At 62.7% G+C, this 57,010-nt stretch carries 54 protein-coding genes and 3 pseudogenes (2 of these 57 cut by a window edge); 31 read left to right on the top strand and 26 right to left on the bottom strand.

What is annotated here, in order from left to right:
• The 5 genes in view from AC07OF_RS02645 to pilG are tightly spaced (at most 45 nt apart) and all read right to left on the bottom strand, a layout consistent with a single transcriptional unit that may run on beyond the window.
• A protein-coding gene (locus AC07OF_RS02645; RefSeq protein ID WP_495072545.1) for an Hpt domain-containing protein crosses the window boundary here: on the bottom strand, positions 1–3,635 show its 5' portion. It extends 1,690 nt beyond the left edge of the window; only the first 3,635 of its 5,325 coding nucleotides appear in the window; it begins with the start codon at positions 3,633–3,635; its stop codon lies beyond the left edge, outside the window.
• 34 nt (positions 3,636–3,669) lie between these two features.
• Entirely contained in the window at positions 3,670–5,715 is a 2,046-nt protein-coding gene (locus AC07OF_RS02640; RefSeq protein ID WP_038615375.1) for a methyl-accepting chemotaxis protein, read from the bottom strand.
• A 15-nt stretch (positions 5,716–5,730) separates the two neighbouring features.
• The gene (locus AC07OF_RS02635) at positions 5,731–6,285 is read right to left on the bottom strand and encodes a chemotaxis protein CheW (RefSeq protein ID WP_084589142.1); all 555 of its coding nucleotides are present in this window, start codon (positions 6,283–6,285) and stop codon (positions 5,731–5,733) included.
• Positions 6,282–6,647 (bottom strand): twitching motility response regulator PilH, encoded by a 366-nt coding sequence (gene pilH, locus AC07OF_RS02630; RefSeq protein WP_038615379.1) that lies wholly within the window; start codon positions 6,645–6,647, stop codon positions 6,282–6,284. The genes AC07OF_RS02635 and pilH overlap by 4 nt, the downstream gene beginning before the upstream one ends.
• Before the next feature lie 45 nt (positions 6,648–6,692).
• The gene (pilG, locus tag AC07OF_RS02625) at positions 6,693–7,103 is read right to left on the bottom strand and encodes a twitching motility response regulator PilG (protein ID WP_038615381.1); all 411 of its coding nucleotides are present in this window, start codon (positions 7,101–7,103) and stop codon (positions 6,693–6,695) included.
• A gap of 227 nt (positions 7,104–7,330) precedes the next feature.
• Here pilG and gshB point away from each other — a divergent pair, with 227 nt between their 5' ends.
• The 14 genes from gshB to AC07OF_RS02555 all read left to right on the top strand — a co-directional run bounded on the left by gshB (position 7,331) and on the right by AC07OF_RS02555 (position 21,170).
• Positions 7,331–8,284 (top strand): glutathione synthase, encoded by a 954-nt coding sequence (gshB, locus tag AC07OF_RS02620; RefSeq protein ID WP_038615383.1) that lies wholly within the window; start codon positions 7,331–7,333, stop codon positions 8,282–8,284.
• A 109-nt stretch (positions 8,285–8,393) separates the two neighbouring features.
• Positions 8,394–9,299 carry an energy transducer TonB gene (locus tag AC07OF_RS02615; RefSeq protein WP_038615385.1) on the top strand — a complete coding sequence of 302 codons (906 nt, stop codon included), beginning with the start codon at positions 8,394–8,396 and terminating at the stop codon, positions 9,297–9,299.
• 164 nt (positions 9,300–9,463) lie between these two features.
• Complete coding sequence (locus AC07OF_RS02610) at positions 9,464–10,033, top strand: YqgE/AlgH family protein (RefSeq protein ID WP_157194493.1); 570 nt, start codon at positions 9,464–9,466, stop codon at positions 10,031–10,033.
• Positions 10,033–10,467: a Holliday junction resolvase RuvX gene (gene ruvX, locus AC07OF_RS02605; RefSeq protein ID WP_038615389.1), complete on the top strand. Its 435-nt coding sequence runs from the start codon at positions 10,033–10,035 to the stop codon at positions 10,465–10,467. The genes AC07OF_RS02610 and ruvX overlap by 1 nt, the downstream gene beginning before the upstream one ends.
• A gap of 54 nt (positions 10,468–10,521) precedes the next feature.
• Entirely contained in the window at positions 10,522–11,040 is a 519-nt protein-coding gene (pyrR, locus tag AC07OF_RS02600; RefSeq protein WP_495072544.1) for a bifunctional pyr operon transcriptional regulator/uracil phosphoribosyltransferase PyrR, read from the top strand.
• Positions 11,041–11,052: 12 nt separating this feature from the next.
• Positions 11,053–12,057 carry an aspartate carbamoyltransferase catalytic subunit gene (locus AC07OF_RS02595; RefSeq protein WP_010221491.1) on the top strand — a complete coding sequence of 335 codons (1,005 nt, stop codon included), beginning with the start codon at positions 11,053–11,055 and terminating at the stop codon, positions 12,055–12,057.
• The gene (locus AC07OF_RS02590) at positions 12,054–13,325 is read left to right on the top strand and encodes a dihydroorotase (RefSeq protein ID WP_157194494.1); all 1,272 of its coding nucleotides are present in this window, start codon (positions 12,054–12,056) and stop codon (positions 13,323–13,325) included. The genes AC07OF_RS02595 and AC07OF_RS02590 overlap by 4 nt, the downstream gene beginning before the upstream one ends.
• Before the next feature lie 156 nt (positions 13,326–13,481).
• Positions 13,482–14,012: an ATP-dependent protease subunit HslV gene (gene hslV / locus AC07OF_RS02585; RefSeq protein WP_038615396.1), complete on the top strand. Its 531-nt coding sequence runs from the start codon at positions 13,482–13,484 to the stop codon at positions 14,010–14,012.
• A 77-nt stretch (positions 14,013–14,089) separates the two neighbouring features.
• On the top strand, positions 14,090–15,427 hold the full coding sequence (gene hslU, locus AC07OF_RS02580) for an ATP-dependent protease ATPase subunit HslU (protein WP_157194495.1): 1,338 nt from the start codon (positions 14,090–14,092) through the stop codon (positions 15,425–15,427).
• 44 nt (positions 15,428–15,471) lie between these two features.
• Complete coding sequence (locus tag AC07OF_RS02575; protein WP_157194496.1) at positions 15,472–15,849, top strand: gamma-butyrobetaine hydroxylase family protein; 378 nt, start codon at positions 15,472–15,474, stop codon at positions 15,847–15,849.
• A 346-nt stretch (positions 15,850–16,195) separates the two neighbouring features.
• Complete coding sequence (phaC, locus tag AC07OF_RS02570; protein ID WP_476446121.1) at positions 16,196–17,875, top strand: class II poly(R)-hydroxyalkanoic acid synthase; 1,680 nt, start codon at positions 16,196–16,198, stop codon at positions 17,873–17,875.
• A 62-nt stretch (positions 17,876–17,937) separates the two neighbouring features.
• Positions 17,938–18,786, top strand: a complete 849-nt coding sequence (gene phaZ, locus AC07OF_RS02565; RefSeq protein WP_157194498.1) for a poly(3-hydroxyalkanoate) depolymerase — start codon at positions 17,938–17,940, stop codon at positions 18,784–18,786.
• Positions 18,787–18,859: 73 nt separating this feature from the next.
• Positions 18,860–20,542: a class II poly(R)-hydroxyalkanoic acid synthase gene (gene phaC, locus AC07OF_RS02560; protein WP_157194499.1), complete on the top strand. Its 1,683-nt coding sequence runs from the start codon at positions 18,860–18,862 to the stop codon at positions 20,540–20,542.
• Positions 20,543–20,555: 13 nt separating this feature from the next.
• Complete coding sequence (locus AC07OF_RS02555) at positions 20,556–21,170, top strand: TetR/AcrR family transcriptional regulator (protein ID WP_038615408.1); 615 nt, start codon at positions 20,556–20,558, stop codon at positions 21,168–21,170.
• A gap of 74 nt (positions 21,171–21,244) precedes the next feature.
• Here the strand turns inward: AC07OF_RS02555 and AC07OF_RS02550 are convergent, their stop codons facing one another.
• The 3 genes from AC07OF_RS02550 to AC07OF_RS02540 all read right to left on the bottom strand — a co-directional run bounded on the left by AC07OF_RS02550 (position 21,245) and on the right by AC07OF_RS02540 (position 22,904).
• Entirely contained in the window at positions 21,245–21,982 is a 738-nt protein-coding gene (locus AC07OF_RS02550; protein ID WP_157194500.1) for a phasin family protein, read from the bottom strand.
• A 10-nt stretch (positions 21,983–21,992) separates the two neighbouring features.
• The gene (locus AC07OF_RS02545; protein WP_038615412.1) at positions 21,993–22,412 is read right to left on the bottom strand and encodes a phasin family protein; all 420 of its coding nucleotides are present in this window, start codon (positions 22,410–22,412) and stop codon (positions 21,993–21,995) included.
• 216 nt (positions 22,413–22,628) lie between these two features.
• Entirely contained in the window at positions 22,629–22,904 is a 276-nt protein-coding gene (locus AC07OF_RS02540; RefSeq protein WP_157194501.1) for a polyhydroxyalkanoic acid system family protein, read from the bottom strand.
• A 125-nt stretch (positions 22,905–23,029) separates the two neighbouring features.
• On the opposite strand from AC07OF_RS02540, the gene ubiE reads away from it, so the two are divergent.
• From ubiE to AC07OF_RS02470, 14 genes and pseudogenes are all read left to right on the top strand, one after another.
• A complete protein-coding gene (ubiE, locus tag AC07OF_RS02535) occupies positions 23,030–23,800 on the top strand; it encodes a bifunctional demethylmenaquinone methyltransferase/2-methoxy-6-polyprenyl-1,4-benzoquinol methylase UbiE (protein WP_038615416.1) in 771 nt (256 codons plus the stop codon).
• Positions 23,800–24,423 carry a ubiquinone biosynthesis accessory factor UbiJ gene (locus AC07OF_RS02530; protein ID WP_157194502.1) on the top strand — a complete coding sequence of 208 codons (624 nt, stop codon included), beginning with the start codon at positions 23,800–23,802 and terminating at the stop codon, positions 24,421–24,423. The genes ubiE and AC07OF_RS02530 overlap by 1 nt, the downstream gene beginning before the upstream one ends.
• Complete coding sequence (ubiB, locus tag AC07OF_RS02525) at positions 24,420–26,027, top strand: ubiquinone biosynthesis regulatory protein kinase UbiB (protein WP_038615421.1); 1,608 nt, start codon at positions 24,420–24,422, stop codon at positions 26,025–26,027. The genes AC07OF_RS02530 and ubiB overlap by 4 nt, the downstream gene beginning before the upstream one ends.
• 74 nt (positions 26,028–26,101) lie before the next feature.
• The gene (gene hisI / locus AC07OF_RS02520) at positions 26,102–26,494 is read left to right on the top strand and encodes a phosphoribosyl-AMP cyclohydrolase (protein WP_107024963.1); all 393 of its coding nucleotides are present in this window, start codon (positions 26,102–26,104) and stop codon (positions 26,492–26,494) included.
• A gap of 1 nt (position 26,495) precedes the next feature.
• The gene (locus AC07OF_RS02515) at positions 26,496–26,831 is read left to right on the top strand and encodes a phosphoribosyl-ATP diphosphatase (RefSeq protein WP_157194503.1); all 336 of its coding nucleotides are present in this window, start codon (positions 26,496–26,498) and stop codon (positions 26,829–26,831) included.
• Positions 26,832–26,856: 25 nt separating this feature from the next.
• Positions 26,857–27,126, top strand: a complete 270-nt coding sequence (locus AC07OF_RS02510; RefSeq protein ID WP_038615428.1) for a twin-arginine translocase TatA/TatE family subunit — start codon at positions 26,857–26,859, stop codon at positions 27,124–27,126.
• Positions 27,127–27,129: 3 nt separating this feature from the next.
• Positions 27,130–27,510 carry a Sec-independent protein translocase protein TatB gene (gene tatB, locus AC07OF_RS02505; protein WP_038615430.1) on the top strand — a complete coding sequence of 127 codons (381 nt, stop codon included), beginning with the start codon at positions 27,130–27,132 and terminating at the stop codon, positions 27,508–27,510.
• On the top strand, positions 27,507–28,298 hold the full coding sequence (tatC, locus tag AC07OF_RS02500) for a twin-arginine translocase subunit TatC (RefSeq protein ID WP_038615432.1): 792 nt from the start codon (positions 27,507–27,509) through the stop codon (positions 28,296–28,298). Before tatB ends, tatC begins: the two co-directional genes overlap by 4 nt.
• Positions 28,295–29,002 (top strand): 16S rRNA (uracil(1498)-N(3))-methyltransferase, encoded by a 708-nt coding sequence (locus tag AC07OF_RS02495; RefSeq protein WP_157194505.1) that lies wholly within the window; start codon positions 28,295–28,297, stop codon positions 29,000–29,002. Before tatC ends, AC07OF_RS02495 begins: the two co-directional genes overlap by 4 nt.
• Positions 29,003–29,030: 28 nt before the next feature.
• Positions 29,031–30,143, top strand: a pseudogene (locus tag AC07OF_RS02490) (methyl-accepting chemotaxis protein); the annotation flags it as partial.
• Positions 30,126–30,998: a methyl-accepting chemotaxis protein gene (locus AC07OF_RS02485; protein WP_495072563.1), complete on the top strand. Its 873-nt coding sequence runs from the start codon at positions 30,126–30,128 to the stop codon at positions 30,996–30,998. The pseudogene AC07OF_RS02490 and the gene AC07OF_RS02485, both read left to right, overlap by 18 nt.
• Before the next feature lie 241 nt (positions 30,999–31,239).
• A pseudogene (locus AC07OF_RS02480) lies at positions 31,240–32,289 on the top strand (methyl-accepting chemotaxis protein); the annotation flags it as partial.
• Between the two features lie 9 nt (positions 32,290–32,298).
• Complete coding sequence (locus AC07OF_RS02475) at positions 32,299–33,192, top strand: methyl-accepting chemotaxis protein (RefSeq protein WP_495072562.1); 894 nt, start codon at positions 32,299–32,301, stop codon at positions 33,190–33,192.
• Between the two features lie 213 nt (positions 33,193–33,405).
• A complete protein-coding gene (locus AC07OF_RS02470; protein WP_157194508.1) occupies positions 33,406–34,281 on the top strand; it encodes a hypothetical protein in 876 nt (291 codons plus the stop codon).
• Positions 34,282–34,351: 70 nt separating this feature from the next.
• Here AC07OF_RS02470 and AC07OF_RS02465 read toward each other — a convergent pair whose 3' ends face one another.
• The 14 genes from AC07OF_RS02465 to hutC all read right to left on the bottom strand — a co-directional run bounded on the left by AC07OF_RS02465 (position 34,352) and on the right by hutC (position 51,694).
• Positions 34,352–35,086, bottom strand: coding sequence for an amino acid ABC transporter ATP-binding protein (locus tag AC07OF_RS02465; protein ID WP_038616999.1), 735 nt, complete (start codon positions 35,084–35,086; stop codon positions 34,352–34,354).
• Positions 35,079–36,041, bottom strand: a complete 963-nt coding sequence (locus AC07OF_RS02460) for an amino acid ABC transporter permease (RefSeq protein ID WP_476446126.1) — start codon at positions 36,039–36,041, stop codon at positions 35,079–35,081. Before AC07OF_RS02460 ends, AC07OF_RS02465 begins: the two co-directional genes overlap by 8 nt.
• Positions 36,042–36,119: 78 nt before the next feature.
• Positions 36,120–36,923 carry a transporter substrate-binding domain-containing protein gene (locus AC07OF_RS02455; protein WP_038615443.1) on the bottom strand — a complete coding sequence of 268 codons (804 nt, stop codon included), beginning with the start codon at positions 36,921–36,923 and terminating at the stop codon, positions 36,120–36,122.
• 211 nt (positions 36,924–37,134) lie between these two features.
• Positions 37,135–39,708: a glucans biosynthesis glucosyltransferase MdoH gene (mdoH, locus tag AC07OF_RS02450; protein WP_495072543.1), complete on the bottom strand. Its 2,574-nt coding sequence runs from the start codon at positions 39,706–39,708 to the stop codon at positions 37,135–37,137.
• The gene (locus AC07OF_RS02445; protein ID WP_476446128.1) at positions 39,701–41,416 is read right to left on the bottom strand and encodes a glucan biosynthesis protein G; all 1,716 of its coding nucleotides are present in this window, start codon (positions 41,414–41,416) and stop codon (positions 39,701–39,703) included. The genes mdoH and AC07OF_RS02445 overlap by 8 nt, the downstream gene beginning before the upstream one ends.
• Before the next feature lie 262 nt (positions 41,417–41,678).
• Positions 41,679–42,116, bottom strand: a complete 438-nt coding sequence (gene dtd, locus AC07OF_RS02440; protein WP_038615449.1) for a D-aminoacyl-tRNA deacylase — start codon at positions 42,114–42,116, stop codon at positions 41,679–41,681.
• Entirely contained in the window at positions 42,113–43,084 is a 972-nt protein-coding gene (pip, locus tag AC07OF_RS02435; protein ID WP_157194512.1) for a prolyl aminopeptidase, read from the bottom strand. The genes dtd and pip overlap by 4 nt, the downstream gene beginning before the upstream one ends.
• Positions 43,085–43,246: 162 nt before the next feature.
• Complete coding sequence (hutG, locus tag AC07OF_RS02430) at positions 43,247–44,050, bottom strand: N-formylglutamate deformylase (RefSeq protein ID WP_038615452.1); 804 nt, start codon at positions 44,048–44,050, stop codon at positions 43,247–43,249.
• Between the two features lie 10 nt (positions 44,051–44,060).
• Positions 44,061–45,266, bottom strand: a complete 1,206-nt coding sequence (gene hutI / locus AC07OF_RS02425; RefSeq protein WP_157194514.1) for an imidazolonepropionase — start codon at positions 45,264–45,266, stop codon at positions 44,061–44,063.
• A gap of 15 nt (positions 45,267–45,281) precedes the next feature.
• Positions 45,282–46,691, bottom strand: coding sequence for an amino acid permease (locus tag AC07OF_RS02420; RefSeq protein WP_157194814.1), 1,410 nt, complete (start codon positions 46,689–46,691; stop codon positions 45,282–45,284).
• A gap of 145 nt (positions 46,692–46,836) precedes the next feature.
• Complete coding sequence (gene hutH, locus AC07OF_RS02415; protein WP_191830641.1) at positions 46,837–48,369, bottom strand: histidine ammonia-lyase; 1,533 nt, start codon at positions 48,367–48,369, stop codon at positions 46,837–46,839.
• Positions 48,370–48,436: 67 nt separating this feature from the next.
• Entirely contained in the window at positions 48,437–50,116 is a 1,680-nt protein-coding gene (gene hutU / locus AC07OF_RS02410; protein WP_038615459.1) for a urocanate hydratase, read from the bottom strand.
• Positions 50,117–50,414: 298 nt separating this feature from the next.
• Positions 50,415–50,987, bottom strand: a complete 573-nt coding sequence (locus AC07OF_RS02405) for a HutD/Ves family protein (protein WP_495072542.1) — start codon at positions 50,985–50,987, stop codon at positions 50,415–50,417.
• Positions 50,984–51,694, bottom strand: a complete 711-nt coding sequence (gene hutC / locus AC07OF_RS02400) for a histidine utilization transcriptional repressor HutC (RefSeq protein ID WP_167335155.1) — start codon at positions 51,692–51,694, stop codon at positions 50,984–50,986. The genes AC07OF_RS02405 and hutC overlap by 4 nt, the downstream gene beginning before the upstream one ends.
• Before the next feature lie 143 nt (positions 51,695–51,837).
• On the opposite strand from hutC, the gene AC07OF_RS02395 reads away from it, so the two are divergent.
• Positions 51,838–53,202, top strand: a complete 1,365-nt coding sequence (locus AC07OF_RS02395) for a formimidoylglutamate deiminase (protein WP_495072541.1) — start codon at positions 51,838–51,840, stop codon at positions 53,200–53,202.
• A gap of 103 nt (positions 53,203–53,305) precedes the next feature.
• Here the strand turns inward: AC07OF_RS02395 and AC07OF_RS02390 are convergent, their stop codons facing one another.
• Together AC07OF_RS02390 and bamE are read right to left on the bottom strand one after the other, a co-directional pair.
• Positions 53,306–53,881 (bottom strand): lipocalin family protein, encoded by a 576-nt coding sequence (locus tag AC07OF_RS02390; protein WP_495072540.1) that lies wholly within the window; start codon positions 53,879–53,881, stop codon positions 53,306–53,308.
• Positions 53,878–54,132: an outer membrane protein assembly factor BamE domain-containing protein gene (gene bamE, locus AC07OF_RS02385; protein ID WP_038615469.1), complete on the bottom strand. Its 255-nt coding sequence runs from the start codon at positions 54,130–54,132 to the stop codon at positions 53,878–53,880. The genes AC07OF_RS02390 and bamE overlap by 4 nt, the downstream gene beginning before the upstream one ends.
• 234 nt (positions 54,133–54,366) lie before the next feature.
• Here bamE and AC07OF_RS02380 point away from each other — a divergent pair.
• Both AC07OF_RS02380 and AC07OF_RS02375 read left to right on the top strand, forming a co-directional pair.
• Positions 54,367–55,404: pseudogene (locus AC07OF_RS02380) on the top strand (HAMP domain-containing protein); the annotation flags it as partial.
• 24 nt (positions 55,405–55,428) lie between these two features.
• Positions 55,429–56,259, top strand: coding sequence for a methyl-accepting chemotaxis protein (locus AC07OF_RS02375; protein ID WP_410457922.1), 831 nt, complete (start codon positions 55,429–55,431; stop codon positions 56,257–56,259).
• A gap of 75 nt (positions 56,260–56,334) precedes the next feature.
• Here AC07OF_RS02375 and AC07OF_RS02370 read toward each other — a convergent pair whose 3' ends face one another.
• The gene (locus AC07OF_RS02370) at positions 56,335–56,931 is read right to left on the bottom strand and encodes a DUF924 family protein (protein ID WP_495072539.1); all 597 of its coding nucleotides are present in this window, start codon (positions 56,929–56,931) and stop codon (positions 56,335–56,337) included.
• A gap of 3 nt (positions 56,932–56,934) precedes the next feature.
• A protein-coding gene (locus AC07OF_RS02365; RefSeq protein ID WP_136478544.1) for a class 1 fructose-bisphosphatase crosses the window boundary here: on the bottom strand, positions 56,935–57,010 show its final stretch. The gene runs 935 nt beyond the window's last position; 76 of the gene's 1,011 nt are visible here — the last part of the coding sequence; its start codon lies beyond the right edge, outside the window — the gene reads right to left on this strand; its stop codon occupies positions 56,935–56,937.

Genomic DNA, 57,010 nt, shown 5'->3' with positions numbered 1-57,010 from the left:
TCGCGCATGCGCTCCAGGGTGGTTTCCATTTCGTTCAGCGCGACCTGGGCATCATTGACCTGCTGTTCGATGCGCCCGCGAATGATCGAATGCTCGCCCGCCAGGTTGCCCAGGTCATCCAGCAGGTCAGAGGCCACCTTGACCATGTCCACCGGCCCGCGTTCGGGGGCTGCCACCGGAGCTTCCACCGCCGTGGCCGCTTCAGGATGCGACTGCTGGGCTGCGGTATCGGCCAGCGCCGCACTGCTGAAGTTGCGAATGTAGTCGATCAGCGCTGTCGCCGCGTGCAACGGCTGTTGCAGGCGCACCGCGTCGAGCATGTGCGCCAGGCGGTCATGGCAGTTCTGCAACAGGCTGAACAGCGCCGCACTGGGCTGCAATTGTCCGGCAGCCAGCAGCTCATAGAGAAACTCCAATTCGTGGGCCAGATCGCCGATCGGCGCAATCTCGACCATGCGCGCACCACCCTTGAGGGTATGCAGGTCACGCAGCAGGTTCTCCACCTCGACCGCATTACGCGGTTCGGCCTGCCAGCGCAGCAAGGCGGCCCCGGAGCTTTCGACAATATCGAAGCTCTCTTCGAGGAAAATCTCCAGCAGCTCCTTGTCACCGGCTTCCTGCACCGGGTCGGCAGGCTTGTCCGCTGCCGCAACGGGCGGTGCGCTGTGACGATACTCACGCAGCGCCGCCAGCAACGCCACCGCCGACGAGGGCGCGCGGCCCGCCTGGAGCTGTTCAAGCACCTCGGCCAAGTGGGCATGGCTGCTACGGAGCAAGCTGAACAGCTCGGCGCTCGGGGCGAAACGTCGATCCACCAGGCCTTCGTACAACAGCTCAAGTTCCTGGGCGAGCACCTCGACCGCACCGATGGCGGCCATCTGCGCACCACCCTTGAGGGTCTGCAGGTCGCGGTGCAGCGACGATAACGCCGAGGCATTGTCGGCATCGGCCAACCAGCGTTCCAGCGCCTGGTTGGCGCTTTGCAGCACATCGCTGGCCTCTTCGAGAAACAGCTCGATCACGGCAGGATCCATCGCCAGCGCTGCCGTTGCAGCGCTCAGGTCGGCGATCTGCGCCTGCCCCTGACGATGGCTGATCAGCCCCGTAGCCTCTGGTGCCAACGCTTCGTCGAGCAGTTCACGCAAGGCTTCAAGGCGCTCAGGATGGGCATCCACCTCCTGACCTGCGGCAAGCTGGTCAAGCATGTCGATCAGCGCCTCGTGGGCGCGCTGCGCCTGTTCGAAAAAGCGTGCACTGACGGCCAGGCTGCTTTCCTCGACCGCGCCATACAGGTCCAGCAGGGCTTCGCAGAGTTCATCCACCTGCCACAGGTCAGCCAGGTGGGCGCTCTGGCCCAGGGTGGTCAATTCATCGAGCAGCGCGGTGAGCTCCTGACGCTCGCTCGGGTGCTCTTGCCAGCGCAACAACAGCGATTCGGCATCGAGCAGGATATCCATGCCCTGGGCGAGAAAGCTGGCAATCAGCTGCGGATCGCGTTTGATCCGCAGGCCCTGGCTCGGCGCCTGAAGCAGGGCCTGCAGACGTGCTTCAACCACCTGATGGATTTCCTCGATCAGGGTCGAAGCACCGCTGATCACCGCCAGCGGCGCACTGGACAGCTGGGCCAGGCCACGGCGCAACAGCGGTTCGGCACTTTCCAGCAGGTAGATTTCTTCAAGGTCGAAGGCCAGCTGATGGGCCTTGAACTCCCGGGCCAGCAGGTCGAGCGCGGCGGCAAGTTCGGCAATCGGTAGCACCCCGGCCATGGCGGCGCTGCCTTTGAGGGTGTGAAACGCGCGCTGCAAACTGTCACTGACCGGCTGCGGCAACTGCTGATCGGCGGCGGCCAGGAAGCTGTCGAGACTGGCCAGATGCCCCTCGGCCTCGTTGCGGAAAATCTCCAGTAGCTGCGGGTCGATGGCCTCGCTGGCGTCGGCCTCATGGGGCGCGTCATTCATCGCCAGGGCGTGCAGATGCAAGGCCAGCTGTTCGACGTCTTTGCCCGCCTGCAGCTGACCGTTGGCAAAGGCCACCAGCAAGCCGGGGATCAGCGCCAACGCCTGCTGCAGACTGGCCAGCGGCGCAGCCCCCACTTCGACGCGGCCCTCAAGGACCCGATTGAGCAGGTGCTCGGCCGCCCAGGCCAGCTCCGCCAGGCCTTGCGCGGCGACCATCCGCCCGCTGCCCTTGAGGGTGTGCAGGCCCCGACGCAGTTCCACCAGGGCGTCGCGGTCGGCAGTGTTGGCCTGCCAGCGCGTCCATTGTTGATTGAGCTGAGGCAGGAGCTCATCTGCCTCTTCGAGGAACACCTCGCGCAGCTCGTCATCAACCACCGGCTGCTCGATAACCGCCGCCTCGTCCTCCGCCACTTCAGGTTCGGGTTCGGGCTCCGGCTCAGGCATATAACCCAGCGCCGCCAGGCTGGCCTGGGCAGCATCGAGAAACTGCCGGGGATTGGCTTGTGGATCAGCGAGCAACCATTGCAGATAGCACTCACCGGCGCTCAAGGCATCGGCCAGGTGCGCCAGTGCTGTGGCATCCGGTGGCGCCGCGCCGAGCAGGTGACGCTGGGCATAGTCGGCACACTGGCCAATCAGAGCAGCCGCGCGGGGCAGCATCAGCATGGCCAGGGCGCCGCGGATCTGCTGCAGCAAGTTCGGCAGTACCAGTAGGCGCTGGGGTTGCCAGCCGGCATCAAGACAATCACCGAGCTGATCCTTGACCTGCTGCAACACCGAATGGGCCTCTTCCAGCACAAGCTGACGGATTTCGGCCAGGTCGGTGCCAGGCAGCGAGCTCTGGTTCGGGTGCTGCTCCAGCGGGCCGACCATGCCTGCCAGGGTTGCTTCGACATACAGCAGCGCGCCGGCGATATCCATCAACACCGCATCGTCTGGTGCGCGCTGGCCCTGGGCCAGACTTTGCAACACCAGCACCTGGTCGATAATCACCCGCCGGGGCTGGCTGAAGCCGAGCACCGCCAGGGTGTCGGCAATCTGCCGCAGGGGCGAAAGCAAGGGCTGCAGGTCATCGATACGCTGACGGTCACTGCGGACAAACAGGTCTAGACGCTCCTTGACCCGCATCAGGTCCTCACACAGCGCCGCCACCACCGATCGCAAGGCATCGCGGTCGGAACCCGCCTGCAGACGCTCGCGCAGGGAACCCAGGGATAAATCAAGATTGGCCAGTTCCTCGGCCGCCCCCGGCGCCGTGCCGGACAGACTGCCGACAGCCAAAGGTTCGACACCACGCTCGGCCCGCAGCTGGTTGAGCACTGGCAGCACCACCAGCGGCAGGTCGCGTCGGGCGCTACGCAGCCGTTCCAGATACAGCGGCAACTGTTCGAGGCCGCGAAACAAGGCCCCCAGGGCTTCGCCGCGCTGGCTGACACGCTTTTCCTTCAGGGCTATGCCCAACTGCTCCAGCTCTTCGGCGAGCAATGCGGCGCCACTGAGTTCGAGCATCACCAGGCAGCCGCGCACCTGGTGCAGGTTGTCGATAAACCCGAGCAGGTCATCCTCATCGCCGGGTTCCGCGCAAAAGTGCTCCAGCGCCAGGCGTGCCTGGGCCAGGCAGTCGGCGATGGCGCCCTTGACCCAGGTCAGGGCTACCGTGTCGTGGCGCTCAGCCATATCTGCTCCCGTTGCCATGCTCACGTGCGGGCGCTCAACGTGGTGGGTTCGGTGGCAGGGTGAAACCGGACACCGAGCGGCGCATTTCACTGGCCATGCGGGCCAGGTTGCCAATGCTTTCGGCGGTCGCGCTGGATCCTGCCGAGGTCTGTGAGGTGATTTGCTGGATTATCGCCATGGTATGCGAGATCTGCCCGGCCGATGAGGTCTGGAGCTGGGCGGCGTCGGAGATGCTGTGGATGAGTTCGGCGAGGGTTTGCGACACCCCTTCGATCTCCTCCAGGGCGACGCCGGCATCCTGGGCCAGGCGCGCACCGCGCACCACTTCAGCAGTGGTCTGCTCCATGGAAATCACCGCCTCGTTGGTGTCGGTCTGAATGGTGCGGACCAATGCCTCGATCTGCCGAGTGGCCGAGGATGAGCGTTCAGCCAGACGCTGAACCTCGTCGGCGACCACGGCGAAGCCGCGCCCCGCCTCGCCCGCCAGCGACGCCTGGATCGCCGCATTGAGGGCGAGAATGTTGGTCTGGTCGGCAATGTCATCAATCAGGCTGACGATGTCGCCGATCTCCTGGGACGACTCGCCCAGACGCTTGATCCGTTTGGCGGTGTCCTGAATCTGTTCGCGAATGTTGTCCATGCCGCGGATGGTGTTGTGCACCACTTCATTGCCCTTGTTGGCAATGGCCACCGAGCGCTCGGCAACCTTCGCCGACTCGTAGGCATGGGTGGAAACCCGGTCGATGGACTCGGCCATGTCGCCGACTGCCACCGAGGCTTCGGTGATCTGCTCGGCCTGGTGTTCCGAGGCCTTGGCCAGCTGGTGGGCAGTGTTCTGGGTGTCCTGCACGGCGCTGGCCACTTCCTCGGCACTGAGGTTGATGGTGGCCACCAGATCACGCAACTGGTCGATGGAGTAATTGATCGAGTCGGCAATCGCACCGGTGAAGTCTTCCGTCACCGACACCATCACCGTCAGGTCGCCATCGGCCAGGTCTTCAATTTCGTCGAGCAAGCGCATGATCGCTTGCTGGTTGCGCTCATTCATCTGCGCGGTTTCACGCAGCTGGCGATGGGTTTCACGGACCATTACCAGGCCGATGAGGATGATCGACGCCAGTGCCAGCAGCCCCAGCACGTAGCCACCGACGGTATCCAGGGTGCGCCCGCCGGCAAGGTTCTCGAAGCCGTTGGCCAGGCGTGAGGCTTCATCGAGCAGGGTCTGCGACTGGTTGAAGATGTTCCCGGCCGCCTCACGCACGCGGAACAGTTCTGGCGAGGTTTCGAGAATCTCATCCACAGAACCGGCAACGAACTGGAACAGCTCGGCGATATCCGCCAGCCGCGCCCGGGCATCGAGGTCTTGAACACGGGTGATATTCAGGGTCGGGTTGCCGCCGAGCATGCCTTCGAGCACCTGGCCGAATCGGCTGGCATCGCGACCAAAGGCGTCGGCGGCCTGCACTGAAGTCTCGTCACCGGCCAGCACGGTATTGACCGAACCCAGGATACGCTCGGCCAGCAGCGACTGGCGCTGGGCCACCGCCACCTGATTGGCCGGAGCGCCGCTCTGCAGCAGGATTTCGACGACTTTTTCGTACTCAACCTGCAGTTGCGGCACGGTCTCGGCCAGGGTTGCGGCAACCTGGTGCAGCGACAGTACCGTCTGCTCACTGGCCAGAATGGTATCGGTGTTCTTGCGCAAACCTTCCCAGTCGCGCAGCACCGCATCCATTTCGTTGCGCACCGCCGGTGGTGCGGCAGGCAGGCCGGTGGCCGCGTCACCTTTGTTCAGGTAGCCCCAGCGCTGTTCGAAATCGTTACGCGCCTCGCTGAGCAGGCGAAACGCCCGCGCCTTGCCCGCTGCCGCCTCGGTGGCGTTCTTGGCAATGCGCTGGGACAACACCCGCAACTCACCGGCGTGGCCGATGTACTGCTTGTCGTAATTGGCCTGGGTGTTGAGGTAGGCGAAGTTGGCGAACAACAGGATGATCGACAGGATCAACACGACGAACAACGCCGCGATCCGGGCGCTGCTGCGCGAGCCTGGGGTTGAAGAAGCGGTGGTGGTCTTGGTCACGAATCCGGCATTCCTTTACAACGCCACGTCGAGAAAGCCCGGCGCCTGGGCCAGGGCCAGCGGGCTGAAAATGGCCCAGCAGCGTTGCTGCTGGAAATGGCCCTGGACAAAGGGTTCCGCACCGTTGAGCAACGGGGTGGGCGGCGACAGTTCGAGGCTGTGCAAGGGAAAGTGTTGCAACCCCAGCACCTCGTCGACCAACAGCCCGGCAAACAGCTCTTCATGATCGAGCACCAGCACCCGTCGCTGCTTGCGCGGTGCCGACAGCCCGAGGCCAAAAAAGCCGCACAGGTCCATGACCGGCAGCAGCCGCCCACGCAGGTTGGCCACCCCGCTGACCCAGGGTTTTACCCCGGGAATCCGGCTCAGGCGCGGCTCATGCAGGACTTCGGCGACCTCGCCCATGGGCGCGACGAACCACTGCTCGCCGATGCGAAAGCCAATACCGCTCCAGCTCTGCAGGCGGGTTTCCTGCAACGGCAGATCGGCCGCCAGCAGCCGGCAGCGCCGGTCAATGTCCAGCAGCAGTTCGAAGGCCGTCAGCGACTCGCCCATGGGTTGGGTGGTCAACCTTTGAGTACGCCGTTGAGCACCTTGATCAGGGTCTCTTCATCCACCGGCTTGGTCAGGTAGTCGCTGGCGCCTTGGCGCTTGCCCCAGACCTTGTCGGTTTCCTGATCCTTGGTGGTCACGATGATCACCGGGATGGCGGCAGTTTCCGGGTCTTTGCTGAGCTGGCGGGTCGCCTGGAAACCGTTGACACCGGGCATGACGATATCCATCAGCACCGCGTCGGGCTTTTCGTGACGCGCCAGCGCCACGCCATCGGCGCCATTCTCGGCCTTGAGCACCTGATGCCCGTGTTTTTCGAGCATTCCGGTCAGTTTGTACATTTCGGTCGGCGAATCGTCGACGATCAGAACTCGGGCCATGCTGTTCCCCATCAAAGGACTGGACGCCGCTGCCAGGGCGCGGCGTCAGGGTGCGTGTTGTTCTTCTGCGGCGAACCCGGGCACGTGGGCCCTGATTGCGTCCAGCAGTTCTTCCTTGCTGAAAGGTTTGGTCAAAAATTGATCGGAGCCGACCACGCGGCCCCTGGCCTTGTCGAACAGGCCGTCACGGGACGACAGAAGAATCACCGGCGTGTCCTTGAAAGCACTGTTGTGCTTGATCAGGGCGCAGGTCTGGTAGCCGTCCAGACGCGGCATCAGCACGTCGACGAAAATGATCTGCGGATGCTGGTCGACGATCTTGGCCAGCGCATCAAAGCCGTCGGTGGCGGTGATGACCTCGCAGCCTGCTTCATTGAGCAACATTTGTGCGGTGCGACGGATCGTTTTCGAGTCATCGATCACCATCACCTTCAGTGCCGCGCCGGGCTGTTCCATAATTGCTCTACCATCGCTGCTCAAGCGTCGCCTGGAAAGGCCGTGCAGGCCACGTGCCAGGCCTTTTTAGCACACTCTGGGGGTGCATTCCATCGGCCCGCGCCACGGCCCGCCGCAGCGCCGTCCAGGATGCGTTTTTCCCTTGACCGCCAGCGCTGCGAGCGCCACCCTGACGCCACTTTTCATTCGAGCTACTGCGGCATAGCGCCGCCGAGAGGAACTACCCCATGAGCGTTCGCCTCGGGATTGTCATGGACCCCATCGCGTCCATCTCCTACAAAAAGGACAGCTCGCTGGCCATGTTGCTGGCAGCCCAGGAACGCGGCTGGTCGCTGTTCTACATGGAACAGCAGGACCTCTACCAGGGCAAGGGCCAGGCCCGCGCGCGGATGCGCCCGCTGAAGGTGTTCGCCGATCCGCAGCACTGGTTCGAGCTGGAAGCCGAGCAAGACAACGCCCTGAGCGATCTGGACGTGATCCTGATGCGCAAGGATCCGCCGTTCGACATGGAATTCGTTTACAGCACCTACTTGCTGGAACAGGCCGAAGCCGCTGGCGTGCTGGTGGTCAATCGTCCGCAGAGCCTGCGCGACTGCAACGAAAAACTGTTCGCCACCCTCTTCCCGCAGTGCACGCCGCCGACCCTGGTCAGCCGTCGCCCGGACATCATTCGCGAATTCGCCGCTGAACATGGCGACGTGATCCTCAAACCGCTGGATGGCATGGGCGGCACCGGGATCTTCCGCCATCGCGCAGGCGACCCGAACCTCTCGGTGATTCTCGAGACCCTGACCCTGCATGGCGCCTCGCAGATCATGGTCCAGGCCTACCTGCCGGCGATCGTCGACGGCGACAAGCGCATCCTGATGATCGACGGCGAGCCGGTGCCTTACTGCCTGGCGCGCATTCCGGCCAGCGGCGAAACCCGTGGCAACCTGGCCGCTGGCGGCCGTGGCGAAGCCCGCCCGTTGACTGACCGCGACCGCTGGATCGCCGAACAGGTCGGCCCGACCCTGCGCGAGAAAGGCCTGTTGTTCGTAGGCCTGGACGTCATTGGTGAGCACCTGACTGAAATCAACGTCACCAGCCCGACCTGCATCCGCGAAATCGACAACGCCTTTGGCACCCGCATTGGCGTGCAGTTGATGGATGCCATTGATCGCAAGCTCAAAGCGCGCTGACCGCCGACGCGGAGCAACCGCGCAGAGTGGGGTATCATGCCGGTCGTTTTTTTGACCTGTGCACCCGTTCTGCCGGTTTTCCCCCGGCCTCGCGGCTGCTGGATACCTGATGACGCTGCCTGCTGACATCCCCGCCGACTTCACCCCGCCCCGCGTTCGCCCGGCGGACCGGCTCGGCTTTACCTTGTTCCTGGCAGCGCTGGTGCACCTGGCGCTGATCCTCGGCGTGGGCTTTTCCATTGCCAAGCCGGAAGAAATCCGCCGCACCATGGAAATCACCCTGGCGACCTTCAAAAGCGAGAAAGCCCCGCAGAAGGCCGACTTCCTGGCCCAGGATAACCAGCAAGGCAGCGGTACCCTGGACAAGAAAGCGGTGCCCAAGACTACCGAAGTCGCGCCGTTCCAGGACAGCAAGATCAACAAGGTCACGCCGCCCCCGGCCGCCAAGCCCGAAGTGCAGCCGCAACCGGCACCACCCAAGGCCGTAGTCGCCACCCAGGCGCCAAAGCCGCAAAAGGTCGAAACCCGGCCCAAAGAAGCCAAGCCGCAGCCCAAACCCAAGGCTGCGACTCCAGACTTTGACAGCTCGCAGCTGTCCAGCCAGATCGCCAGCCTCGAAGCCGAGCTTTCCAACGAGCAACAGCTGTACGCCAAGCGCCCGCGCATCCATCGCCTGAATGCCGCCTCGACCATGCGCGACAAGGGTGCCTGGTACAAGGATGAATGGCGCAAGAAGGTCGAGCGCATCGGCAACCTCAACTACCCCGACGAAGCCCGTCGCCAGCAGATCTACGGCAGCCTGCGGCTAATGGTCTCGATCAACCACGACGGCTCGCTCTATGAAGTGCTGGTGCTGGAGTCTTCCGGGCAACCGCTGCTCGACCAGGCAGCCCAGCGCATCGTTCGCCTGGCGGCGCCATTTGCACCGTTTACCGGCGATCTGGCCGACATCGACCGGCTGGAGATCATTCGTACCTGGCGTTTCGCCCGCGGCGACCGTCTGTCCAGCAATTGATCAGTGGGAGCAACTGTCTGTCACCAGGTTAACTGTGGGAGCTGGCCTTGCCAGCGATGCAGGCTCCGCGTAATACCTGACACCGCAACGATGTCATCGCCGGCAACGCCGGCTCCCACACTTCAGGCTTGTCAGTCTGCCGTACCGACGCCACACTAATAGCCATGAAAAACCTCAGCCCGAGTTACCTCAAGCATCAGTTCCTGATTGCCATGCCGCACATGGCCGACCCGAACTTCGCGCATACCTTGACCTACATCGTCGAGCACAACGCCAATGGCGCGATGGGGCTGGTGGTCAATCGGCCCCAGGAGCTCAACCTGGCCGATATCCTCGAACAACTGCGCCCGAACGTCGAACCGCCGGCCAGTTGCATGCACATACCGATCTATATGGGCGGCCCGGTACAGAGCGATCGCGGCTTTGTCCTGCACACCAGTGACAAGAGCTTTCAGGCCACCGTCGAGCTGGACGGCCTGTCGCTGACCACTTCCCAGGATGTGCTGTTCGCCATCGCCGATGGCGGCGGGCCGAAACAGAGCCTGATCACCCTCGGCTATGCGGGCTGGGAAGCCGGTCAGCTGGAAGCGGAACTGGCCGACAACGCCTGGCTCAACTGCCCGTTTGACCCCGAGATCATCTTCGGCATGGCCTGCGAGCAGCGTCTGGCCGCCGCAGCGGCGAGCCTGGGCATCAACCTGAGCCTGCTGACCAGCCAGGCGGGGCACGCCTGATGGCCGAACTGCGTCTGCTGCTGGGCTTTGACTACGGCACCAAACAGATCGGTGTCGCCGTCGGCCAGGTCATCACCGGCCAGGCCCGCGAGCTGTGTACCCTCAAGGCCCAGAACGGTGTACCGGACTGGACCCAGGTGGAAAAACTCATCCAGGAGTGGAAGCCCGACGCCATCGTCGTTGGCCTGCCACTGAACATGGACGGCACTCCCAGCGAAATGAGTGCCCGCGCCGAGAAATTCGCCCGGCGCCTGAACGGCCGTTTCAACCTGCCCGTGCATACCCACGACGAACGCCTGACCACCTTCGAAGCCAAGGGCGAGCGCATGGCCCGCGGCGGCCAGCGTGGCAGTTACCGCGACAACCCGGTCGACGCCATTGCCGCCGCCCTGCTGCTGCAAGGCTGGCTGGAGGCCAATACCGGGCAATCCTGATCATCGGATTCAAGCCGGGCCAGCGCTGCGCCCCCGGCCTCTTGAGGAGCAAGCATGAGCCTACCCAATCCCGCCGAACTGATCCGGCAGATGGCTGTCGACCTTCGTGCCCATCTGGCCCGGCGCAACATTAGCGAGCCACGCTTCATCGGCATCCGTACCGGGGGCATCTGGGTTGCCCAGGCCCTGCTCGAAGAACTGGGCAGCGATGCCGCCCTCGGCACCCTCGACGTTTCGTTCTATCGCGATGACTTCAGCCAGAACGGCCTGCACCCGCAAGTGCGCCCATCGGAACTGCCATTCGAGATCGAAGGCCAGCATCTGATCCTGGTCGACGACGTGCTGATGAGCGGTCGTACCATCCGCGCCGCCCTCAACGAATTGTTCGACTATGGCCGTCCGGCCAGCGTGACGCTGGTGTGTCTGCTCGACCTGGATGCCAGCGAATTGCCGATCCGCCCGAATGTGGTCGGCGCGACGCTGTCGCTGGCCGCCCATGAACGGGTAAAATTGACCGGACCCGCACCGCTCGCCCTCGAGCGCCAGGACCTCGCTTCCGCTTCCGCCCTTTAAGAGTCCCTCGCGATGACGCCAATCGACGCCAAGCGCCCGCTGCAGCTCAATGATCAGGGCCAGCTGCGCCACTTCCTCTCGCTCGACGGTTTGCCCCGCGAACTACTGACCGAGATCCTCGACACCGCCGACTCCTTCCTGGAAGTCGGCGCCCGGGCCGTTAAAAAGGTCCCGTTGCTGCGCGGCAAGACCGTCTGCAACGTGTTCTTCGAGAACTCCACCCGTACCCGTACTACCTTCGAACTGGCCGCCCAGCGGCTGTCGGCCGACGTCATCACCCTGAATGTGTCGACCTCCTCGACCAGCAAGGGCGAAACCCTGTTCGACACCCTGCGCAACCTTGAAGCCATGGCCGCCGACATGTTTGTCGTGCGGCATGCCGACTCCGGCGCCGCGCACTTCATCGCCGAACACGTCTGCCCGGAAGTGGCGATCATCAACGGTGGTGACGGCCGTCACGCTCACCCGACCCAGGGCATGCTCGACATGCTGACCATTCGTCGGCACAAAGGCGGCTTCGAGAACCTCTCGGTGGCCATCGTCGGCGACATCCTGCACTCGCGGGTAGCGCGTTCGAACATGCTCGCCCTGAAGACTTTGGGCTGCCCGGACATCCGCGTGATCGGCCCGAAAACCCTGCTGCCGATCGGTATCGAGCAGTACGGCGTGAAGGTCTACACCGACCTCGAACAGGGCCTCAAGGACGTCGACGTGGTGATCATGCTGCGCCTGCAGCGTGAGCGCATGGCCGGCGGCCTGCTGCCCAGCGAAGGCGAGTTCTACCGCCTGTTCGGCCTGACCACCGCACGCCTGGCCGGGGCCAAGCCCGATGCCATCGTCATGCACCCGGGGCCGATCAACCGCGGCGTGGAGATCGAATCGGCGGTGGCCGACGGTGCCCACTCGGTGATCCTCAACCAGGTCACCTACGGTATCGCAGTGCGCATGGCCGTACTGTCGATGGCCATGAGCGGGCAGACCGCGCAACGTCAATTCGAGCAGGAGAACGCCCAGTGACCCTCAGTATTCTCGGCGCCCGGGTCATTGATCCACAGAGCGGCCTGGACCAGACCACTGACGTGCATATCGATGCCGGCAAAATTGTCGCCATGGGCGCAGCGCCTGCTGGCTTCAGCCCGGCACGCAGCATCGATGCAACAGGCCTGATCGCGGCCCCCGGCCTGGTCGACCTCAACGTTGCCCTGCGCGAGCCGGGTTACAGCCGCAAAGGCAGCATCGCCAGCGAAACCCGCGCTGCGGCTGCTGGCGGCGTCACCAGCCTGTGCTGCCCGCCGCAGACCAAGCCGGTGCTGGACACCTCGGCAGTGGCTGAGCTGATCCTGGATCGCGCTCGCGAAGCCGGGCACAGCAAAGTGTTCCCGATCGGCGCCCTGAGCAAAGGCCTGGAAGGCGAACAGCTGGCAGAGCTGATTGCCCTGCGTGACGCCGGTTGCGTGGCGTTCGGCAACGGTCTGAATGCCTTCGCCAACAACCGCACCCTGGCCCGTGCCCTGGAGTACGCGGCAACCTTCGACCTGACGGTGATCTTCCACTCTCAGGACCGCGACCTGGCCCAGGGCGGCCTGGCCCACGAAGGCGCCATGGCCAGCTTCCTCGGCCTGCCGGGCATCCCGGAAACCGCCGAAACCGTGGCCCTGGCGCGCAACCTGCTGCTGGTCGAACAAACCGGCGTGCGCGCGCACTTCAGCCAGCTGACCAGTGCCCGTGGTGCGCGCCTGATTGCCCAGGCCCAGGAGCTGGGCCTGCCGGTCACCGCCGACGTGGCGCTGTACCAGCTGATTCTCACCGACGAAGCGCTGCGCGACTTCTCCAGCCTGTACCACGTACAGCCGCCGCTGCGCACCCGCGCCGACCGTGATGGCCTGCGCGAGGCGGTGAAGTCCGGAGTGATCCAGGCGATCTCCAGCCATCACCAGCCGCACGAGCGTGATGCCAAGCTGGCACCGTTCGGGGCTACCGAACCGGGCATCAGCAGCGTCGAACTGCTGCTGCCACTGGCGATGACCCTGGTGGAAGATGGCCTGCTCGACCTGCCAACTTTGTTGCAACGTTTGTCCAGCGGCCCTGCCCAGGCCCTGCGCCTGCCGGCCGGACAAGTGAAAGTCGGCGGGGCCGCCGACCTGGTGCTGTTCGATGCCAAGGCCTCGACCGTGGCGGGTGAACAGTGGCGCTCCAAAGGCGACAACTGCCCGTTCATCGGCCACTGCCTGCCGGGTGCGGTGCGTTATACCTTGGTCGATGGGCACATCAGCCACGAAGCCTGATCATCGCGGGGCAAGCCCGCTCCCACCCTATCCGGTGGGAGCGGGCTTGCCCCGCGATAAAGTCCTACCGCTCATCCTTCAAGGTTGAAATCCTTCCCACCACCCCCATATGAGTCTGCATCAGGCATTTTCGCCCCGCTGCGTGGAGACTCTCCCTTGACCACCATCGTTTCAGTTCGCCGCCACGGCAAAGTCGTCATGGGCGGCGACGGCCAGGTTTCTCTCGGCAACACCGTGATGAAAGGCAACGCCAAGAAAGTCCGCCGCCTGTACCACGGTCAGGTCATCGCCGGCTTCGCCGGTGCCACCGCCGACGCATTCACCCTGTTCGAACGTTTTGAAGGCCAGCTGGAAAAACACCAGGGCCATCTGATCCGCGCCGCCGTCGAGCTGGCCAAGGAATGGCGTACCGACCGCTCCCTGAGCCGTCTGGAAGCCATGCTGGCGGTTGCCAACAAGGACGCTTCGCTGATCATCACCGGCAACGGTGACGTGGTCGAACCCGAAGACGGCCTGATCGCCATGGGTTCCGGTGGCGCCTACGCCCAGGCCGCCGCCCGCGCCCTGCTGCAAAAGACCGACCTCTCGGCCCGTGAAATCGCCGAGACCGCCCTGAACATCGCCGGTGACATCTGTGTGTTCACCAACCACCACCTGACTATCGAGGAGCAGGACCTGGCCGAGTAATTCAGCTGTTCTGGCGCCCGGCCCCGGTGGCCGGGCTTTTCCACGCTGACTTATCGAGCCCAAGGACCATCACAACCATGTCCATGACCCCCCGCGAGATCGTCCACGAACTCAACCGCCACATCATCGGCCAGGACGACGCCAAGCGCGCCGTCGCCATCGCCCTGCGCAACCGCTGGCGGCGCATGCAGCTCCCGGCTGAGCTGCGCGTTGAAGTCACTCCAAAGAACATCCTGATGATCGGCCCGACCGGCGTCGGCAAGACCGAGATCGCCCGGCGCCTGGCCAAACTGGCCAATGCCCCGTTCATCAAGGTCGAAGCGACCAAGTTCACCGAAGTCGGCTACGTTGGCCGTGACGTCGAGTCGATCATTCGTGATCTGGCCGATGCCGCGATCAAGATGCTCCGCGAGCAGGAAATCGTCCGTGTCGGCCACCGTGCCGAAGATGCTGCCGAAGAGCGCATCCTGGATGCCCTGCTGCCACCGGCACGCACCGGCTTCAACGAAGACCAGGTCAACACCCAGGACTCCAACACCCGCCAGTTGTTCCGCAAGCGCCTGCGCGAAGGCCAGCTGGATGACAAGGAAATCGAGATCGAAGTGGCCGAAGCCATGGGCGTCGACATTTCCGCGCCACCGGGCATGGAAGAGATGACCAACCAGCTGCAAAACCTGTTCGCCAACATGGGCAAGGGCAAGCGCAAGAGCCGCAAGCTCAAGGTCAAGGAAGCGCTCAAGCTGGTGCGCGATGAAGAAGCCAGCCGCCTGGTCAACGAAGACGAGCTCAAGGCCAAGGCCCTGGAAGCGGTCGAGCAGCACGGCATCGTGTTCATCGACGAAATCGACAAGGTTGCCAAGCGTGGCAACGTCGGCGGCGCCGATGTCTCGCGCGAAGGCGTACAGCGCGACCTGCTGCCGCTGATCGAAGGCTGCACGGTGAACACCAAGCTGGGCATGGTCAAGACCGACCACATCCTGTTCATCGCCTCCGGTGCCTTCCACCTGAGCAAGCCAAGCGATCTGGTCCCTGAGCTGCAAGGCCGTCTGCCGATCCGCGTCGAACTCAAGGCCCTGAGCCCGGAAGACTTCGAGCGCATCCTCAGCGAACCGCACGCCTCGCTGACCGAGCAATACCGCGAGCTGCTGAAAACCGAAGGCCTGCATATCGAGTTCGCCGCCGAAGGTATCAAGCGCCTGGCCGAGATCGCCTGGCAGGTCAACGAGAAAACCGAGAACATCGGTGCCCGTCGCCTGCACACCCTGCTCGAGCGCCTGCTTGAAGAGGTGTCGTTCAGTGCCGGTGACCTGGCCAGCGCCCACAACGAAGCGCCGATCCGTATCGACGCCGAGTACGTCAACAGCCACCTCGGCGAATTGGCGCAGAACGAAGACCTTTCTCGTTATATTCTGTAAGCCTCACTCTCTTACAGGCAGGGCCGCTTGCGGCCCTGAACCACATGGCCAGAATCCCCAGCGGCATCAACCTGCACAAAGCCTCCAAGACCCTCACCCTGACCTACGGGCCAGACGAGGTGTACCACCTGCCCGCCGAATTCCTGCGGGTGCACTCGCCTTCCGCCGAGGTCCAGGGCCACGGCAACCCGATCCTCCAGTACGGCAAGCTTGGCGTCGGCCTGAGCGGCCTGGAACCTGCCGGTCAGTACGCTCTGAAGCTGACCTTCGACGACGGCCACGACAGCGGCCTGTTCACCTGGGAATACCTGGAGCAACTGTGCCTGCGCCAGCAGGAGCTCTGGGACGACTATCTCGCCGAACTGGCCAAGGCCGGAAAATCGCGCGACCCCAACGAGTCCATCGTCAAGCTGATGCTCTAGTTCAAGCCTTTCAGGGTTTAGAGCGCATTTTCTAATTCTATTTGCTTGAATGCCTGCTCAGCGGCCAATGAATGGCCGTCTTGCGCAACACTCGAAAGTCGGGTAACCAATGGATCTGGCAAGTTCCCTGCATTGATTTGAAGCAGGGTCGAGCCGGTATGCAGAGGTCGCGAGCGAAAGCAGGCAGTCTTCTCCAGCAGAAAATACCCGCAGGGCTCATCGTCGTTTGCATCCGGCAGCAGGACCGCAGTTCGTTATTACTGGTCACCCGAGCAGCAGTACCGGGCACTCGTCTGTGTAACGCACAGCAGGCCGGTACTCGTCTCAGGACAACGGAGCGTCGTAGATGAGTAACAAGAACAACGATGACCTGCAGCGCCAAGCCTCGGAAAACACACTGGGCCTGAACCCGGTGATCGGCTTGCGCCGTAAGGATTTGCTGACATCTGCGCGAATGGTGCTGGGCCAGGCCGTTCGCCAACCGCTGCACAGTGCCAAGCATGTCGCGCATTTCGGCTTGGAACTCAAGAACGTGATCTTCGGCAAGTCGGCCCTGCAACCGGAGAGCGACGACCGTCGCTTCAATGACCCGGCCTGGAGCCAGAACCCGCTTTATCGCCGCTACCTGCAGACCTACCTTGCCTGGCGTAAAGAACTGCACGACTGGATCGATACCAGCAACCTGTCGGACCAGGACATCAGTCGCGGTCACTTCGTCATCAACCTGATGACCGAAGCCATGGCCCCGACCAACAGCGCGGCCAACCCGGCGGCGGTCAAACGTTTCTTTGAAACCGGCGGCAAAAGCCTGCTCGACGGTCTGTCGAACCTGGCCAAGGACATGGTCCACAATGGCGGCATGCCCAGCCAGGTGAACATGGAGGCCTTCGAGGTCGGCAAGAACCTCGGCACCAGCGAAGGCTCAGTGGTGTTTCGCAACGACGTGCTGGAACTGATCCAGTACCGGCCGATCACCGAACAGGTGCATGCCCGCCCGCTGCTGGTGGTGCCCCCCCAGATCAACAAGTTCTATGTCTTCGACCTGAGCCCGGAGAAGAGCTTGGCGCGCTTCTGCCTGCGCTCCAATGTACAGACTTTCATCGTCAGCTGGCGCAACCCGACCAAGGCCCAGCGCGAATGGGGCCTGTCGACCTACATCGATGCCCTCAAGGAAGCCGTCGACGTGATCCTGGCGATCACCGGCAGCAAAGACCTGAACATGCTCGGCGCCTGCTCCGGCGGCATCACCTGCACCGCCCTGCTCGGTCACTACGCAGCGCTGGGCGAAACCAAGGTCAATGCCCTGACCCTGCTGGTCAGCGTCCTCGACACCACCCTCGACAACCAGGTCGCACTGTTCGTCGACGAACAGACCCTGGAAACCGCCAAGCGCCACTCCTATCAGGCCGGGGTGCTTGAAGGCCGCGACATGGCCAAGGTGTTCGCCTGGATGCGCCCCAACGACCTGATCTGGAACTACTGGGTCAACAACTACCTGCTCGGCAACGAGCCGCCGGTATTCGACATCCTGTTCTGGAACAACGACACCACGCGCCTGCCGGCCGCCTTCCATGGCGACCTGATCGAAATGTTCAAAAGTAATCCACTGACCCGTGCCGACGCACTGGAAGTGTGCGGTACGCCGATCGACCTGAAGAAAGTCACCGCCGACATCTACAGCCTGGCCGGCACCACCGACCACATCACCCCCTGGCAGTCCTGCTACCGTTCGGCCCAGCTGTTTGGCGGCAATGTCGAGTTCGTGCTGTCCAACAGCGGGCATATCCAGAGCATCCTCAACCCGCCGGGCAACCCCAAGGCACGCTACATGACCGGTAGCGAGATGCCGACCCTGGCCAGCGACTGGCAAGAGAATGCCCACAAACACACCGATTCCTGGTGGCTGCACTGGCAGACCTGGATGGCGGCACGCTCCGGGGAACTGAAAAAAGCGCCGGCGCGCTTGGGCAACAGGGCCTACCCCGCTGGCGAAGCATCGCCGGGGACCTACGTTCACGAGCGTTGATTGCAGCGGCCGCCGCGGCCAGTTGCTGGTCGCGGCGAACTCTCCACCACAGGGCTTCGCGCATGCCGCAACCGTACATATTCAGAACCGTCGACCTGGGTGGCCAGACCATCCGCACCGCGGTTCGCCCCGGCAAGCCGCACTTGACGCCCTTGCTGATCTTCAACGGCATCGGCGCCAACCTGGAGCTGGTGTTCCCGTTCATCCAGGCCCTGGACCCGGACCTGGAGGTCATCGCCTTCGACGTGCCGGGTGTCGGTGGCTCGTCAACGCCCAGACATCCCTACCGTTTTCCCGGGCTGGCCAAGCTCACCGCGCGCATGCTCGATTACCTCGACTATGGGCAAGTCAATGCCATTGGCGTGTCCTGGGGTGGTGCACTGGCCCAACAGTTTGCCCATGACTATCCCGAACGCTGCAAGAAACTGGTGCTGGCAGCTACCGCGGCGGGCGCAGTCATGGTGCCGGGCAAGCCGAAAGTACTGTGGTTGATGGCAAGTCCCAGGCGCTACATCCAACCGTCGCATGTCATCCGCATCGCCCCGCAGATCTATGGCGGGGCCTTTCGCCGCGACCCGGACCTGGCCATGGCGCACGCCGCCAAGGTGCGTTCCTCAGGCAAGCTCGGTTACTACTGGCAGCTGTTCGCCGGGCTCGGCTGGACCAGCATCCACTGGCTGCACAAGATCCAGCAGCCGACCCTGGTGCTGGCCGGTGACGATGACCCGTTGATTCCACTGATAAATATGCGTCTGCTGGCCTGGCGTATTCCCAATGCCCAGCTACACATAATCGACGATGGTCACTTGTTCCTGATCACCCGGGCCGAAGCGGTGGCCCCGATCATCATGAAATTTCTCGAGCAAGAGCGCCAACGCGCCGTCATGCACCCACGCCCAGCCCCCGGTTAAGACGCTGACATGAGGTTGGTGTCGCTCTTGCATTGATCTGTTTGTAGATGGCCTGACGACGGAGTGTTGCCTGATGAAAGACAAGCCCGCAAAGGGGCCGGTACCGGTCCCCGCTTCGTACATGAACGTGCAGAATGCAATCACCGGCCTGCGCGGGCGCGACCTGCTGTCCACATTGCGCAATGTCAGCCGCCACAGCCTGCGCCACCCATTGCACACGGCCAAGCACATGCTCGCCCTGGGCAACCAGCTGGGGCGCGTGCTGCTCGGCGACACCCCGCACCAGCCCAACCCGCGCGACAACCGTTTCAAGGACCCGGCGTGGAATCTCAATCCCTTTTACAGCCGTGGTCTGCAGGCGTATCTCGCCTGGCAGAAACAGACCCGGCAATGGATCGATGAAAGCCAGCTGGAGCCCGATGACCGCGCCCGCGCGCACTTCCTGTTTGCCTTGCTCAACGATGCGATGTCGCCGAGCAACTCCCTGCTCAACCCCGCTGCGGTCAAGGAGCTGTTCAACTCAGGCGGCCTGAGCCTGGTGCGCGGACTGAACCACCTGGTCGATGACCTGCGCCACAACGATGGCTTGCCGCGCCAGGTCAATCCGCATGCCTTCGAGGTCGGTCGCAACCTGGCCACCACCCCAGGTGCAGTAGTGTTTCGCAGCGAGCTGCTGGAGCTGATCCAGTACAAACCGATGAGCGAGAAACAGTACGCCCGGCCGGTGCTGGTGGTACCGCCACAGATCAACAAGTTCTACATCTTCGACTTGAGCCCGGCCAATAGCTTCGTGCAGTACATGCTCAAAAATGGCCTGCAGACCTTCATGATCAGCTGGCGCAACCCCGACCCGCGCCATCGTGAATGGGGCCTGTCGAGCTACGTCGAAGCCCTGGAAGAAGCCATGAATGTCTGCCGGGCCATCACCGGCAGCCGCGAGGTCAACCTGATGGGCGCCTGCGCCGGGGGCCTGACCATGGCTGCCCTGCAAGGCCACCTGCAGGCCAAGCGGCAATTGCGCAGGGTCAGCAGTGCCACCTACCTGGTCAGCCTGCTCGACAGCCAGATCGACAGCCCCGCCAGCCTGTTCGCCGACGAGCAGACCCTGGAAGCGGCCAAGCGCCGCTCCTACCAGCAGGGCGTGCTCGATGGCCGGGAGATCGCCAAGGTATTCGCCTGGATGCGCCCCAACGACCTGATCTGGAACTACTTCGTCAACAACTACCTGCTCGGCAAGGCGCCACCGGCCTTCGACATTCTCTACTGGAACAACGACAACACCCGCCTGCCCGCGGCCCTGCACGGCGACCTGCTGGACTTCTTCAAGCACAACCCGCTGGCGCATGCCGCCGGCCTTGAGGTCTGCGGCACACCGATCGACCTGCAGAAAGTCAACGTCGACAGCTTCAGCGTGGCCGGCAACAACGACCACATCACCCCCTGGGATGCGGTCTACCGCTCGACCCTGCTGCTGGGCGGCGACAAACGCTTCATCCTGGCCAACAGCGGCCACGTGCAAAGCATCCTCAACCCACCCGGTAATCCCAAGGCCAATTATGTCGACAATCCGCGCCTGAGCAGTGACCCGCGGGCCTGGCTCTACGATGCCAGGCAGGTCGAAGGCAGTTGGTGGCCGCAATGGCTGGAATGGATTCAGGCGCGCTCCGGCGCGCAACGCGAAACCCTGATGGCTCTGGGTAACCAGAACTACCCTCCCATGGACCCCGCGCCCGGCACTTACGTGCAGGCGCGTTGAACAAGTAGAACGGATGAAAACCCGCGACCGAATTCTCGAGTGTGCCCTGCAGCTGTTCAATCAGCAGGGCGAACCGAATGTCTCGACCCTGGAAATCGCCAATGAAATGGGGATCAGCCCGGGCAACCTGTACTACCACTTCCACGGCAAGGAGCCGCTGGTTCTGGGTTTGTTCGAGCGCTTCGAAGACGAGCTGACACCGCTGCTCGACCCGCCCCTGGAGGTACGCCTGGATGCCGAAGACTACTGGCTGTTCCTGCACCTGATCGTCGAGCGCATGGCCCAGTACCGCTTCCTGTTCCAGGACCTGTCGAACCTGACCGGACGCCTGCCCAAGCTGGCCCGTGGCATGCGCAACCTGCTCAACGCCCTCAAGCGCACCCTGGCCGCCCTGCTCGCCAGTCTCAAGGCTCAGGGCCAGGTGGTCAGCGACACGCGGGCGTTAGGGCAACTGGTGGAACAGATCACCCTGACGCTGTTGTTCTCCCTCGACTATCAGCGTGTGCTAGCGCGTGAGGGTGAGGTCGGGGTGGTGGTGTATCAGGTGATGATGCTGGTGGCGCCGCATCTGGAGGCCGGGTCGCGGCATGCGGCCGAGCAGATCGCCTTGCGATATCTGGATGGCTGAAATGCATCGCGGGGCAAGCCCGCCCCCACCGATTACTACGGTGGGAGCCGGCTTGCCCCGCGATAAAGCCTGAATCAGGACTGGCTGATCGGGCTTACCGACGCCGATGGTGCTGGCGCGATCGGTGCTGCAGTTACCACAGGTGCAGCGCTGGGTGCCGGGGCCGCACTGGCCGCCGGGGCTGCTGGTTTGGCAGCAGGCTTGGCCGCTGCTTTTTTCACCGCGGGTTTCTTCGCCGCTGCAGGCTTGGCTGCTGCCGGTTTGGCTGCTGCTTTGGCCGCAGGTTTGGCCGCTGCGGTTTTCGCTGCCGCCGGTTTCGCTGCAGGTTTGGCAGCCGCTTTCGGCGCCGCCTTGGCCAGTGGTTTGGCGGCAGCCTTGGCCGCTGCCGGCTTGCTGGAGGCCGGCTTGACCGAAGCACCGGTCAGTTTCTCGATCTGCTTGGTCAAGGTGTCGACCTGCTGATGCAGCGCCTTGACTTCATTGCGGCTCGGAACGCCCAGACGCGAAATGGCACTGTTCAGACGCTTGTCGAAAGCCTCTTCGAGCTCGCTCCATTTGCCCAGTGCACGGTCTTTGACATCGCCCACCCGCGAGGTGGCCGACTTGGCCGAAGCCTTGGCCGCGTCTACGGAACTCTTGGCCTGTTTTTCAGCCTTCTCACCATCCTTGACCAGGGACTCGAACAGCTTGTTGCCGTCCTGGTCGATCTTGGAGTAGATACCCAGTCCAGCCAGCCAGATCTTGCGGGAATACTTCTCGATCCCCCCGACCCAGGAGCTGCTCTCTTTTTCGCTATTCTTCTTGCCAGCCATCCCGCTCTCCTTATTGTTTACGTGCGACACGTTCAAGCAATGCCGTCAGCTCATCGAGCTTGGCAGAGAGTGCCTCCACGTCATGTTTAGACGGAATGCCGATGCGATTCAAGGCGCTGGCAACCCGTGTGTCGAAAGCCTTTTCGATTTTATCGAGCTGGACTTCGACCTTGCCCTTGACGCTGCTGATCTCGCCTTTGACCGAATCGATCTGAGTGTTGGCTGCATCAAGCTCATGATCGATGCGTTTCTTGCCACGTTTCTCGACGGTTTCACCGGCCTTGACCAGCTCTTTCAGGTAGTCGGCACCTTCCTGACCGACCCGGGCATAAGCACCCAGACCTGCCAGCCAGATCTTGCGCGCGTAGCCGCGCACCTCACCCAGCGCGCGCTGGGTGTCGTCTTTTTTCTTCAGAATCACTTTGGCCATGCTCTGCACCTCACGCTCGAATAGATATGGAGGAACTGCCCATGGATGTTGGGCTTGAGCATAAGGTAGGGAGAAAAATTAGAATCCTCACCCTAAGGCAGGAAAAAACTGTGGGAACTGGCCACTGTGGGAGCTGGCCTTGCCAGCGATACAGGCAACGCTGATCCGCTGACACCGCGCTGATACCATCGCCGGCAAGGCCGGCTCCCACAAGACTCACGCCAGGGCTTTGTCCAGCGCCCGCTCGATCTCGCTCTTGATGGTCGTGCTCATCATCGACAGCATCATGCCCAGCTTCAACTCGACCCTGATGGTGTCTTCACCGATCTGCACGCTGCCACTGGCGCCGCTGCGTTTGACCTCGACCCGGTCACCAACCCAGCGGGCGCTGAGGTCGTACTCGCGGGCCAGCTTGTCGACCAGGGTCTGGGCCTTTTCCCGAGCCGCTTCGCGGCCCAGGCTGTGTTTGCGCTCAACGCTGATCTGGGTCATTCATTCAATCCTGGGTTCAAAGGCATACTCCTATTATGCCCGCGCCCCGACCTGCGACACACCCCGCCAAGACAAATCCGACCGTACGCCCTAGAATGGCCAGTAATTTTTTCCGGTGAAGCGATATGAACGATCAGCGCAAAGGCGACCACGCCGAACCCACCACCCATTTCGGCTACCAGAACGTGCCGGAAAGCCAGAAAGCAGAGAAAGTCGCTGAGGTTTTCCATTCGGTAGCCGCCAAGTACGACTTGATGAACGATGTGCTTTCCGGCGGCATGCACCGCCTGTGGAAGCGCTTCACCATCGAACTGTCCGGCGTGCGCAGCGGCAACCGGGTCCTGGACATTGCCGGTGGCACCGGCGACCTGGCCGCCAAGTTCTCGCAACTGGTCGGCCCGACCGGTCAGGTGGTACTGGCCGACATCAACGAATCGATGCTCAAGGTCGGCCGCGACCGCCTGCTCGACCGCGGTGTGGCCGGCAACATCGAATTCGTCCAGGCTGATGCTGAAAAGCTGCCGTTCCCGGACAACCACTTCGATTGCGTGACCATCGCCTTCGGCCTGCGTAACGTGACCCACAAGGAAGACGCCATCCGCTCGATGCTGCGGGTCCTCAAACCAGGTGGCCGTCTGTTGGTGCTGGAGTTCTCCAAGCCGACCAACACATTCATGTCCAAGGTCTACGATGCCTATTCGTTCGCCTTCATGCCGCTGGCCGGCAAGCTGATCACCAACGACTCGGAAAGCTACCGCTACCTGGCCGAATCGATCCGCATGCACCCTGACCAGGAAACCCTCAAGGCGATGATGGTCGAGGCCGGTTTCGACCGCGTCACCTACCACAACATGACCAGCGGCATCGTTGCCCTGCACCGGGGTATCAAACCCTGATGCTCCTGGCCGGCCTTCTTGCCAGCGTCGAACACGGTCTGAACCGTGTCCTGCGCCTGGACAGCACAGCGCTGCCGCGTTTGCGCCCGCTCGATGGCAAGGTGATTGCCATCGACTGCCGCCAGCCCGCACTGCAACTGTTCATTCTGCCCAGCGACGACGGCCTGATGCTTGCCGCGCACTGGGCCAATGAGGCCGACTGCACCCTGCGCGCCCCGGCCAGCAGCCTGATGCGCCTGGCCCTGAGCCAGGACAAGAGCGCCGTGCTGCACAGCCCACAGGTCGAGCTCGAAGGCGACAGCGCCGTACTGCTGGACCTGGTCGCGGTGCTCCAGGACCTGGAACTGGACTGGGAGTACGAAGTTTCGCGCTGGCTCGGACCGATCGCCACGCAGCTGCTCAGCGGCCATCTGCGCAGCCGCGCCAGCTGGACGCGCCAGGGCCTGGCCGCACTCAACCAGAACCTTTCCGAATACCTCGCCGAAGAGGCCCGGACCCTGGTTGGCCAACGCGAAGCCGAAGCCCGTTTCAGCGAACTCGACACGCTAAAAGTCGACATCGAACGCCTCGAGGCGCGCATTGAGCGCCTTGCCCGATCCCTTGATACCAGCGATAACGCATGAAGCTGCTTGCCGTCCGCCGTCTGTTTCGCATCCAGCGTGTGGTTATCCGCTACCGCCTCGATGACCTGCTGTTCGAACTGCCGCTGCCCTGGTGGCTGATGGCCCTGCGGCACCTGATGCCCTGGCGCTGGCTGCCACGCAAGACCCTCGATCTCAGCCGCGGCGCGCGCCTGCGCCTGGCCCTGCAAGACCTGGGGCCGATTTTCATCAAGTTCGGCCAGTTGCTTTCAACCCGTCGCGACCTGCTCCCCGAAGACATCGCCGACGAGCTGATGCTGCTGCAGGACCGAGTACCGCCGTTCGATCCGCAACACGCCGTGGCGCTGATCGAAGAACAGCTCGGCGCGAAGATCAGCGAGGTGTTCAGCCGCTTTGATGTCGAACCACTGGCCTCGGCCTCGGTGGCCCAGGTCCATGCGGCCAAGCTCAAGAGCGGTGAAGAGGTGGTGGTCAAGGTTGTGCGCCCGGGCCTCAAGCCGGTCATCGCCCAGGACCTGGCCTGGCTGTTCCTGATCGCCCGTGGCGCCGAGCGGGTGTCGGCCGATGCCCGCCTGCTGCACCCGGTGGAAGTGGTCAACGATTACGAAAAAACCATCTACGACGAGCTCGATTTGCTCCGCGAGGCGGCCAACGCCAGCCAGCTCAAGCGCAACTTCGAAGGCTCGGAGATGATGTACGTGCCCCAGGTGTACTGGGACTGGTGCCGCCCCAAGGTGCTGGTGATGGAACGCATCTACGGCATCCAGGTCACCGACCTGGCGACCCTGGCCGACCAGCGCACCGACATGAAAATGCTCGCCGAGCGTGGTGTGGAGATCTTCTTCACCCAGGTGTTCCGCGACAGTTTCTTCCATGCCGACATGCACCCGGGCAACATCTTCGTCAGCACCGTAAAACCGTGGAGCCCGCAGTACATTGCCATCGACTGCGGCATCGTCGGCAGCCTGACGCCGGAAGACCAGGACTACCTGGCGCGCAACCTGTTTGCCTTCTTCAAGCGCGACTACCGTCGCGTCGCCCAGCTGCATATCGATTCCGGCTGGGTACCGGCGCATACCAAGCTCAATGAATTCGAGGCGGCGATCCGTACCGTTTGCGAGCCGATCTTCGAAAAACCATTAAAAGATATTTCCTTCGGTCAGGTGCTGATGCGCCTGTTCCAGACCGCGCGACGCTTCAACATGGAAGTCCAGCCGCAGCTGGTGCTGCTGCAAAAAACCCTGCTGAACATCGAAGGCCTGGGCCGTCAGCTGTACCCCGAGCTGGACCTGTGGAGCACCGCCCAGCCGTTCCTGGAACGCTGGATGCGCGAGCGGGTCAGCCCAAAGAACCTGCTGCAGAACCTGCACGGCCAGGTCGAACAGATCCCGCACCTGGCCGGCATGACCCGCGACCTGCTTGAGCGCATGTCGCAGCCGCACCAGGCCGAGCCGCCCGGCGCCTGGCAACAGAAAGGCGATGGCTGGGCCTTGCGTCTGCTCGGCGCCGGCCTGCTCGGCGGTGGCGCGACCCTCGCCGCAGGGGCCGTCAGTCTCAGCGCTCCGGCGGCCTGGCCGGCCTGGCTGATGCTCGCGGCCGGTCTTTACCTGATCGTGCGTCGATAGCCAGCCGCGCCGCTGACTGGCACACTAGCGCAAGGGGTCGGCAGAGGATCGGGCCTCTTGTTTTGGAGTCGTACATGAAAGACTGGCTGGACGAGATCAACTGGAACAGCGATGGCCTGGTACCGGCTATCGCCCAGGACCACAAAACCGGGCGCGTGCTGATGATGGCCTGGATGAATCGCGAGTCGCTGGCCCTGACCGCCGCCGAGCAGCGGGCCATCTACTGGTCGCGTTCGCGTGGCAAACTGTGGCGCAAGGGCGAAGAATCCGGGCACGTGCAAAAACTGCATGAAATGCGCCTGGACTGCGACGCCGACGTGATCATCCTGATGGTCGAGCAACTGGGGCATATCGCCTGCCATACCGGTCGCGAAAGCTGCTTCTACCGTGTTTACGAAAACGCCGAGTGGAAGACCGTCGATCCGGTTCTCAAAGACCCCCACGCCATCTACAACGCAGGACACTGACATGAGCGACACCCTGACCCGCCTGGCCGAAGTGCTGGAAGCGCGCAAAGGCGCCGAACCTGACAGTTCCTACGTGGCCAGCCTGTACCACAAAGGCCTGAACAAGATTCTGGAAAAGCTCGGCGAAGAGTCGATCGAGACCATCATTGCTGCCAAGGATGCCGCCCATAGCGGAGATTACAGCGATGTCATCTACGAGACCGCCGATCTGTGGTTCCATAGCCTGGTCATGCTCGCCCAACTGGGCCAGCACCCACAGGCGGTGCTGGATGAGCTGGACCGCCGTTTCGGCCTGTCCGGGCACGCCGAGAAAGCAGCGCGTCAGCCATCGGCCTAACTGAATTATTTCGAGGGATTGCACCATGGGTATTTTTGACTGGAAACACTGGATCGTTCTGCTGGTGGTCGTGGTACTGGTATTCGGTACCAAGAAGCTGAAGAACTTCGGCAGCGACCTGGGCGAATCGATCAAGGGCTTCAAGAAAGCCATGAACGAGGAAGAGTCCAAGCCTGAAGAGCAGACTCCACCTCCGGTGCAACCCGTACAGCCACAGGCCGCTTCGCCACTGAACCAGCCACAGACCATCGACGGCCAGGCGCACAAGGTCGAAGAGCCGATCAGGAAAGATTGATCAATGTTCGGGATCAGCTTCAGCGAACTGCTGCTCGTGGGCCTGGTGGCCCTGCTGGTGCTCGGCCCCGAGCGTTTGCCGGGCGCCGCGCGTACCGCCGGGTTGTGGATCGGCCGCCTCAAGCGCAGCTTCAATGCGATCAAGCAGGAAGTCGAGCGCGAGATCGGCGCCGATGACATCCGCCGTCAACTGCACAACGAGCACATCCTCTCCATGGAGCAGGAAGCGCGCAAGATCCTCAACCCGCAGAGCGTGACGCCCGAGCCACCTGCGCCCGCGGTTGCCAGCAGCGAAACCGTTGCGACCCCGAGCACAGCCCCTGCCGAGGCCAAGCCGGTCGCCAGCGCAACCACCGAACCGACACAGCCCCCGCGAGCCCCATGAGCGATATTCCGGAAAACGACCAGCCAATGCCGCTGGTTTCGCACCTCACCGAGCTGCGTACACGCCTGCTGCGTTGCGTCGCGGCCATCTTCCTGATCTTCGCCGGGCTGTTTTCCTTCGCGCAGCAGATCTACACCCTGGTTTCGGCGCCGCTGCGTGAGCACCTGCCGGCCAACGCGACGATGATCGCCACCGACGTGGCCTCGCCGTTCCTGACGCCGTTCAAGCTGACCATGATCGTCTCGCTGTTCCTGGCCATCCCGCTGATCCTCCAGCAGATCTGGGGCTTTATCGCGCCGGGCCTGTACCGCCATGAAAAGCGCATCGCCATCCCGCTGCTGATCTCCAGCATCATCCTGTTCTACGCCGGAATGGCCTTTGCCTACTTCCTGGTGTTCCCGCTGATTTTCGGTTTCTTTGCCAGCGCCACTCCGGAAGGGGTGTCGATGATGACCGACATTGCCAGCTACCTCGATTTCGTCATGACCCTGTTCTTCGCCTTCGGCGTGGCCTTCGAGATTCCGGTGGCCGTGGTCCTGCTGGTGTGGATCGGCGTGGTCGATGTGAAGTACCTGAAGAAAATCCGCCCTTACGTGATCATCGGCTGCTTTGTCGTCGGCATGATCCTCACGCCGCCGGACATCTTCTCGCAGACCCTGCTGGCCGTGCCGATGTGGCTGTTGTTCGAGATCGGCGTGCTGTTTGGCGGGCTGATCCGCAAGCGCAGCGAACACCATGATGACGCCGCCGACGACCACAACGACCAGCCGCCAGCGACTCAACCGTGAACCTGCTGCTCCTCGAAGAAGCCGACTTCATCGCGGCCGATCGCGTCGTTCTGGCTGATCGGCGCTTTACCCACATGCAGGAAATCCACCGGGTGGCGGTGGGCGACAGCCTGCGCGTCGGCCGCATTGGCGGGCTGATGGGTGAAGCCCGGGTGCTGCGCCTGGAAGGCCACGAGGCCGAGCTGTCGGTCAGCTTCGAGCGTGAACCGCCGGCCAAGCTGCCGCTGACCCTGGTGCTGGCCCTGCCGCGCCCGAAGATGCTGCGCCGGGTGTTCCAGACCGTCGCCACCATGGGCGTGCCGAAGCTGATTCTGGTCAACAGCTACCGGGTCGAGAAGAGCTTCTGGCAAACCCCCTTCCTCGAACCCGAGGCCATCCGTGAGCAACTGATCCTGGGCCTGGAACAGACCCGCGACACGATCCTGCCCGAGGTCATCATCGAGAAGCGCTTCAAGCCCTTCGTCGAAGACCGCCTGCCAGCCATTGCCCAAGGCACCCTCGGTCTGGTCGGCCACCCCGGGCCGTTCCCGCCCTGCCCGCGCGGCCTGGACCAGCCGGTAACCCTGGCCATCGGCCCAGAGGGCGGCTGGATCCCCTACGAAATCGACCTGCTGGGCAAGGCCGGGCTGACCCCGGTGCAGCTGGGCGAACGCATCCTGCGCGTGGAGACGGCGGTTACCGCCCTGCTCGCTCGTCTGTTCTGACTTCAGTTTTGCGATCCGGCGCCGATGCATGGGCACCAGAACAATAAATCGCCTCTGCCGATCGCAATGGAGTCCCGCCATGTACCGTTGGTTAGCCCAGCACCTGGGTAACGTTAGCGTCAATCGTAAACTCGGTATCGGCTTCGGCCTGGTCCTGCTGCTGACCTTGAGCATTACCCTGACCGGCTGGCAGGGCATCAGCGGCGTCACCGAGCGTGGCGACACCCTGGGGGGCGTCTCCCAGGTGCTGGAGGCCACCCTGGAGCTGCGCATCGCCCGGCAGAACTTCCAGATCAAGGGTGATGAGAGCGCCGCGCAGAGCCTCAACAATGCCCTGGCCAACCTTGATCGCCAACTGCAGCAGGTCGAGCTGCGCATTGTCTTGCCGGAAAACAAACGCCGCATCGAGCAGCAGAAAGAGGCTGCACGCCAGTACCGCCAGGCACTGGACAGTGCCGACAAAGCCGCCCGCCAGCGCGAAGCCAGCCGCGCGGTACTCGGCAGCAGCGCTGACGAGGCCGCAAACCTCACCGCCGAGGTCGAACAGCAACTGCTCGGTGGCGGTGATATAAACCTGTTCAACAGTGTCGTCGGTGCCAGCAAGCTGCTGCAGCAGGCGCGCTTCCAGGTCCGCGGTTACACCTACAGCGGCAAGGCCGAATTCCAGCAGACCGCCCTCGCGGCCATCGACCAGGCCATCTCGCAGCTCAAGACCCTGGCCGAAGTGCTGCCGGCGAACTACACCGGCAACCTCAACCAGGCAGCACGCGCCCTTGGCAACTACCGGGCGGCGGTGATCGACTTCGGCACGGCGCAGACGGCCTCGGAACAGGCCGCCCAACAAATGATGGCGCAGGGCCAGATCCTGCTTGATCAAAGCCAGCAACTGACCCAGACCCTGACCCAACTGCGCGATGACGAATCGCAGCACGCCAGGTCGATGCTCACCCTGGCCACCGTCCTGGCCCTGGTGTTCGGCCTGCTCGCCGCCTGGGCCATCACCCGCCAGATCGTCATCCCCCTGCGCCAGACCCTCAACGCCGCCGACCGGGTCGCCAGCGGCGATCTGCGCCACGACCTCAACGTCGAGCGGCGCGACGAGCTGGGTCAGCTGCAACGCAGCATGCAGCGCATGACTGTCAGCCTGCGCGAGCTGATTGGCGGCATTGGCGATGGTGTCACACAGATCGCCAGTGCCGCTGAAGAGCTGTCGGCGGTGACCGAGCAGACCAGCGCCGGGGTCAACAACCAAAAGGTCGAGACCGATCAAGTGGCCACCGCCATGAACGAGATGGCCGCCACCGTGCAGGAAGTCGCGCGTAATGCCGAAGAGGCCTCCGAGGCCGCGCTGGTGGCCGATCAGCAGGCCCGCGAGGGTGATCGGGTAGTCGCAGAGTCGATTGCCCAGATCGAGCGTCTGGCGACTGAAATGAATCACTCCAGCCAAGCCATGGGCCAGCTCAAGAGCGAGAGCGACAAAATTGGCAGCGTGCTCGATGTGATCAAGTCGGTGGCCCAGCAAACCAACCTGCTGGCCCTCAACGCAGCGATCGAAGCCGCCCGCGCCGGGGAAGCCGGGCGTGGTTTTGCCGTGGTCGCCGATGAAGTACGCAGCCTGGCCCAGCGCACCCAGCAATCGACCGAAGAGATCGAGGCGTTGATCGCCGGTTTGCAAAGCGGCACCCAACAGGTCGCCAGCAGCATGGATGCCAGCCGCGAGCTGACCGCCAGCAGCGTCGAGCTGACCCGTCGCGCCGGTACCTCGCTGGAGACCATCACCCAAACCGTTTCCTCGATCCAGGCGATGAACCAGCAGATCGCCGCAGCGGCCGAGCAACAAAGCGCAGTGGCAGAAGAGATCAACCGCAGCGTGATGAATGTGCGCGATGTGTCAGACCAGACCTCCGCCGCCAGCGAAGAAACTGCAGCCTCCAGTGTCGAACTGGCTCGCCTGGGCACCCACCTGCAGGGCCTGGTCGGCAAATTCCAGCTCTGAGGTTAAACAACCTGTGCTGCTCGCTCGGGCAGCGCAGGTTGGGATACTGCCAATCTTCTGCTGTCTGCCCTTGGGCAACCGTCCTACTCCCCCCGCCGCTTCACCCAATTTCCCTAGGTTAACCGCCGAACTTTCCTACATCGTTTGCAGGTCCAGCTCGCCCGTAGCCCGCCGATGAGCAAGGGGCGGCGCCCTGACCTTCGTCCTGGCGCCGGTCATTCCTCAATTGCTGGAGACCCCCATGTTAGGACCTGTGAATCGGATGCTAGGCAACATGAGCGTCAGACTGAAGCTGACCCTGGCCTTTGCCTTGGTGCTGTTACTGACCCTATTGATCACCCTCAGCGGCTGGCGTGCACTGGACGACGCCATCCTGCGCTCGGAAAAGCTCCAGGAAATCGCCCGCCTCAATGACATCGGCAAAGACCTCAGGGCCGAGCGCATCACCTTTCGGGTACTCAATGATGCACACAGCAAGGCTCAGATCGAGCTGTCGCTGAAGGCCCTGCAGGAACTGCTCACGGCAATGCCGGGGCGTTATGCAGCGCCCGAAGACCGGCAGATGATCGTCGGCAAGTTGCAAACGGTGCAGCGCTTTACCCAGGATTTTGCACAGCTACAACAGGCCGTGGCCTTGCGCCAGACACGCCAGCAGGCCATGCAAGGTGCCGAAAAGCGCCTGGCCGAGCTGATCGATGAGGTCGCGGACCAGGCACTGGAGAACATGCGTAGCGAGAGCCAGCAGGCCAGTCAGAACCGGCTCCTGAACCTGGCCGAGGCCCTTGCCCGGCATGTCGAAGTTGCCAATCAACAGAGCCTGGTGCCGGCCTATACTTTCGAACCCCTGGAGCAGTTCGCCAGCGTTGGTCAGGCGGCGCTCGATGCCAGCCGCCAGACCTTCGAGCAACTGGCGCAGCTGATGCAAACCCATGGCCTGGCCGCCAGCACCCGGGAAAACCTGCGCGCGGCACTGAGCCGCTACCAGGACAGCCTCGATCAGTATCGCCGGGCCGCCATCACCGTGGAGAGCGTGCAAGGCACGCTGGAACAGCTAGGCATTGAGCTTCGCGATGCCAGCCGCAAACTGAGCGACCGTCAGATCGAGCAGCGCGACGCCGAAGCCGTCAAGGCCCAGAGCGTACTGACCGGCGAAGCCATGCTGGCTTTGCTGTTCGGCAGCCTGGCGGCCTGGTTGATCACCCTGCAGATCACCACACCGCTGAAACAGACCCTGGCCCTGGCCGCCCGTATTGCCCAAGGCGATCTGCAGTTGACCGGGACCGTGCAGCGCCGCGACGAGATGGGTCAATTGCAAAACAGCATGCAGGCCATGACCCTGAGCCTGCGCGAGCTGATTGGCGGGATCGGCGGGGGCATCACCCAGCTGTCCTCGGCAGTCGAACAACTGGCTGCGGTCAGCGAGCAAACCAAGGTCAGGATCGCCCAGCAAAAAGACGAAACCGATCAGGTCGCCACAGCCATGAACCAGATGAGCGCCACGGTTCACGAAGTCGCACAGAACGCCGAACTTGCCTCGCAGGCGGCGACGACCGCCGACCAGCAGGCGCAACTGGGCGACCAGGTGGTCGGTGAGGCCGTGGAACAGATCGAACAGCTGGCCCGGCAAATGGACCACTCGATCGATGCCATGCATCAACTGGCCGGCGAGAGCCAGCGCATCGGCAGCATTCTTGATGTGATCAAGTCGGTCTCCGAGCAAACCAATCTGCTGGCCCTGAACGCCGCCATCGAAGCGGCGCGAGCCGGCGAGGCCGGTCGTGGTTTTGCTGTGGTCGCCGATGAAGTCCGCGGCCTGGCCCAGCGTACTCAACAGTCAACCGAGGAGATCGAACAACTGATTGGCAACCTGCATGACGGCACCGATCAGGTCACCCGCCTGCTCGACAGCAGCAAGGTCCTGACCCGCGACAGTGTCGAGCTGAGCCGCAGGGCTGGTGATGCGCTGGGACAGATCACCCGCACGGTGTCGAACATCCAGGGCATGAACCAGCAGATCGCAACCGCCAGCGAAGAACAAAGCGCAGTGGCCGAGGAGATCAACCGCAGTGTGATCAATGTGCGCGAAGTGTCGGACCAGACCAGTACGGCCAGTGAAGAGACAGCGGCGTCGAGCGTCGAGTTGGCGCGGCTGGGGCGCCAGCTGCAGACATTGGTGGGTCGATTCAACCTGTAATCCAGGTACCATCTTTTCTGGAGCGGGCAGGTCCCGCTCCTGCAGTCAGTGCCTTGCCAATCACCTGGTATTTTTGTCAGTTGTCTCCCTCCCGGCATCCCCCTACGCTAGCTTCTGCCTGGGCTTCAAATCAATCGCATCGACGTCCTGACCTTCTCCCCGCTTGCGGCGAAGCAGGTACTGACACGCCTGAAGAATGCCCGAGGTCTTACCATGAACAAACTTTTGCTACTGCTGATCAGCATCCTGCTATCAGCCTGCGCAACCAAGGCGCCGCCCCCGTCAACAAGCGCCGCGATCACTGTCGTCGATGGTCCGGCGACTGCTACGGAATTGAATGCACGCTACCGGGATACACCGCGCAATTGTGGAAATGACAGCAAGCCCGCATTCCTGTGCAGCGGGGTCATCCTTCGCACAACGACGTATTCGGACGCCTACGATTCATGGGACCCAAGCCCCATTTCGGAGAAGAAAGGCAGCATATCCTTCTCCTACTTGCGCAAGGACAACAACTTCGTGGCCTTTGGCTGGAGACTTACCAATGGCTATGTGATCTATCCGATCCTTAAGACCCCGCCAGATAAGTTGAAAGTTCCTATCCTGTGCATGTTTCCCATGGATGGTTGGACCGATGGTCGTCTGGAGAGACAAGGCTGTGGCATCTACGGGAACAACGCTACCAGCAAGGCGTGCCATCAATTAGGCATCACGACCGGAGCCCAATGGCGGACCAACTACCCTCCAGGAACCCAAGGTGGCAACATCTGTGGTTTCGACGTTCGCGACGAACTCAATGACTACGCCGGACAAAACTTCTATGCGGCCCTACAAGCCAAATGGCAAGACTCGCGATATTTCGCCGAGCACAACGAGATGCTCCTCAGGGCGTGGAGCAAGGGACAGGGTAGCGTGCTGCCTATACAGGCATTCTTCTACGCGGACGCGGCGGGGCTGGCGAACGCCAGGAAAGACAAGCAGCGATTCCTGATCAGGACAAAAATTGACCTGCCGCTGATAAAGATCACGCTGCCAGCGCAAGCCCAAGGTAATGCGAGCTTCCAGTATCTGGCGGGTGATCAACGGTAACCGCCAAGTTACATCGTGCTCTATCGCGGGGCAAGCCCGCCCCTACAAAGTCTGGAGGAGCGGGCGAGGGTCAGAGCACCTGGCGCAGGAACGCCTGGGCGCGCAAGTCCTTCGGTGAAGTGAAGAACGCCTCCGGCGGCGAGTCTTCCAGCAGCTTGCCATGATCGAAGAACAGCACGCGGTCCGCCACTTCGCGGGCAAAGCCCATTTCGTGGGTCACGCAGACCATGGTCATGCCTTCCAGCGCCAGGGTCTTCATGACATCGAGCACTTCACCGACCATTTCCGGGTCGAGCGCCGAGGTCGGCTCGTCGAACAGCATCACCTTCGGGTCCATGGCCAGGGCCCGGGCAATGGCGACCCGCTGCTGTTGGCCACCGGACAGGCGCGAAGGGTATTCATTGGCTTTCTGGCCAATGCCAACCTTCTCCAGCAACGCCCGGGCCTTGGCCTCACGCTCGGCCTTGCCGCGCTTGCGCACCACCTTCTGCGCCAGGCACAGGTTCTCCAGCACGGTCATGTGCGGGAACAGGTTGAAGTGCTGGAACACCATGCCGACTTCACGGCGGTAGGCGTTGACGTCGGTCTTCGGGTCGGCCAGTTGCAGGCCGTCGATGGCCACGGTGCCCTCATCGAACGACTCCAGGCCGTTGAGGCAGCGCAGGAAGGTTGACTTGCCCGAGCCCGACGGCCCGAGTACAACCAGCACTTCACCCTTGGCCACGTTGGTGCTGACGTGATCGACCGCGCGCACCACCTGGCCACGGGTATCGAAGACTTTTACCAGATCACGAACTTCAATCACTTTGCGCAAGCCTCCGCTCGAGCCGGCTGGCCATGTGCGACAGCGGCAGGTTGATCAACAGGTACAGACCGGCGACGCAGAACCAGATCTCGAAGGTCGAGAACGAGGTAGTGATCGCTTCGCGCCCGCTCTTGGTCAGTTCGGTAATGGCGATCACCGACACCAGCGAGGTGTCCTTGACCAGGCTGATGAACTGCCCGGCCAGCGGCGGCAGCACGCGTTTGAACGCTTGCGGCAGCACCACGTGACGCATCGACTGGCCAGCGCTCAAACCCAGCGAGCGAGCGGCTTCGCCCTGCCCCTTGGCAATCGACTGCACACCGGCGCGAACGATTTCGGCCACGTACGCGCCGGTAAACAGTGCCAGTGCAGCCACCCCGGCGAACTCGCGGGACAGGTTGAGCACGGTGCCGATGAAGAAGTAGAAAATGAAGATCTGTACCAGCAGTGGCGTGCCGCGCACCAACTCGACGTAGACCGTGGACAGGTCACGCAGGGTCGGGTTGTTCGACAAGCGGCAGAGGCCGGCAAACAGGCCGATCACCAGGCCTAGCACGCCAGAGGCCACCGAGATCCAGACAGTGGTCCACAGCCCCCAGGCCAACGGGCCGGCAGCCCAGTGATGGGTGACGCCGATCAGGTCACCTTCGGCGACATCGTCGCCACGGGACAGCAGCACACTGGACAGCTCGACGTCGAACACCTGCTCGGCACCGCTCTCGTCACGCAGGATGACACTTGCCATGTCACCTTTGGGGGTAATCGATTCGATGGTGCCATTGTCGCTGGCGCGCTGGGCGACTTCGGACTGGTAGGCGAAGTACTGCGGTACCCGGTTCCAGCTCCACTCGTAGGAAATCATCGAGGTCGCGTAATACAGGCTCAGCGCCAGGCCCACCAGGACCAGCGCGGTCAGCCCGTGCCAGGGCCACTGGGCTTTCTTGTGTTTGATCACTTGAGGGTACTTCCGTAAAAGCGAACGCGCAGGACCAGCCTGCGCGTCGGGTTTCAAGCCGGGCGTGGTGCCGCGGCCTTATTCCATGTCCTTGAGCCAGGCGGTGTCCTTGAACCACTTGTCGTGGATTCGATCGTAGGTACCGTCGTGCTTGATCTGGTGCAGGAAGTTGTTGATGAAGTTCAGGCTGTCGTAGTCACCCTTCTTCAGGCCGAACGCCAGTGGCTCGAAGGTGAACGGCTTGTCGAGGAACAGCAGCTTGCCGGCACCGGCCTTGTTCACCGCAACCACGTTGTAGGGGGCGTCGTAGACGAAGGCGTCAGCCTTGCCGTTGACCACGTCCATCACCGCTTCCTGCTCGTTGTCGTAGCCGTGGTACTTGGCTTTGCCGATCAGCTTCTTGGCAACCATTTCGCCGGTGGTACCGAGCTTGGAGGTCAGGCGGTACTTCTCGTTGTTCAGATCCTTGTAGGACTTGATCTCGCCCGCCAGCTCCTTGCGGATCAGCAGGGTCTGACCCACAACGATGAAGGGTTCGCTGAAGTTCAGCTTCAGGTTGCGTTCCTGGGTCAGGGTCATGCCGCTGCTGATGATGTCGAACTTGTCGGTCATCAGGGCCGGGATGATGCCATCGTAGGAAGTGGAGACCATCTCCAGCTTGACGCCCATGGACTTGGCCATGGCCTTGAGGATATCGACTTCGAAGCCGACGATCTCGCCACGCTTGTTGGTCATCTGGAACGGCATGTAGGTAGGGTCCATGCCGGCACGCAGCGTGCCGCGCTTGACCGCCTCATCAATGGCGCCGGCTGCCTGGGCAGCACTGACTGCCATCAGCGCGGTGACGCCGACCAGCAGCATCGACAGATATTTTTTAAACATCACCAGATCCCCCAGCAAGAAAGCTCGAATTTTATTTTTGGCGCGAACCGTCCTACAGACGGGTGCGAGATATTCGGGGGGGATGCTAACGCATGGGCGGCGTTGTGGGTATCAGAAAAAGGGCTGAAAAAAATCGCGGGGCAAGCCCGCTCCCACAGAGACACCATTGACTGGTGCAGTCCTTGTGGGAGCGGGCTTGCCCCGCGATAAATCAGGCACTGGCCAGCGAAGGCTGCGCCACAGGCTCCGGATGCAACGGCAACAAAGGCGAGTGCGGGTCGTTGGCGATCGACTGACGCCAGACGCCCAACCAGGCCTCGTTATGCTCGGCCCAGACCCGCGTATGCAAGCGCGCCAGAGCGACCGGATCGCTGAGCAATGCCAGCCGGGTATTGCCGTCCAGGCCGCTTGGACCGAGGTCCAGCGCCTTGTCGATTCGCTCGGCACGCAGCGACTCAATCGGTGCCGCGACACCATGACGCGCGGTAGCCAAGGCACAGGCCAGGGCATTCTGCTGCGGGTCGACCACGGCCCGGACGAAACCGTCATGCATGGCATGCCAGCGGTTTTCGTGGGTGTACTGGTCGGTTGCCAGCAACTCGTGCGGCGTAGCGTATTCCTCAGGGATCAGGAACAGGCTCTCGTCCTTGGCACGCAGGCCCAGGTGCACCCGGCTGGAGATCACCGACACCGGGATCGACAGCATCAGCGAGCCGACAATGGGCACCAGCCACCACAGGAAGCTCGGGTTCAGCCACGCCACCAGCAAGGCCCAGGCCAAGCCCAGCAGGGTCTGCGGACCATGACGGCGCACCGCTTCGCTCCACGGCGTCGAGTCATCGTCACGCTGCGGCGAGTTCCAGGTTGCCGCCCAGCCGAGGAACGCAGCCAGGACGAAACGGGTGTGGAAAATCATCCGCACCGGTGCCAGCAGCATGGAGAACAGCATCTCCAGCAGCATCGACAGGGTCACCTTGAAACGCCCGCCGAACTCTTTCGCACCCTTGGCCCAGATCAGGATGATGCTGAGCAGTTTGGGCAGGAACAACAGCACGATGGTGGTCGAGAACAGCGCAATGGCCTTCTCCGGGTGCCACTGTGGCCACAACGGATAGAGCTGACGCGGTTCGAGGAAGTACTGCGGCTCCATCAGGGTGTTGGTCGCCAGCAACGCCGTCGACAGCACCAGGAAGAAGAACCACAACGGCGCCGACAGGTACGACATCACCCCGGTGAGGAACACCGCACGGTGCACCGGGTGCATGCCCTTGACCAGGAACAGGCGGAAGTTCATCAGGTTGCCGTGGCACCAGCGCCGGTCGCGCTTGAGTTCGTCGAGCAGGTTCGGCGGCAATTCTTCATAGCTGCCCGGCAGATCGTAGGCAATCCACACGCCCCAGCCGGCACGGCGCATCAGCGCGGCTTCGACGAAGTCGTGGGAGAGGATCGCACCGGCGAACGCACCTTTGCCCGGCAACGGCGCCAGGGCGCAGTGCTCGATGAATGGCTTCATGCGGATGATCGCGTTGTGGCCCCAGTAGTGCGACTCACCGAGCTGCCAGAAGTGCAGACCGGCAGTGAACAACGGGCCGTAGACGCGGGTCGCGAACTGCTGCATGCGCGCATACAGGGTATCCATGCCCGAGGCTTTCGGCGCGGTCTGGATGATCCCGGCATCCGGGTTGGCTTCCATCAAGCGCACCAGGCTGGTCAGGCATTCGCCGCTCATCACGCTGTCGGCGTCGAGGACCACCATGTAACGGTAGTCACCGCCCCAGCGACGGCAGAAGTCGTCGAGGTTGCCGCTTTTGCGCTTCACCCGGCGGCGACGGCGGCGGTAGAAGATCCGCCCGAAGCCCTTGGCCTCGCGACAGACTTCCAGCCACGCCTGCTGTTCAGCCACAGCAATATCGCTGTCGTTGGTATCACTGAGCACGAAGAAATCGAAGCGGTCCAGGTCACCGGTGGCAGCGACCGACTCGAAGGTCGCGCGCAGGCCGGCAAACACCCGTGGCACATCTTCGTTGCAGATCGGCATGACGATGGCGGTACGCGCCCCGGCCTCGATCGGCTCGTTACCGGCGCTGCTACCGGAGATGCGGTACTTGTCGCGACCGGTCAGCAGCTCGAGAAAGCCCATCAACGCGGTCCAGAAACCGGCCGAGACCCAGCAGAACAGGATACCGAACAGGATCAGGATGCTGGTCTGCAATGCGTACGGCCAGACCTGAGTGGCGGTCTGCAGCAGCGACTGGTGGGTGATTTCGTCGAGATCGACGAACGACCAGCCCTGGTACGGCAGGATACCTTTCATGTACCAGCCGGCAACGATGGTCTGACCGAGCATCAGTGCCAGCAGGATGTAGCGGCGCATGGAGCCGACCCAGCGCCAGCGCGCCTTGGGCAGCTCGCGCTTTTCCGGTGCCGGGGCGTTGCGCCGCCCGGTCAGGCGGCGCCAGCCACGGATCAGGATGTTGGTGCGCCATGGCTCGGGAATCACCCGGGTACGGCGGATCGGCGGCGTCGCCTTGAGACAGACCCGGCCACTGCCATCCACCGCAAGCATCTCGGCGTCGTGCATGTCCTGGGCGCTGTTCAGGGTCAGGCGCTCACCCACCGAAGCCTGCACGGCTTCGGCATCGCGAGTGCCCGGCTGGGCCGACAGACGTTGATGCAGCTCGCTGAACGAGGTGCAGCTGGCAAGTTCTGCCCGCTGCTCATCGCTCAGTGGTAAATGGGCCAGGTATTCGCCAAGCGATTCTGGCCGTGCTTGAGAGTTACTCATCGGCAGGCAACTGATAGCTCCAGGTCTCGGTCAGCACCTGTTCGGTGGTGGCCGGTGCCCCGGTGGTGGATGCCGCGTCGGCGGCTGGTTGCTCGGCAGGCTTCTCGGCCTTGGCAGCCTTGGCAGCTGCCTTGTCCTGTTTAGCCGGTTTGGCTGGCTTGGCAGGCTCGACCGGGACGTCACGCAGCAGCGCTGCACGCATTTCCACGGACTTGCTCGGGTCTTTGACCTTCATCCGCAAGGTCAGGCGCCAGCCTTTGATTTCCGGGTTGTAACGCAGGTTGTTCTCGACCAGCTCGGCGTTGTCACCGATGCTGACCTGACTACGTACAGCAGTGTCTTCTGGCAGTTTAGCCAGCACCGGGCCTTCGAAGTCGACCAGGAAGGCCACGCTGCCGTCCGGCTGACGGATCAGGTTGGACTGTTTGACGTCACCGGTAGAGCGCAGGGTCTGCTTGACCCAACCGAGGTTCGGCGAGTGGAACTCGGACTCGTCGATGGTCCAGTGCAGGCGGTAGGCGTACTCGAACGGCGTGCCCGGCTCCGGCAGTTTTTCCGGGCTCCAGAAGGCAACGATGTTGTCGTTGGTTTCATCGGCGGTCGGAATCTCGACCAGGTCGACAGTACCTTTGCCCCAATCACCAACCGGCTCGATCCAGGCGCTTGGACGCTTCTGGTAGTTGTCATCGAGGTCTTCGAACTGGCTGAACTCGCGCTGGCGCTGCAGCAAGCCGAAACCACGCGGGTTCTCGACGCTGAAGTTGCTCACGGCCAGGTGTTTCGGGTTGTTCAGCGGACGCCACAGCCACTCGCCGTTACCGGCATGGATCGACAGACCCTCGGAGTCGTGCAGGGCCGGACGGTAGTTGAGCACTTTCGAAGGCTGGTTGCCGCCGAACAGGAACATGCTGGTCAGCGGGGCAATGCCCAGACGGCTGACGTGGTCACGCAGGAACACCTTGGATTTGACGTCGACAATGGTGTCGCTGCCCGGACGCAGGGTCAGCTTGTAGGCACCGGTGGAACGCGGCGAGTCGAGCAGCGCGTAGATCACCAGGTGTTTGTCGGTGGCCTTGGGCTTTTCAATCCAGAACTCGGTGAACCGCGGGAATTCTTCGCCGGACGGCAGCGCGGTGTCGATGGCCAGGCCACGGGCGGACAGGCCATAGACATGGCCCTTGCCGACCACGCGGAAATAGCTGGCGCCAAGCAGGGTCATGATTTCATCCTGCTTGTCGGCCTTGTTGATCGGGTACAACACGCGGAAACCGGCGTAGCCGAGGTTCTCGGTGGCCTTTGGATCAAACTGCACGCTGCCGAAATCGAAGCGGCTCGGGTCGTACTTGATCTCCTCGACCTTGGTCGAGGTGACTTCGTTGATTTTCACCGGCGTGTCGAAATGCATGCCCTGGTGATAGAAGGACAGCTTGAACGGGGTCTTGTCCTTGGCCCACTCGGCCTTCTCCGGCAAGAAACGAATCTGCTGGTAGTCAGCGTACTTCATGTCACGGAACACAGCTGGCAGATTGCTTTTCGGCGCTTCGTACTTCTGTCCGGCAAGATCCTTCGCCTTGGCCGCAACATCGTCAAGGTTGAACGCCCAGAGCTGACCTGCGCTGAACAGGCCTACCAGCGTTGCGCCTGCCAAAAAGGCCTTGCGCAGCCGATTGCCAGGGGTTCTTGGTGCATTACAGGGACTAACAATCACGAGCAACCCTCGCCGAAAACAGATCAATAAACCAACGGCCAGCGACATATGCCAGGTTGGCGAGCACTGTTCGGACTCCGAAAGGGCGCAATGATTCCCCAAACGGTTCCGGACAGTCTCAAGTCAGAGTAAAACGAACCCACGAACGCAGGTTCACAATAGCGCGCGATTATCCAGCAGGCCGCGTTACAACGCATCAGGCCAAACAAACTATTTATGCTACAAAACCCCTTGTTTTCCTGCAAACAGGGGTTTTTTGCCATCAGATTTGTAACATAAATGTTACGGGGCCATCATTGACCAGGTGCACCTGCATGTCAGCCCCGAACTGACCACTGGCAACCGTGCCGTGCAGCGTCTGGGCCTGGGCCAGCAAATAGTCGAAAAGCTCCGCGCCGAGGGCTGGTGGCGCCGCAGTGGAAAAGCTCGGGCGCAAGCCGCTCTGGGTATCGGCAGCCAGGGTGAACTGCGATACCAGCAGCAGACCGCCGCCAATATCCTTGAGCGACAGGTTCATCTTGCCCTGGGGATCGCTGAACACCCGGTAGTTGAGCAGCTTGTGCAGCAATTTATCGGCGTGTGCCCGGGTATCACCGGGTTCCACCGCGACCAGCACCAACAGGCCCTGGTCGATTGCCCCTACCGTTTTGCCCTCGACATCCACCCGTGCACCACGTACACGTTGCAGCAGCCCCTTCATGCTTCTTCCAGAGGCAGGTCGAGCAAGCGCCGGGCCATCTGGTCGGCGGCACGCACCAGGGCGTCGGTGATACCGGGCTCCGAGGCGGCGTGACCGGCGTCGCGAATCACCTTCAGCTCACTGTTCGGCCAGGCCTGATGCAGTTCCCAGGCATTGTCCAGCGGACAGATCACGTCGTAGCGGCCATGCACGATGACCGCCGGCAGATGGGCGATCTTCGGCATGTCGCGGATCAGCTGGTCCGGTTCGAGGAAGGCATTGTTGGTGAAGTAGTGGCATTCGATACGGGCGATCGACAGCGCGCGCTGCGGCTCGGAGAAGCGATCGACCACCAGCGGGTTGGGGCGCAGGGTTGCAGTGCGCCCTTCCCAGGTCGACCAGGCCTTGGCCGCATGCATCTGGGCAATCTGGTCGTTGCCGGTCAGGCGCTTATGGAAGGCTTTGACCAGGTCACCGCGCTCTTCAGCCGGAATCGGCGCGATGTAGTCCTGCCAATAGTCCGGGAACAGGCGACTGGCGCCGGCTTGATAGAACCACTCGATCTCCTGCGGACGGCACAGGAAAATCCCGCGCAGGATCAGGCCATGGACGCGCTCGGGGTGGGTCTGGGCGTAGGCCAGGGCCAGGGTCGAGCCCCAGGAGCCGCCGAACAACAGCCACTTTTCGATCCCCAGGTGCTTGCGGATACGCTCCATGTCTTCGATCAGGTGCCAGGTGGTGTTGTTTTCCAGGCTGGCATGCGGGGTCGAGCGACCGCAGCCGCGCTGATCGAAGGTGATGATCCGGTACAGGTTGGGATCAAAGTAGCAACGGCTCTGGGCATCGCAGCCAGCGCCCGGGCCACCATGGATGAACAGCACCGGCAGACCTTCCGGCGAACCGCTCTCGTCGACGTACAGCACATGCGGTGCTTCCACGGCCAGATCGTGCCGGGCGTAGGGTTTGATCTGCGGGTACAAGGTCTGCATTACGCACTCCGTGTGGGAATTATTCTGCCGTTGGGCATCATAAACCTGAATTGCGCTTTGAGCATGTACCTGTGTTGGTCTTACGGGTCTCATCGCGGGGCAAGCCCGCTCCCACAGAGGTGGTGATGACGCCTGTGGGAGCGGGCTTGCCCCGCGATAGCTTCAACGCGAGTAGCGCTCCTGCCCCCACGCCAACACTGTCTCCAGCAATTTCTTCAACACCACCTGGGTCGGCTGCGCCAGATCCTCGCGATACCTGAACGGCTCGACCTCTTCCATATAGGTACTTTGCGCCAGCTCCAACTGCACCGCATGGATGTTGTTGGCCGGATCGCCATAGTGACGGGTGATATGCCCGCCCTTGAAGCGGCCATTGAGCACATGACTGTACTGCCCGGCCTCAGCGCAGACACCCTGCAGGCGCTCAGCCAGCTGCGGATCGCAACTGGCGCCATTGAAGGTGCCGAGGTTGAAGTCCGGCAGCTTGCCTTCGAACAGGTGCGGGATGTGCGAGCGGATCGAGTGCGCATCCCACAGCAGTGCGTAGCCAAACTGCTCGCGCAGGCGCGCCAGCTCACGACGGATCGTGTCGTGATAAGGGCGCCAGATGCCCTCCAGGTACTCCGCCCGCTCTTCTGCCGACGGCTCCTTGCCAGCCTGGAACAGCGGCTCGCCCTCGAACAGGGTAGCCGGGTACAGGCCCGTGGTAGCACCGGCATACAACGGCTTGTCATCATCTGGACGGTTCAGGTCGATGACAAAACGTGAGTACTCGGCGGCCACCACGCTGGCCCCCAGCTCACGGGCAAAATCGTACAGCTGCGGAATATGCCAGTCGGTATCGGGCAGGCTCTGCGCCTGCGCCACCAGCCCGGCCTTGACCACCGGCGTCAAACGCAGGCCGGCATGCGGCATGCTGATCAGCAGTGGCAGGTCGCCTTGGTGAAAACTCAGTACCTTGTCCATAGGCCCTCCTTCAATTGAAAATTTCGCGGCCCATACGTACCACCCGCTTGGGCAGGTCGCCGCCCAGCCAATAGCACAGGTCCGCCGGACGCTCGATCTGCCAGGCAATAAAGTCCGCCACTTTACCCACCTCCAGCGTGCCATGGCTGTCGCCCAGCCCCAGTGCCGTTGCGGCGTGGGTGGTGACGCCGGCCAGAGCCTCTTCCGGAGTCATGCGGAACAGGGTGCAGGCCATGTTCAGCATCAGCCGTAGCGACAGCGCCGGCGAGGTGCCAGGGTTGAGGTCGGTGGCGATGGCAATCTTCACCGCGTGTTTGCGCAAGGCATCCATCGGTGGCAGTTGGGTCTCGCGCAAAAAGTAGAACGCGCCGGGCAACAGCACCGCCACGGTGCCGGCCGCGGCCATGGCGATGGCATCGTCCTCGGTCATGAACTCCAGGTGATCGGCCGACAGCGCCTGATAGCGCGCCGCCAGGCTGGAGCCGGCCAGAGACGACAGTTGCTCGGCATGCAGTTTCACCGGCAGCTTCAACTCACGTGCCTTGATGAACACCCGCTCGACCTGGGCCGGGGAGAACGCCAGGTATTCACAGAATGCATCCACGGCATCGACCAGCCCTTCGGCCGCCAGTGCCGGAAGCATCACCTCGCAGATATGGCTGATGTAATCGTCAGCCCGGTCCTTGTACTCCGGCGGCAAGGCATGCGCCGCCAGGCAGGTACTGCGCACGGTCAGCGGCAACTCTTCACCGAGGCGGCGAATGACCTTGAGCAGCTTGCGCTCGCTGGCCAGGTCCAGGCCGTAGCCGGACTTGATCTCCAGGGTGGTGACGCCATCACGCATCAACGCCTGGACCCGCTGGCGGGCACTGCTGAACAGTTCATCTTCGCTGGCCGCACGGGTCGCCCGCACGGTGCTGGCAATGCCACCACCCTGGGCGGCGATCTCGGCATAGCTGACCCCTTGCAGGCGCTGCTCGAACTCGCCGCTGCGATTGCCACCGAACACCGCGTGAGTGTGGCAGTCGACCAGCCCCGGAGTGACCCAGGCGCCGCCCAGGTCCACGGTTCTGTCAGCGCTCAGGGTCGGCAGCGACTGGCGCGGGCCGATCCACTCGATGTGGCCGGCGCTGGTGATGATCGCCGCGTCCTCGATGATCGAGTACGTGCCTTGGGCCATGCTCGCCACATGGCAGTGCTGCCAGAGGGTTCTCATGCAATGTCTCCGTTTCTAGCGGTGAAGTTGGGACGGATCCTGGGCCAGCGGCGCCTCGCCTTTCGCTGCCCGCGGCTTGCACCACAGCAGGTAGGAGGCGACCAGGAACAGCACCCAGACCACGCCGACCAGCAGCGCTGCCTGAGTATCAGGGAAGTAACCGAGCACGCCGAACACGAACAGCATGAAGGCAATCGCCGCCGCCGGACCATAAGGCCAGAACGGCACCGGGAACTTCAGCTCGGCAACTTCTTCGCGGCTCATGCTGCGACGCATGGCAACCTGGGTCACCAGGATCATCAGCCACACCCAGACGGTCGCAAAGGTGGCGATCGAGGCGATCAGCAGGAACACGTTTTCCGGGATCAGGTAGTTGAGTACCACGCCACCGAGCAACGCTGCACCCATGACCAGCACGGTCATCCACGGCACGCCGTGACGGGAGATTTTCGCGAAGCCCTTGGGCGCATGCCCTTGTTGGGCCAGGCCGTACATCATGCGGCCGGCGCCGAAGATATCGCTGTTGATGGCCGACACGGCTGCCGAGATCACCACGATGTTCAGCACAGTCGCCGCCGAGCCGATCCCGAGGTTACTGAAGATCTGTACGAACGGACTGCCCTGGCTGCCGATCTGCGGCCATGGGTACAGGCACATCAGCACGAACAGGGTCAGTACATAGAACAGCAGGATGCGCATCGGCACCGCATTGATCGCCTTGGGCAGCACGCGCTGCGGGTCCTTGGCCTCACCGGCGGTGATGCCGATGATCTCGATGCCACCAAAGGCAAACATCACCACGGCGAAGGACGCGATCAGGCCGCCAATGCCATTGGGCATGAAGCCGCCATGCTCGAACAGGTTGCTGATGCCCACGGCGTTGTCGGCACTGGCGTTGTTCAGGCCGAAAATCATGATGCCGAAGCCGGCCAGGATCATCGCGACAATCGCTCCGACCTTGAGCAGCGACAGCCAGAACTCCATCTCGCCGAAGACTTTGACGTTACACAGGTTCAGGCCGCCAATGAGGAAGACGATGCCCAGCACCCAGATCCAGCGGGCAACTTCGGGAAACCAGAAGCCCATGTAAATGCCGAAAGCAGTCACGTCGGCAATACAGACGATGATCATTTCAAAGGCATAGGTCCAGCCCAGGATGAACCCCGACATCGGTCCCAGGTAGGTGGTGGCATAGCTGCCGAACGAGCCGGAGACCGGGTTGTGCACAGCCATCTCGCCGAGGGCGCGCATGACCATGAACACCGCGGCGCCACCGATCAGGTAGGCCAGCAACACGGCCGGGCCGGCCATCTGGATCGCCGAAGCAGAGCCATAGAACAACCCGGTACCGATTGCCGAACCGAGGGCCATGAAGCGGATATGGCGGGCCGTCAGGCCACGTTTGAGCCCTTCTGCTTGTTGCATGTCGCGTCCTTTTTCTTGTTCTTGGGGTGTCGCTGAATGACATTGGGGCTGCTTTGCAGCCCATCGCAGGCTTCGCCAGCTCCCACAGGACTATTGTGGGAGCTGGCGAAGCCTGCGATGGGCCGCGAAAGCGGCCCCGGAAGTGTCACAGGCTAGGCAGGACCTTGGCCGGCAGCAGAGCGGTCAGCGAACCTTCGGCCAGCAGGGCGATAGCCGCCTCGATGTCCGGCGCGAAGAAACGGTCCTTCTCGTAGAACGCAACCTTGCCACGCAGGGCCTTACGCGCCTGCTCCAGCTTCGGCGAGGTTTTCAGGCCTTCGCGCAGGTCCAGGCCCTGGGCGGCAGCAAGCCACTCCACGGCAAGCACACCGCGGGTGTTTTCAGCCATTTCCCACAGACGCTTGCCGGCAGCCGGAGCCATCGACACGTGGTCTTCCTGGTTGGCCGAGGTCGGCAGGCTGTCGACGCTGTGCGGATGCGCCAGCGCCTTGTTCTCGCTGGCCAGCGCGGCCGCAGTCACCTGGGCGATCATGAAGCCGGAGTTGACCCCGCCGTTGGCCACCAGGAACGGCGGCAGCTGGGACATGTGCTTGTCCATCATCAGCGAGATGCGACGCTCGCTCAGCGAGCCGATCTCGGCAATCGCCAGGGCCATGTTGTCAGCGGCCATGGCCACAGGTTCTGCGTGGAAGTTACCACCGGAGATCACATCACCTTCGCTGGCGAATACCAGCGGGTTGTCGGACACGGCGTTGGCTTCGATCACCAGTACTTCGGCGGCCTGACGGAACTGGGTCAGGCAGGCGCCCATGACCTGTGGCTGGCAGCGCAGCGAGTACGGGTCCTGGACCTTGCCGCAGTTTTCGTGGGAGGCCGAGACTTCGCTGCCATCGCCGAGCAGATCGCGGTAGCAGGCGGCGGCATCGATCTGGCCACGCTGGCCACGGGCGGCATGGATACGCGCATCGAACGGCGAACGCGAACCCAGCACCGCTTCGACCGTCAGGGCGCCGATCGAGGTCGCTGCGGCGAACAGATCCTCGCCTTCGAACAGACCGCGCAGGGCATAGGCGGTGGATGCCTGGGTGCCGTTGAGCAGCGCCAGACCTTCCTTGGCCGCCAGGGTCAGCGGCTCAAGACCGGCAACCGCCAGGGCTTCGGTGGCCGACAGCCATTGACCGTTGTGACGCGCCTTGCCTTCACCGAGCAATACCAGCGACATGTGCGCCAGCGGAGCCAGGTCGCCGGAAGCGCCCACCGAACCTTTGAGCGGGATGTGCGGGTAGACCTCGGCGTTGATCAACGCGATCAGCGCGTCGATCACCTTGCGACGGATGCCGGAGAAACCACGGCTCAGGCTGTTGACCTTGAGCACCATGATCAGCCGTACCAGAGCATCGTCGATTGGCTGGCCAACGCCGGCGGCGTGCGACAGCACCAGCGAACGCTGCAGGTTTTCCAGGTCATGGCTGGCAATGCGGGTCGACGCCAGCAGGCCGAAACCGGTGTTGATGCCGTAGGCAGTGCGGTTTTCCGCGAGGATCTGCTCGACACAAGCGACGCTGTCGTCGATCTGCTGATCGGCGCTGGCATCCAGCTTGAGTTTTACCGGCTGCTGGTAGATCGCACGCAGCTGAGCCAGGGTCAGGGTGCCGGGCTTCAGGGTCAATTCAGTCACGTTAATGCTCCGTACTCGTGAGGCGTATGCGCCTGCATAGATATCAGTATCAACCATTTACCGCAGATCAGCCTGTGATCATCGGCAGGTTCAAGCCTTGTTCTTTGGCGCAGTCGATGGCGATCTGGTAACCGGCATCGGCGTGACGCATGACACCGGTGGCCGGGTCGTTGTGCAGGACGCGGGCGATACGCTCGGCAGCCTCGTCGGTACCGTCGCAGACGATGACCATGCCCGAGTGCTGCGAGAAGCCCATGCCGACGCCACCACCGTGGTGCAGCGAGACCCAGGTCGCGCCGCTGGCGGTGTTGAGCAGGGCGTTGAGCAGCGGCCAGTCGGAGACGGCGTCGGAGCCATCCTGCATCGACTCGGTTTCGCGGTTAGGGCTGGAGACCGAACCCGAATCGAGGTGGTCGCGGCCGATCACGATCGGCGCCGACAGCTCGCCGCTACGGACCATTTCGTTGAACGCCAGGCCGAGCTTGGCGCGCAGGCCCAGGCCTACCCAGCAGATACGAGCCGGCAGACCCTGGAAGCTGATGCGCTCGCGGGCCATGTCCAGCCAGTTGTGCAGGTGGGCGTCGTCCGGGATCAGTTCCTTGACCTTGGCGTCGGTCTTGTAGATGTCTTCGGCATTGCCCGACAGCGCCGCCCAGCGGAATGGACCAATACCGCGGCAGAACAGCGGACGGATGTAAGCCGGTACGAAGCCGGGGAAGTCGAAGGCATTGCTTACGCCCTCTTCCTTGGCCATCTGACGGATGTTGTTGCCGTAGTCGAAAGTCGGCACGCCCTGCTTCTGGAACTCGAGCATGGCTTTGACGTGTACAGCCATCGATTGCTTGGCGGCTTTGACCACTGCGGCCGGCTCGGTCTGCGCGCGGTCGCGGTACTGCTCCCAGGTCCAGCCGGCAGGCAGGTAACCGTTGAGCGGGTCGTGGGCGCTGGTCTGGTCGGTGACCATGTCAGGACGCACGCCACGCTTGATCAGCTCAGGCAGGATTTCGGCGGCGTTGCCCAGCAGGGCGATGGAGATGGCTTTGCCTTCGGCGGTGTACTTGGCGATACGGGCCAGGGCGTCATCGAGGTCCTTGGCTTGCTCGTCGACATAACGGCTGCTCAGGCGGAAGTCGATGCGGCTCTGCTGGCATTCGATGTTCAGCGAGCAGGCACCGGCCAGGGTCGCGGCCAGTGGCTGGGCGCCGCCCATGCCACCGAGGCCGGCGGTCAGTACCCACTTGCCCTTGAGGCTGCCGTTGTAGTGCTGGCGACCGGCTTCGACGAAGGTTTCGTAGGTGCCCTGAACGATGCCCTGGCTGCCGATGTAGATCCAGCTGCCGGCGGTCATCTGGCCGTACATGGCCAGGCCCTTGGCATCCAGTTCGTTGAAGTGCTCCCAGTTGGCCCAGTGTGGCACCAGGTTGGAGTTGGCGATCAGTACGCGCGGAGCGTTGCTGTGGGTCTTGAACACGCCGACCGGCTTGCCCGACTGCACCAGCAGGGTTTCGTCTTCGTTGAGGTTGGTCAGGCTCTCGACGATCTTGTCGTAGCACTCCCAGTTACGCGCGGCACGGCCGATACCGCCGTAAACCACCAGTTCTTTCGGGTTTTCTGCGACTTCCGGGTCGAGGTTGTTCATCAGCATGCGCAGCGGCGCTTCAGTCAGCCAGCTCTTGGCGGTGAGCTTGTTGCCGCGTGCAGCGCGGATTTCGACGTCACGGAATTTTTTGAAGTTGTTGTCAGTCACGGAAATGGCTCCTAAGCGATCAGTCCAAACCAACCCAGGCATTGGGTGTGTGATGGTGCTTATACAAACACATCTTTACTTGTATGTACAAGCATAGGCAATTGAAATGCCAACTCGTCGAAGCAAGCCCTATCCAAGCTGAAACGCAGGCGCCAGAGCCCCGCAGGGCCTGGCTTTGATCAGCAGAAAATATTTTTCAGGGGATAAACGGTGAAGTGAAGCCGACCAGTGGCGTTGCACCACTTTGGGACAATCGGTAACAGCCTCGGCCGAAGTGCCCGGCCGAGGCGTAACGATTTCAGTGCGGCGTCAGCTCGATCAGGCAGCAACGGCCCTGCACATTCAAGGTCTGCAGGCTATCGTTGCCTTGCAACTGCAAGCAGTCGTAGCGGCCGAGCCGGTGCTCGCCCTGCCCGGTCAGCGTTACCTCCACCTGGGAAGCGGCAGCGAACAGCAACAACGTCGAGGCCGAGCTGAACACCCGCTGGCTGCCATCCAGCCATTGCAGGCGCGCACGGTAACGTTCGGGGGCATAGATCAGGTTGAAATCGCGAATCGAACCACCGAGCAAGGTGCAGCTGACCTGGCTTTCGCCATTGAAAGCAAAGGCATCGTAAGGCAACAGCGGCCGGGTGGCCTGGCCATCGACCTGCAAACGCATGCCCTCGCCTTCAAGCACGGTGATGATCCGCTGATACCCGGCGAAACTGGAAAACCCGCCCGACTCGGCGATATCGGCTATCGACAGTCGCCAGCCGAAGCCATCCAGGCCTTCGCCGGCATCGCGGGTGATTTCTTCGGTACTGCCGCCGCCGTTCTTCCACGGCATGCGGGGGTAGTCTTTGGCGCGTAAAACCTGCAACTGGCTCATTTGCTGAAGCGTCCTTCCAGACGATGACGGGAACCGGGATGAATCAGACGAGCGGCAGTCACTGGCTGGCGTCCCGACCAGGTGCGGCGACGGATCAGCAGGCAGGGCTCGCCTTGTTCGATTTGCAACAGACGGCACTCTTCTGGCTCGGCGAGGATCGCCTCGACCACATGCTCGCCTTCGGTCAGCGGCGCCACCTGGGACAGATAGGCGTATGGCGTCTGTTGGGTGAAGTCCTGCTTGAGGTAGTCCGGGGCGATCTGCGCGTTGACGAAGCGGTCTTCGATCTGCACGGCAATACCGTTTTCGTAATGCACGATCAGCGAATGGAACACCCGCTGGCCTTCGCGCATGTCCAGGGCCAGGGCACGCTCGGAGCCGGCAGTTTCCTCGGCGAGGGTGATCACCTTGCACGTGTGTTGATGGCCGCGGGCGGCGATCTCATCGGCAATGTTGTTGACCTCGAACAGCGCCGAGCGGGTCTTGGGCTCGGCAACGAAGGTACCGACGCCCTGCATGCGCACCAACAGCCCCTCGGCGGTCAGTTCGCGCAAGGCGCGGTTGATGGTCATGCGGCTGAAGCCCAGCTGGCTGACCAGCTCGCTTTCCGACGGCACCCGATGGTGCGGCGGCCAGCTGCCATTCTGGATCTGCTGGGCAATCATCTGCTTGACCCGGGCGTACAGCGGCGCCGGCCCCTCGCCCATCTGGGCAACCAGCGCGGAGACAGGAGGTGTCGGCACGGAAAATGTCCTTGTTCGGTTGAATGAACGGTAGCTTGCCGGAGTTTACCCAGCAGGCAAACGTCTGTATATGTATATACAAATAATCACAATGAGGTGTTGCGTCGATGTCCGTCTTCTTTGCCGAGCGCGCTCTGCTGCCTACGGGCTGGGCCGAAAACGTCCGAATCGAGGTCGGCGCCGATGGCCTGCTGGCCAGCATCCAGACCGGTGGCTCGGCTGAAGGCGCCGAGCGTCTGGCCGGTCCGCTGCTGCCAGGCATGCCCAACCTGCACTCGCATGCGTTCCAGCGCGCCATGGCCGGGCTGGCCGAAGTGGCTGGCAATCCCAATGACAGCTTCTGGACCTGGCGCGAGCTGATGTACCGCCTGGTCGGCAAGATCAGCCCCGAGCAGTTGCAGGTCATCGCCCGTCAGCTGTACATCGAAATGCTCAAGGCCGGTTACACCTCGGTCGCCGAATTCCACTATGTGCATCATGACAGCGAGGGCCAGGCCTATGCCGATCCGGCCGAGTTGTCCTTGCGCATCAGTCAGGCCGCCAGTGCCAGTGGCATCGGCCTGACCTTGTTGCCGGTGCTGTACAGCCACTCCGGTTTTGGCGGCCAGGCGCCCAATGAAGGCCAGCGCCGCTTTATCAACAGCACCGAACAGTACCTGAATCTGCAGTCACGCCTCGCGCCGCAACTGGCCAGGCAGCCGGCGCAAGCGCTGGGCCTGTGCTTCCACTCCCTGCGCGCGGTCACCCCGGAGCAGATCGCCGAGGTTATGGCCGCCAGCGACAAGGCCTGCCCGGTGCATATCCATATCGCCGAGCAACAGAAGGAAGTCGACGACTGCCTGGCCTGGAGCGGACGCCGTCCGCTGCAATGGCTGTACGAAAACACCGAAGTCGATCAGCGCTGGTGCCTGGTCCACGCCACCCATGCCGAGCCCGATGAAGTCGCGCTGATGGCCCGCAGCGGTGCAATCGCCGGCCTGTGCCTGACCACCGAAGCCAACCTCGGCGACGGCATCTTCCCGGCGGTGGACTACCTGGCCCAGGGCGGTCGCCTGGGGATTGGCTCCGACAGCCATGTGTCGCTGAGCGTGGTCGAGGAGCTGCGCTGGCTGGAATACGGCCAGCGCCTGCGTGACCAGCGGCGCAACCGCCTCTATCGCGGCGACCAACCGATGGTCGGGCGGACCTTGTATGACGCGGCGTTAAGCGGCGGCGCGCAGGCACTGGGGCAGCCGATTGGCGAGCTGGCGGTAGGCAAGCGGGCGGATTGGCTGGTGCTCGATGGCAACGATCCATATCTGGCTACCGCCAGCGAGGACGGCATTCTCAACCGCTGGTTGTTCGCCGGAGGGGATCGTCAGGTGCGGGATGTGATGGTCAACGGCCAGTGGGTAGTACGTCAGGGGCGGCATGCCCAGGAAGAAGACAGCGCACGGGAGTTTACCGGGGTGCTGCGCAGCCTGCTGGGCTGATCCGAAATCGAGGTGCGGCTATCGCTGGCAACGCCAGCTCCCACAGGGATTGTGATCATCACTTGAACTACTGTGGGAGCCGGCCTTGCCGGCGATGAGGCCCTCAAGGCGTGTGCGCAAGCATGTCCTTGTCCGCCACCCGCCAGATCAGGCGGTTGGTGTCATAACCCTGCTGACGCGCTTTGGCCAGCAGGCTTTCCCGCTGCCAGGCCGGCACCGTCGGCTTGCGCGAAAGTATCCACAGGTATTTGCGATCCGGGTTGCCGACCAGCGCGGTCTGGTAGTCGTCACCGACATACAGCACCCAGTATTCGCCCCTGGTTACCCCCGGCAGCACCGTCGAGAACCAGTTGTCGAACTCCACCCAGAGCTTGTCGGTCTTGCCGGGCACCTGTGGCGTGGCGTTGCCGCTGGCTTCCTGCCACTCACCTTCAAGGGTCTGGCAGCGGTTCAGTACCCCGACCGAGCCATCAGGCTTGAGGTTGTAATGAGCCTCGGACTGGGCGCAGTCGCGCTGGAAAAACATCGGCAGGCGCGCCAGTTCAAACCACTTGCCCTGGTAACGCTTGAAGTCGACGCTATCGACCGTCTTCGGCGGAATCGGCCCGGTGCCCGAACTGGCACAGCCGCCCAGGATCAGGCCGATACACAGGGCCAGCAGCAGGTGTAGCGGTTTCATTTGAGCCCCTGTCCTGAGTACATCAGCACTTTGTCGGCGGCGTATTGCACGCTGATAAAGCTCTTCTCGTCACCCCAGGTGCAACTGGACATGCCCAGTGCGCCGGAGCACTCCTTGGGCGTGCCGAGCAGTTTTTCGACCTCGGCCTTGGCCATGCCAGCCTTGAGCTGTGAATAGTTTTCCTGGTTGATTTTGTTGCACGCAGTCAGAAACACGCACAAGGACAACAAGGCGAGGGAACGCAACGACATGAAAGGTCACTCCTGGACATGAGGGTGCAGGCACGGTGGCCTACCGACAGCTTAGAAGGGTAAAACCGCGTCTGGTTCCCCGCCTTCAGCGCTTTCCTGACGTCAAATCACTGCCTTTGGTCGTATTGCGCCACTTGCGCATTAATCTTTTGCCCAAAGCGGACGACACAGGGGCGCGCTGCGACGTATTGCCGCGCCCTCCCCGTTGACCCGCCTTGTGCAGACAGACCCGCAATGACAAAAAACCTGAAGTTCAGCCACAAGATTCTGCTCGCCGCCGCTCTGGTGGTCGCTGTCGCCTTTACCTGCTTTGTCCTGTTCAACGATTACCGCCAGCGCCAGACCCTGCGCAGCAATACCGAGGCCTCCATGCAGGAGCTCGGCAACCTGACCAGCAGTAATATCCAGACCTGGCTGCAAAGCCGCCTCCAGATCCTGCAGTCGCTGTCTCAGCAAGTGGCCGTCGATGGCGCCGGCAAGGACAGCCTGACCCGCAGCCTCAACCTGCCGGTGTACGGCAACAATTTCCTCCTGACCTATTTCGGCGGCCAGGATGGCTACATGCAGTCTGTCCCCCTGGGCAGCCGCCCTGCCGATTACGATCCACGCGTACGCGGCTGGTACAAGGCTGCCAGCAGCGCCGGCCAGACCATCGTCACCGAACCGTACATTTCGACTTCCGCCAACAAGCTGGTGATCACCCTGGCCACGCCGGTGCAGCATCAAGGCCGGCTGATCGGCGTCAACGGTGCCGACACCGACCTGGACAGCATCAGCGCAATCATCAATGCGCTGAACTTCGACGGTCACGGCCAGGCCTTCATCGTCAACGGCGACGGCAAGATCCTGGTCCACCCCGACAGCAAGCTGGTGCTGAAAAACCTCAGCGAAGCCTACCCGAAGAACACCCCGCAGATCGGCAGCGGTCTCAAGGAGGCTGAACAGGGAGGTCAGCAGCAGTTCATCACCTTCACCAAGGTCAATGGCGTGCCCTCTGCCGACTGGTATGTGGCGCTGGTGCTCGACCAGGATTTTGCCTTCGCCATGCTCAGCGAACTGCGTACCTCGGCGATTGTTGCCACGGTGATTGCGGTGCTGATCATCATCGCCTTGCTGGGCCTGTTGATCCGCGTGCTGATGGAACCGCTGCACGTCATGGGCCGGGCGATGCATGACATCGCCGAAGGTGAAGGCGACCTGACCCGCCGCCTGCGCATTCACGCCCAGGACGAATTCGGCAGCCTCGGCCAGTCGTTCAACCGCTTCGTCGAACGCATTCACGAGTCGATCCGTGAGGTGTCCTCGGCCACCGGCCAGGTCAACGAAGTGGCCTTGCGCGTCATCAGCGCCTCGAATGCCTCGATCCATAACGCCGACCAGCAATCGAGCCGCACCAGCAGTGTTGCCGCAGCCATCAACCAGCTCGGCGCCGCCGCCCAGGAGATCGCCCAGAACGCTGCCCTCGCCTCGCAGCATTCCAGCGACGCACGCAACCTGGCTGCAGAAGGTCAGCAGGTGGTCGAGCAGACCATCGAGGTGATGAACCAGCTGTCGACCAGGATCAGCGACTCGTGCGACAACATCGAGACACTGAACGCCAACACGGTGAACATTGGCCAGATCCTCGAAGTGATCAGCGGCATTTCCCAACAGACCAACCTGCTGGCGCTCAATGCCGCCATCGAAGCGGCGCGTGCCGGTGAGGCCGGGCGCGGCTTCGCAGTGGTGGCCGATGAGGTGCGCAACCTGGCCCACCGCACCCAGGATTCGGCGCAACAGGTGCAGCGCATCATCGAAGAGCTCCAGGCCGGCGCCCGCGTCGCGGTCAGCACCATGACCGAAAGCCAGAGCCACAGCCAGCACAGCGTCGGCATTGCCAACCAGGCCGGTGAACGCCTGGGCAGCGTGACCCAGCGTATCGGTGAGATCGACGGCATGAACCAGTCGGTGGCCACCGCAACCGAAGAGCAGACGGCCGTGGTCGAGTCGATCAATGTCGACATCACCGAGATCAATACGCTGAATCAGGAAGGCGTGGAGAACCTGCAAGCGACCTTGCGGGCCTGCAATGACCTGGAGAATCAGGCCAGCCGCTTGAAGCAGTTGGTGGGGAGTTTCAGGATCTGATCTGAAATTTATCGCGGGGCAAGCCCGCTCCCACAGGATCGGTGGGAGCGGGCTTGCCCCGCGATTGAATTCAACTCAAAACCGCGAGCCGGGTTCCAGCAGAAAATCCATCTCTTCATCGGTACTCGGCCGATTCAGCAGCAGATTGCGATGCGGAAAGCGGCCAAAACGGGCAATCACCCGCTGATGCTGCTCGGCATAGTCGAGAAAGCCTTCGAACAAGCGTCGGTCGCTGTCCGGCTGCGCATCGAGCAACAGCTGATAACATTCGACACTGATGTTCTGCCAGTCGAGCACTTCGGCATGCTCCAGCACCAGCAGGATGAACACCCGCTGGATCGGCAGCAGTTGATAATCCCAGGCCTTGTCCAGGCCCTGCATCACCAGGACCTGGGCACGCCGGTCGCCATCGAAGGCATGCGGCGTGTCGCGGTGGATCATGCGTGGCAACTGGTCGAGCAGCAGAACCAGGCCCAGCCAGCCCTGCGGGCTTTGCAGCCACTCGTCCAGTCCGCCCGCGAGTGCCTGGGCAACCAGATCGCCGAAGCGCTCTTGCGCCTCGACGTCGTGGTGCTTGCCGAACCACAGCGTACTCTTCTCGTCAGCGACGTCCTGAGGGCTGGTGCCCCATCCGAACCACCACTCCAGTAACGGCTGCCAAGGTGCGAGCATGACTTACTCCTGGTGATAACCGGTAACGCGCTCGACTTCCTGCTTGGAGCCGAGGAACACTGCCACGCGCTGGTGCAGG

This window comes from Pseudomonas sp. GW821-FHT10B02, assembly GCF_059415665.1.
This window is presented reverse-complemented; position numbering and strand designations above follow the sequence as displayed.

Bases quoted from the DNA above. Each gene is read 5' to 3' on its own strand.
- AC07OF_RS02515 (WP_157194503.1), top strand. From the start codon at position 26,496: ATGAGCGACACCCTGACCCGCCTGGCCGAAGTGCTGGAAGCGCGCAAA.
- AC07OF_RS02470 (WP_157194508.1), top strand. From the start codon at position 33,406: ATGAACAAACTTTTGCTACTGCTGATCAGCATCCTGCTATCAGCCTGC.
- phaZ (WP_157194498.1), top strand. From the start codon at position 17,938: ATGCCGCAACCGTACATATTCAGAACCGTCGACCTGGGTGGCCAGACC.
- bamE (WP_038615469.1), bottom strand. From the start codon at position 54,132: ATGTCGTTGCGTTCCCTCGCCTTGTTGTCCTTGTGCGTGTTTCTGACT.
- AC07OF_RS02420 (WP_157194814.1), bottom strand. From the start codon at position 46,691: ATGCAACAAGCAGAAGGGCTCAAACGTGGCCTGACGGCCCGCCATATC.
- ubiE (WP_038615416.1), top strand. From the start codon at position 23,030: ATGAACGATCAGCGCAAAGGCGACCACGCCGAACCCACCACCCATTTC.
- AC07OF_RS02545 (WP_038615412.1), bottom strand. From the start codon at position 22,412: ATGGCCAAAGTGATTCTGAAGAAAAAAGACGACACCCAGCGCGCGCTG.
- AC07OF_RS02370 (WP_495072539.1), bottom strand. From the start codon at position 56,931: ATGCTCGCACCTTGGCAGCCGTTACTGGAGTGGTGGTTCGGATGGGGC.
- pip (WP_157194512.1), bottom strand. From the start codon at position 43,084: ATGCAGACCTTGTACCCGCAGATCAAACCCTACGCCCGGCACGATCTG.
- mdoH (WP_495072543.1), bottom strand. From the start codon at position 39,708: ATGAGTAACTCTCAAGCACGGCCAGAATCGCTTGGCGAATACCTGGCC.
- AC07OF_RS02555 (WP_038615408.1), top strand. From the start codon at position 20,556: ATGAAAACCCGCGACCGAATTCTCGAGTGTGCCCTGCAGCTGTTCAAT.
- tatC (WP_038615432.1), top strand. From the start codon at position 27,507: ATGAGCGATATTCCGGAAAACGACCAGCCAATGCCGCTGGTTTCGCAC.
- phaC (WP_157194499.1), top strand. From the start codon at position 18,860: ATGAAAGACAAGCCCGCAAAGGGGCCGGTACCGGTCCCCGCTTCGTAC.
- AC07OF_RS02615 (WP_038615385.1), top strand. From the start codon at position 8,394: ATGACGCTGCCTGCTGACATCCCCGCCGACTTCACCCCGCCCCGCGTT.
- AC07OF_RS02510 (WP_038615428.1), top strand. From the start codon at position 26,857: ATGGGTATTTTTGACTGGAAACACTGGATCGTTCTGCTGGTGGTCGTG.
- AC07OF_RS02390 (WP_495072540.1), bottom strand. From the start codon at position 53,881: ATGAAACCGCTACACCTGCTGCTGGCCCTGTGTATCGGCCTGATCCTG.
- AC07OF_RS02475 (WP_495072562.1), top strand. From the start codon at position 32,299: ATGGGTCAATTGCAAAACAGCATGCAGGCCATGACCCTGAGCCTGCGC.
- ubiB (WP_038615421.1), top strand. From the start codon at position 24,420: ATGAAGCTGCTTGCCGTCCGCCGTCTGTTTCGCATCCAGCGTGTGGTT.
- AC07OF_RS02405 (WP_495072542.1), bottom strand. From the start codon at position 50,987: ATGAGCCAGTTGCAGGTTTTACGCGCCAAAGACTACCCCCGCATGCCG.
- hslU (WP_157194495.1), top strand. From the start codon at position 14,090: ATGTCCATGACCCCCCGCGAGATCGTCCACGAACTCAACCGCCACATC.
- pyrR (WP_495072544.1), top strand. From the start codon at position 10,522: ATGAGCCTACCCAATCCCGCCGAACTGATCCGGCAGATGGCTGTCGAC.
- AC07OF_RS02575 (WP_157194496.1), top strand. From the start codon at position 15,472: ATGGCCAGAATCCCCAGCGGCATCAACCTGCACAAAGCCTCCAAGACC.
- AC07OF_RS02550 (WP_157194500.1), bottom strand. From the start codon at position 21,982: ATGGCTGGCAAGAAGAATAGCGAAAAAGAGAGCAGCTCCTGGGTCGGG.
- hutI (WP_157194514.1), bottom strand. From the start codon at position 45,266: ATGAGAACCCTCTGGCAGCACTGCCATGTGGCGAGCATGGCCCAAGGC.
- dtd (WP_038615449.1), bottom strand. From the start codon at position 42,116: ATGAAGGGGCTGCTGCAACGTGTACGTGGTGCACGGGTGGATGTCGAG.
- AC07OF_RS02540 (WP_157194501.1), bottom strand. From the start codon at position 22,904: ATGACCCAGATCAGCGTTGAGCGCAAACACAGCCTGGGCCGCGAAGCG.
- hutC (WP_167335155.1), bottom strand. From the start codon at position 51,694: ATGGGCGAGGGGCCGGCGCCGCTGTACGCCCGGGTCAAGCAGATGATT.
- hutG (WP_038615452.1), bottom strand. From the start codon at position 44,050: ATGGACAAGGTACTGAGTTTTCACCAAGGCGACCTGCCACTGCTGATC.
- tatB (WP_038615430.1), top strand. From the start codon at position 27,130: ATGTTCGGGATCAGCTTCAGCGAACTGCTGCTCGTGGGCCTGGTGGCC.
- AC07OF_RS02610 (WP_157194493.1), top strand. From the start codon at position 9,464: ATGAAAAACCTCAGCCCGAGTTACCTCAAGCATCAGTTCCTGATTGCC.
- AC07OF_RS02395 (WP_495072541.1), top strand. From the start codon at position 51,838: ATGTCCGTCTTCTTTGCCGAGCGCGCTCTGCTGCCTACGGGCTGGGCC.
- pilG (WP_038615381.1), bottom strand. From the start codon at position 7,103: ATGGAACAGCCCGGCGCGGCACTGAAGGTGATGGTGATCGATGACTCG.
- AC07OF_RS02455 (WP_038615443.1), bottom strand. From the start codon at position 36,923: ATGTTTAAAAAATATCTGTCGATGCTGCTGGTCGGCGTCACCGCGCTG.
- gshB (WP_038615383.1), top strand. From the start codon at position 7,331: ATGAGCGTTCGCCTCGGGATTGTCATGGACCCCATCGCGTCCATCTCC.
- AC07OF_RS02595 (WP_010221491.1), top strand. From the start codon at position 11,053: ATGACGCCAATCGACGCCAAGCGCCCGCTGCAGCTCAATGATCAGGGC.
- hisI (WP_107024963.1), top strand. From the start codon at position 26,102: ATGAAAGACTGGCTGGACGAGATCAACTGGAACAGCGATGGCCTGGTA.
- phaC (WP_476446121.1), top strand. From the start codon at position 16,196: ATGAGTAACAAGAACAACGATGACCTGCAGCGCCAAGCCTCGGAAAAC.
- AC07OF_RS02485 (WP_495072563.1), top strand. From the start codon at position 30,126: ATGCAGCGCATGACTGTCAGCCTGCGCGAGCTGATTGGCGGCATTGGC.
- pilH (WP_038615379.1), bottom strand. From the start codon at position 6,647: ATGGCCCGAGTTCTGATCGTCGACGATTCGCCGACCGAAATGTACAAA.
- AC07OF_RS02530 (WP_157194502.1), top strand. From the start codon at position 23,800: ATGCTCCTGGCCGGCCTTCTTGCCAGCGTCGAACACGGTCTGAACCGT.
- ruvX (WP_038615389.1), top strand. From the start codon at position 10,033: ATGGCCGAACTGCGTCTGCTGCTGGGCTTTGACTACGGCACCAAACAG.